This window comes from Lentzea xerophila (assembly GCF_051094245.1).
Taxonomy (GTDB): Bacteria; Actinomycetota; Actinomycetes; order Mycobacteriales; family Pseudonocardiaceae; genus Lentzea; species Lentzea xerophila.
In genome coordinates, this window is sequence record NZ_CP194934.1 from 8,570,675 (window position 1) to 8,625,068 (window position 54,394).

At 69.1% G+C, this 54,394-nt stretch carries 61 protein-coding genes and 1 riboswitch (2 of these 62 cut by a window edge); of the genes, 31 read left to right on the forward strand and 30 right to left on the reverse strand.

What is annotated here, in order from left to right; all coding sequences use genetic code 11:
* Positions 1 to 319 carry the 5' end (the start) of a cation diffusion facilitator family transporter gene (locus ACRSBM_RS41175; RefSeq protein WP_434452120.1) on the reverse strand. The gene continues 662 nt to the left of window position 1, outside the view, so only the first 319 of its 981 coding nucleotides appear in the window; the start codon lies at positions 317 to 319; its stop codon lies off the left edge, out of view.
* Between the two features lie 330 nt (positions 320 to 649).
* Between ACRSBM_RS41175 and ACRSBM_RS41180 the strand changes: the two genes are divergently transcribed.
* Positions 650 to 1,030: a phage holin family protein gene (locus ACRSBM_RS41180; protein ID WP_434452121.1), complete on the forward strand. Its 381-nt coding sequence runs from the start codon at positions 650 to 652 to the stop codon at positions 1,028 to 1,030.
* Between the two features lie 46 nt (positions 1,031 to 1,076).
* On the opposite strand, the gene ACRSBM_RS41185 is transcribed toward ACRSBM_RS41180, so the two are convergent.
* Positions 1,077 to 1,700: a Uma2 family endonuclease gene (locus ACRSBM_RS41185; protein ID WP_434452122.1), complete on the reverse strand. Its 624-nt coding sequence runs from the start codon at positions 1,698 to 1,700 to the stop codon at positions 1,077 to 1,079.
* A 42-nt stretch (positions 1,701 to 1,742) separates the two neighbouring features.
* Entirely contained in the window at positions 1,743 to 4,004 is a 2,262-nt protein-coding gene (locus tag ACRSBM_RS41190) for a (Fe-S)-binding protein (protein WP_434452123.1), read from the reverse strand.
* Between the two features lie 143 nt (positions 4,005 to 4,147).
* On the opposite strand from ACRSBM_RS41190, the gene ACRSBM_RS41195 reads away from it, so the two are divergent.
* The 8 genes from ACRSBM_RS41195 to ACRSBM_RS41230 all read left to right on the forward strand — a co-directional run bounded on the left by ACRSBM_RS41195 (position 4,148) and on the right by ACRSBM_RS41230 (position 10,854).
* Positions 4,148 to 4,471: a DMT family transporter gene (locus ACRSBM_RS41195; RefSeq protein ID WP_434453451.1), complete on the forward strand. Its 324-nt coding sequence runs from the start codon at positions 4,148 to 4,150 to the stop codon at positions 4,469 to 4,471.
* An 8-nt stretch (positions 4,472 to 4,479) separates the two neighbouring features.
* Positions 4,480 to 5,058, forward strand: coding sequence for a TetR/AcrR family transcriptional regulator (locus tag ACRSBM_RS41200; protein WP_434452124.1), 579 nt, complete (start codon positions 4,480 to 4,482; stop codon positions 5,056 to 5,058).
* A 4-nt stretch (positions 5,059 to 5,062) separates the two neighbouring features.
* Positions 5,063 to 5,617: a hypothetical protein gene (locus ACRSBM_RS41205; RefSeq protein ID WP_434452125.1), complete on the forward strand. Its 555-nt coding sequence runs from the start codon at positions 5,063 to 5,065 to the stop codon at positions 5,615 to 5,617.
* A gap of 99 nt (positions 5,618 to 5,716) precedes the next feature.
* Complete coding sequence (locus ACRSBM_RS41210; protein ID WP_434452126.1) at positions 5,717 to 6,559, forward strand: DUF4097 family beta strand repeat-containing protein; 843 nt, start codon at positions 5,717 to 5,719, stop codon at positions 6,557 to 6,559.
* 186 nt (positions 6,560 to 6,745) lie between these two features.
* Entirely contained in the window at positions 6,746 to 8,608 is a 1,863-nt protein-coding gene (dnaK, locus tag ACRSBM_RS41215; RefSeq protein WP_434452127.1) for a molecular chaperone DnaK, read from the forward strand.
* Complete coding sequence (gene grpE, locus ACRSBM_RS41220; protein WP_434452128.1) at positions 8,605 to 9,237, forward strand: nucleotide exchange factor GrpE; 633 nt, start codon at positions 8,605 to 8,607, stop codon at positions 9,235 to 9,237. Before dnaK ends, grpE begins: the two co-directional genes overlap by 4 nt.
* Positions 9,238 to 9,256: 19 nt before the next feature.
* Positions 9,257 to 10,420: a molecular chaperone DnaJ gene (gene dnaJ, locus ACRSBM_RS41225; RefSeq protein ID WP_434452129.1), complete on the forward strand. Its 1,164-nt coding sequence runs from the start codon at positions 9,257 to 9,259 to the stop codon at positions 10,418 to 10,420.
* A gap of 5 nt (positions 10,421 to 10,425) precedes the next feature.
* Positions 10,426 to 10,854, forward strand: a complete 429-nt coding sequence (locus ACRSBM_RS41230) for a heat shock protein transcriptional repressor HspR (protein ID WP_434452130.1) — start codon at positions 10,426 to 10,428, stop codon at positions 10,852 to 10,854.
* Positions 10,855 to 10,878: 24 nt separating this feature from the next.
* On the opposite strand, the gene ACRSBM_RS41235 is transcribed toward ACRSBM_RS41230, so the two are convergent.
* Positions 10,879 to 11,778 carry an SDR family oxidoreductase gene (locus ACRSBM_RS41235; protein WP_434452131.1) on the reverse strand — a complete coding sequence of 300 codons (900 nt, stop codon included), beginning with the start codon at positions 11,776 to 11,778 and terminating at the stop codon, positions 10,879 to 10,881.
* An 83-nt stretch (positions 11,779 to 11,861) separates the two neighbouring features.
* Here ACRSBM_RS41235 and ACRSBM_RS41240 point away from each other — a divergent pair, with 83 nt between their 5' ends.
* Positions 11,862 to 12,449, forward strand: a complete 588-nt coding sequence (locus ACRSBM_RS41240) for a TetR/AcrR family transcriptional regulator (protein WP_434452132.1) — start codon at positions 11,862 to 11,864, stop codon at positions 12,447 to 12,449.
* A 35-nt stretch (positions 12,450 to 12,484) separates the two neighbouring features.
* On the opposite strand, the gene ACRSBM_RS41245 is transcribed toward ACRSBM_RS41240, so the two are convergent.
* A complete protein-coding gene (locus ACRSBM_RS41245; RefSeq protein WP_434440539.1) occupies positions 12,485 to 14,104 on the reverse strand; it encodes an IS1634 family transposase in 1,620 nt (539 codons plus the stop codon).
* A 204-nt stretch (positions 14,105 to 14,308) separates the two neighbouring features.
* On the opposite strand from ACRSBM_RS41245, the gene ACRSBM_RS41250 reads away from it, so the two are divergent.
* Positions 14,309 to 15,301: an IS481 family transposase gene (locus ACRSBM_RS41250; RefSeq protein ID WP_434448954.1), complete on the forward strand. Its 993-nt coding sequence runs from the start codon at positions 14,309 to 14,311 to the stop codon at positions 15,299 to 15,301.
* Here the strand turns inward: ACRSBM_RS41250 and glyA are convergent.
* Entirely contained in the window at positions 15,298 to 16,515 is a 1,218-nt protein-coding gene (glyA, locus tag ACRSBM_RS41255; protein ID WP_434452133.1) for a serine hydroxymethyltransferase, read from the reverse strand. The two genes, ACRSBM_RS41250 and glyA, sit on opposite strands and share 4 nt — an antisense overlap.
* A gap of 13 nt (positions 16,516 to 16,528) precedes the next feature.
* A riboswitch (ZMP/ZTP riboswitch) is annotated at positions 16,529 to 16,613 on the reverse strand.
* 5 nt (positions 16,614 to 16,618) lie between these two features.
* Complete coding sequence (locus ACRSBM_RS41260; RefSeq protein ID WP_434453453.1) at positions 16,619 to 17,722, reverse strand: FAD-binding oxidoreductase; 1,104 nt, start codon at positions 17,720 to 17,722, stop codon at positions 16,619 to 16,621.
* A 330-nt stretch (positions 17,723 to 18,052) separates the two neighbouring features.
* Between ACRSBM_RS41260 and ACRSBM_RS41265 the strand changes: the two genes are divergently transcribed.
* Together ACRSBM_RS41265 and ACRSBM_RS41270 are read left to right on the forward strand one after the other, a co-directional pair.
* A complete protein-coding gene (locus ACRSBM_RS41265) occupies positions 18,053 to 18,691 on the forward strand; it encodes a pyridoxamine 5'-phosphate oxidase family protein (RefSeq protein ID WP_434453455.1) in 639 nt (212 codons plus the stop codon).
* Positions 18,692 to 18,809: 118 nt separating this feature from the next.
* Complete coding sequence (locus tag ACRSBM_RS41270; RefSeq protein WP_434452134.1) at positions 18,810 to 20,477, forward strand: MDR family MFS transporter; 1,668 nt, start codon at positions 18,810 to 18,812, stop codon at positions 20,475 to 20,477.
* On the opposite strand, the gene ACRSBM_RS41275 is transcribed toward ACRSBM_RS41270, so the two are convergent.
* Positions 20,375 to 20,629: a VOC family protein gene (locus ACRSBM_RS41275; protein WP_434452135.1), complete on the reverse strand. Its 255-nt coding sequence runs from the start codon at positions 20,627 to 20,629 to the stop codon at positions 20,375 to 20,377. The two genes, ACRSBM_RS41270 and ACRSBM_RS41275, sit on opposite strands and share 103 nt — an antisense overlap.
* A 156-nt stretch (positions 20,630 to 20,785) precedes the next feature.
* Here ACRSBM_RS41275 and clpB point away from each other — a divergent pair, with 156 nt between their 5' ends.
* The 4 genes from clpB to ACRSBM_RS41295 all read left to right on the forward strand — a co-directional run bounded on the left by clpB (position 20,786) and on the right by ACRSBM_RS41295 (position 25,370).
* Complete coding sequence (clpB, locus tag ACRSBM_RS41280; RefSeq protein ID WP_434453457.1) at positions 20,786 to 23,368, forward strand: ATP-dependent chaperone ClpB; 2,583 nt, start codon at positions 20,786 to 20,788, stop codon at positions 23,366 to 23,368.
* On the forward strand, positions 23,365 to 23,742 hold the full coding sequence (locus tag ACRSBM_RS41285; protein ID WP_434452136.1) for a hypothetical protein: 378 nt from the start codon (positions 23,365 to 23,367) through the stop codon (positions 23,740 to 23,742). Before clpB ends, ACRSBM_RS41285 begins: the two co-directional genes overlap by 4 nt.
* Before the next feature lie 78 nt (positions 23,743 to 23,820).
* Positions 23,821 to 24,555, forward strand: a complete 735-nt coding sequence (locus ACRSBM_RS41290; RefSeq protein ID WP_434452137.1) for a hypothetical protein — start codon at positions 23,821 to 23,823, stop codon at positions 24,553 to 24,555.
* A gap of 41 nt (positions 24,556 to 24,596) precedes the next feature.
* The gene (locus tag ACRSBM_RS41295; protein ID WP_434452138.1) at positions 24,597 to 25,370 is read left to right on the forward strand and encodes an SDR family NAD(P)-dependent oxidoreductase; all 774 of its coding nucleotides are present in this window, start codon (positions 24,597 to 24,599) and stop codon (positions 25,368 to 25,370) included.
* Between the two features lie 12 nt (positions 25,371 to 25,382).
* Here ACRSBM_RS41295 and ACRSBM_RS41300 read toward each other — a convergent pair whose 3' ends face one another.
* Positions 25,383 to 25,934 (reverse strand): hypothetical protein, encoded by a 552-nt coding sequence (locus ACRSBM_RS41300; protein WP_434452139.1) that lies wholly within the window; start codon positions 25,932 to 25,934, stop codon positions 25,383 to 25,385.
* Between the two features lie 65 nt (positions 25,935 to 25,999).
* Here ACRSBM_RS41300 and pyrE point away from each other — a divergent pair, with 65 nt between their 5' ends.
* From pyrE to ACRSBM_RS41320, 4 genes are read left to right on the forward strand one after another with little or no spacing between them, the layout of a single operon-like run.
* The gene (pyrE, locus tag ACRSBM_RS41305) at positions 26,000 to 26,554 is read left to right on the forward strand and encodes an orotate phosphoribosyltransferase (RefSeq protein ID WP_434453459.1); all 555 of its coding nucleotides are present in this window, start codon (positions 26,000 to 26,002) and stop codon (positions 26,552 to 26,554) included.
* A 59-nt stretch (positions 26,555 to 26,613) separates the two neighbouring features.
* Positions 26,614 to 26,982: a DUF2784 domain-containing protein gene (locus ACRSBM_RS41310; RefSeq protein ID WP_434452140.1), complete on the forward strand. Its 369-nt coding sequence runs from the start codon at positions 26,614 to 26,616 to the stop codon at positions 26,980 to 26,982.
* Positions 26,954 to 27,619, forward strand: coding sequence for a TrmH family RNA methyltransferase (locus ACRSBM_RS41315; RefSeq protein ID WP_434452141.1), 666 nt, complete (start codon positions 26,954 to 26,956; stop codon positions 27,617 to 27,619). The genes ACRSBM_RS41310 and ACRSBM_RS41315 overlap by 29 nt, the downstream gene beginning before the upstream one ends.
* Positions 27,620 to 27,644: 25 nt before the next feature.
* Complete coding sequence (locus ACRSBM_RS41320; protein WP_434452142.1) at positions 27,645 to 28,742, forward strand: glycoside hydrolase family 76 protein; 1,098 nt, start codon at positions 27,645 to 27,647, stop codon at positions 28,740 to 28,742.
* Here ACRSBM_RS41320 and ACRSBM_RS41325 read toward each other — a convergent pair.
* Together ACRSBM_RS41325 and ACRSBM_RS41330 are read right to left on the reverse strand one after the other, a co-directional pair.
* The gene (locus ACRSBM_RS41325) at positions 28,732 to 29,463 is read right to left on the reverse strand and encodes a sugar phosphate isomerase/epimerase family protein (protein WP_434452143.1); all 732 of its coding nucleotides are present in this window, start codon (positions 29,461 to 29,463) and stop codon (positions 28,732 to 28,734) included. The two genes, ACRSBM_RS41320 and ACRSBM_RS41325, sit on opposite strands and share 11 nt — an antisense overlap.
* Positions 29,457 to 30,431, reverse strand: a complete 975-nt coding sequence (locus tag ACRSBM_RS41330; protein ID WP_434452144.1) for a LacI family DNA-binding transcriptional regulator — start codon at positions 30,429 to 30,431, stop codon at positions 29,457 to 29,459. The genes ACRSBM_RS41325 and ACRSBM_RS41330 overlap by 7 nt, the downstream gene beginning before the upstream one ends.
* A gap of 34 nt (positions 30,432 to 30,465) precedes the next feature.
* Here ACRSBM_RS41330 and ACRSBM_RS41335 point away from each other — a divergent pair, with 34 nt between their 5' ends.
* Positions 30,466 to 31,311, forward strand: coding sequence for a carbohydrate kinase family protein (locus tag ACRSBM_RS41335; protein WP_434452145.1), 846 nt, complete (start codon positions 30,466 to 30,468; stop codon positions 31,309 to 31,311).
* Positions 31,275 to 31,910 carry a nucleoside/nucleotide kinase family protein gene (locus ACRSBM_RS41340; protein ID WP_093595565.1) on the forward strand — a complete coding sequence of 212 codons (636 nt, stop codon included), beginning with the start codon at positions 31,275 to 31,277 and terminating at the stop codon, positions 31,908 to 31,910. Before ACRSBM_RS41335 ends, ACRSBM_RS41340 begins: the two co-directional genes overlap by 37 nt.
* Positions 31,911 to 31,957: 47 nt before the next feature.
* Here ACRSBM_RS41340 and ACRSBM_RS41345 read toward each other — a convergent pair whose 3' ends face one another.
* Positions 31,958 to 32,626, reverse strand: coding sequence for a DedA family protein (locus tag ACRSBM_RS41345; RefSeq protein ID WP_434452146.1), 669 nt, complete (start codon positions 32,624 to 32,626; stop codon positions 31,958 to 31,960).
* Positions 32,627 to 32,923: 297 nt separating this feature from the next.
* Between ACRSBM_RS41345 and ACRSBM_RS41350 the strand changes: the two genes are divergently transcribed.
* Positions 32,924 to 34,300 (forward strand): FAD-binding oxidoreductase, encoded by a 1,377-nt coding sequence (locus ACRSBM_RS41350; RefSeq protein WP_434452147.1) that lies wholly within the window; start codon positions 32,924 to 32,926, stop codon positions 34,298 to 34,300.
* Here ACRSBM_RS41350 and ACRSBM_RS41355 read toward each other — a convergent pair.
* From ACRSBM_RS41355 to ACRSBM_RS41400, 10 genes are all read right to left on the reverse strand, one after another.
* A complete protein-coding gene (locus tag ACRSBM_RS41355) occupies positions 34,297 to 35,733 on the reverse strand; it encodes an amidohydrolase family protein (RefSeq protein ID WP_434452148.1) in 1,437 nt (478 codons plus the stop codon). The genes ACRSBM_RS41350 and ACRSBM_RS41355 overlap by 4 nt on opposite strands.
* 34 nt (positions 35,734 to 35,767) lie before the next feature.
* Positions 35,768 to 35,971 (reverse strand): hypothetical protein, encoded by a 204-nt coding sequence (locus ACRSBM_RS41360; protein ID WP_434452149.1) that lies wholly within the window; start codon positions 35,969 to 35,971, stop codon positions 35,768 to 35,770.
* A gap of 4 nt (positions 35,972 to 35,975) precedes the next feature.
* On the reverse strand, positions 35,976 to 37,124 hold the full coding sequence (locus ACRSBM_RS41365) for a glycoside hydrolase family 18 protein (protein WP_434452150.1): 1,149 nt from the start codon (positions 37,122 to 37,124) through the stop codon (positions 35,976 to 35,978).
* Between the two features lie 36 nt (positions 37,125 to 37,160).
* Positions 37,161 to 37,730 (reverse strand): TetR/AcrR family transcriptional regulator, encoded by a 570-nt coding sequence (locus ACRSBM_RS41370; RefSeq protein WP_434452152.1) that lies wholly within the window; start codon positions 37,728 to 37,730, stop codon positions 37,161 to 37,163.
* A complete protein-coding gene (locus ACRSBM_RS41375) occupies positions 37,673 to 38,959 on the reverse strand; it encodes an FAD-dependent oxidoreductase (protein WP_434452154.1) in 1,287 nt (428 codons plus the stop codon). Before ACRSBM_RS41375 ends, ACRSBM_RS41370 begins: the two co-directional genes overlap by 58 nt.
* Positions 38,960 to 39,035: 76 nt before the next feature.
* On the reverse strand, positions 39,036 to 39,752 hold the full coding sequence (locus ACRSBM_RS41380; RefSeq protein WP_434453461.1) for a DedA family protein: 717 nt from the start codon (positions 39,750 to 39,752) through the stop codon (positions 39,036 to 39,038).
* A gap of 23 nt (positions 39,753 to 39,775) precedes the next feature.
* On the reverse strand, positions 39,776 to 39,970 hold the full coding sequence (locus tag ACRSBM_RS41385) for a hypothetical protein (protein WP_434452156.1): 195 nt from the start codon (positions 39,968 to 39,970) through the stop codon (positions 39,776 to 39,778).
* Between the two features lie 4 nt (positions 39,971 to 39,974).
* Positions 39,975 to 41,126 carry an N-acetylglucosamine-6-phosphate deacetylase gene (gene nagA / locus ACRSBM_RS41390; protein ID WP_434452157.1) on the reverse strand — a complete coding sequence of 384 codons (1,152 nt, stop codon included), beginning with the start codon at positions 41,124 to 41,126 and terminating at the stop codon, positions 39,975 to 39,977.
* Entirely contained in the window at positions 41,126 to 42,034 is a 909-nt protein-coding gene (locus tag ACRSBM_RS41395) for an ROK family protein (protein ID WP_434452158.1), read from the reverse strand. Before ACRSBM_RS41395 ends, nagA begins: the two co-directional genes overlap by 1 nt.
* Positions 42,035 to 42,174: 140 nt before the next feature.
* Entirely contained in the window at positions 42,175 to 42,738 is a 564-nt protein-coding gene (locus ACRSBM_RS41400) for a SigE family RNA polymerase sigma factor (protein WP_030465839.1), read from the reverse strand.
* Positions 42,739 to 42,778: 40 nt separating this feature from the next.
* Between ACRSBM_RS41400 and ACRSBM_RS41405 the strand changes: the two genes are divergently transcribed.
* Positions 42,779 to 43,060, forward strand: coding sequence for a YciI family protein (locus ACRSBM_RS41405; RefSeq protein ID WP_434452159.1), 282 nt, complete (start codon positions 42,779 to 42,781; stop codon positions 43,058 to 43,060).
* A gap of 25 nt (positions 43,061 to 43,085) precedes the next feature.
* On the opposite strand, the gene ACRSBM_RS41410 is transcribed toward ACRSBM_RS41405, so the two are convergent.
* Complete coding sequence (locus tag ACRSBM_RS41410) at positions 43,086 to 43,937, reverse strand: SDR family oxidoreductase (RefSeq protein WP_434452160.1); 852 nt, start codon at positions 43,935 to 43,937, stop codon at positions 43,086 to 43,088.
* Positions 43,938 to 43,981: 44 nt separating this feature from the next.
* Entirely contained in the window at positions 43,982 to 44,908 is a 927-nt protein-coding gene (locus ACRSBM_RS41415) for an aldo/keto reductase (RefSeq protein WP_434452161.1), read from the reverse strand.
* A gap of 37 nt (positions 44,909 to 44,945) precedes the next feature.
* Here ACRSBM_RS41415 and ACRSBM_RS41420 point away from each other — a divergent pair, with 37 nt between their 5' ends.
* Positions 44,946 to 45,728 (forward strand): LLM class F420-dependent oxidoreductase, encoded by a 783-nt coding sequence (locus ACRSBM_RS41420; protein ID WP_434452163.1) that lies wholly within the window; start codon positions 44,946 to 44,948, stop codon positions 45,726 to 45,728.
* Here the strand turns inward: ACRSBM_RS41420 and ACRSBM_RS41425 are convergent.
* Positions 45,718 to 46,002, reverse strand: coding sequence for a DUF427 domain-containing protein (locus tag ACRSBM_RS41425; protein WP_434452165.1), 285 nt, complete (start codon positions 46,000 to 46,002; stop codon positions 45,718 to 45,720). The two genes, ACRSBM_RS41420 and ACRSBM_RS41425, sit on opposite strands and share 11 nt — an antisense overlap.
* Positions 46,003 to 46,159: 157 nt before the next feature.
* Between ACRSBM_RS41425 and fbaA the strand changes: the two genes are divergently transcribed.
* Positions 46,160 to 47,194 carry a class II fructose-bisphosphate aldolase gene (fbaA, locus tag ACRSBM_RS41430; protein WP_434452166.1) on the forward strand — a complete coding sequence of 345 codons (1,035 nt, stop codon included), beginning with the start codon at positions 46,160 to 46,162 and terminating at the stop codon, positions 47,192 to 47,194.
* A 51-nt stretch (positions 47,195 to 47,245) separates the two neighbouring features.
* Here fbaA and ACRSBM_RS41435 read toward each other — a convergent pair whose 3' ends face one another.
* Entirely contained in the window at positions 47,246 to 48,073 is an 828-nt protein-coding gene (locus ACRSBM_RS41435; protein ID WP_434452167.1) for an SDR family oxidoreductase, read from the reverse strand.
* Between the two features lie 84 nt (positions 48,074 to 48,157).
* Between ACRSBM_RS41435 and ACRSBM_RS41440 the strand changes: the two genes are divergently transcribed.
* Positions 48,158 to 48,529, forward strand: coding sequence for a winged helix-turn-helix transcriptional regulator (locus ACRSBM_RS41440; RefSeq protein ID WP_434452168.1), 372 nt, complete (start codon positions 48,158 to 48,160; stop codon positions 48,527 to 48,529).
* On the opposite strand, the gene ACRSBM_RS41445 is transcribed toward ACRSBM_RS41440, so the two are convergent.
* Entirely contained in the window at positions 48,509 to 49,624 is a 1,116-nt protein-coding gene (locus tag ACRSBM_RS41445) for a hypothetical protein (RefSeq protein WP_434452170.1), read from the reverse strand. The genes ACRSBM_RS41440 and ACRSBM_RS41445 overlap by 21 nt on opposite strands.
* A gap of 250 nt (positions 49,625 to 49,874) precedes the next feature.
* On the opposite strand from ACRSBM_RS41445, the gene ACRSBM_RS41450 reads away from it, so the two are divergent.
* Both ACRSBM_RS41450 and ACRSBM_RS41455 read left to right on the forward strand, forming a co-directional pair.
* On the forward strand, positions 49,875 to 50,285 hold the full coding sequence (locus tag ACRSBM_RS41450) for a DUF3151 domain-containing protein (protein ID WP_434452171.1): 411 nt from the start codon (positions 49,875 to 49,877) through the stop codon (positions 50,283 to 50,285).
* 442 nt (positions 50,286 to 50,727) lie between these two features.
* A complete protein-coding gene (locus ACRSBM_RS41455) occupies positions 50,728 to 51,888 on the forward strand; it encodes an FUSC family protein (protein ID WP_434452172.1) in 1,161 nt (386 codons plus the stop codon).
* Here the strand turns inward: ACRSBM_RS41455 and ACRSBM_RS41460 are convergent.
* The 3 genes from ACRSBM_RS41460 to ACRSBM_RS41470 all read right to left on the reverse strand — a co-directional run bounded on the left by ACRSBM_RS41460 (position 51,797) and on the right by ACRSBM_RS41470 (position 53,391).
* The gene (locus ACRSBM_RS41460) at positions 51,797 to 52,048 is read right to left on the reverse strand and encodes a hypothetical protein (protein WP_434453463.1); all 252 of its coding nucleotides are present in this window, start codon (positions 52,046 to 52,048) and stop codon (positions 51,797 to 51,799) included. The two genes, ACRSBM_RS41455 and ACRSBM_RS41460, sit on opposite strands and share 92 nt — an antisense overlap.
* Positions 52,048 to 52,677, reverse strand: coding sequence for an HNH endonuclease family protein (locus tag ACRSBM_RS41465; RefSeq protein ID WP_434452173.1), 630 nt, complete (start codon positions 52,675 to 52,677; stop codon positions 52,048 to 52,050). Before ACRSBM_RS41465 ends, ACRSBM_RS41460 begins: the two co-directional genes overlap by 1 nt.
* A 105-nt stretch (positions 52,678 to 52,782) precedes the next feature.
* On the reverse strand, positions 52,783 to 53,391 hold the full coding sequence (locus ACRSBM_RS41470) for a hypothetical protein (RefSeq protein WP_434452174.1): 609 nt from the start codon (positions 53,389 to 53,391) through the stop codon (positions 52,783 to 52,785).
* 110 nt (positions 53,392 to 53,501) lie between these two features.
* On the opposite strand from ACRSBM_RS41470, the gene ACRSBM_RS41475 reads away from it, so the two are divergent.
* Positions 53,502 to 54,394: the 5' portion of an adenylosuccinate synthase gene (locus tag ACRSBM_RS41475; protein WP_434452176.1), read on the forward strand. 397 nt of this gene lie beyond the right edge of the window; the window shows 893 of its 1,290 coding nt (coding positions 1-893); it begins with the start codon at positions 53,502 to 53,504; its stop codon lies beyond the right edge, outside the window.

The window sequence follows — 54,394 nt, forward strand, 5'->3', positions numbered from 1 at the left end:
TGCGGAAGCCCTCGTAGAACGCGAACATCGCGCCCGAGGCGAAGATCGAGACGGCCGCCAGCAGCGACCAGAAGTAGCGCTCCTTGCCGTACCCGAACGGGTGGCGGCGGTCGGCGGGGCGGCCCGAGCGGCGCAGGGCGGTCAGGAGGAGCGCTTCGGTGAACGTGTCGGCGACCGAGTGGGCGGCTTCGGAGAGGATTGCCGCCGAACCGGTCAACACGCCCGCGATGGCCTTCATGACCGCGATGGCCAGGTTGACCAGCAGCGCGAGGACGACGGTCAACGTGCTTTCGCCCGAGCCCTGCTGCTTCTCGCTCATGAAGATCAGCCTAGGACGGAGCGCGCGAAGCAGCTGTCCGCTACTGCATTCGAGTGACATTCAGGAACTGGCGCAACATCCGGGAAGGCTGCGGTGTCTTACGTGCGGGATCTGCTCCGGGGGGACGCTGATCACCAGGGGGTAAGACGGAACGGCCCGCGTCCGGGAGAGACGCGGGCCGTTCCGCGTTCCGGCGCAACTTCCATCGTGGGATGGGCAAGCGGGCGACACCGATGCCGAGGTCGAGTCGCACGAGGCTCGCACTCGACAGCAAGGCGCGCCGTAGCCGGTCCTGACCACTTAGGACCTGTCACGGCTAGTCTGCGCGGCATGGGCATCTTGGTGCATGTGCTGCTGACCGCCGTGGCGGTCTGGGTGTCGACCGCCCTCCCCGGCATCGACCTGGGCGAGGGCACCACCGGATCGAGAATCCTCACGCTGGTCGGCGTCGCGGTGATCTTCGGTCTGGTGAACGCGGTCGTGAAGCCGCTGGTGAAGTTCTTCGGCTGCCTGTTCTACCTGGTCACGCTCGGCCTGATCGGGCTCGTGGTGAACGCGCTGCTGTTCATGTTCACCGGGTGGATCGCCGAGCAGCTCGACCTGCCGTTCCGCGTCGAGGGATTCTGGCCCGCGTTCTGGGGCGCGATCATCGTCGCCCTGACCGGCTGGGTGCTGAACGTGATCTACGACAAGATCACCGACAAAGACTGACACACCAACGAAAAGGCTCTCGGTCCACATCGGACCGAGAGCCTTTTCATGCGTACCAGGACTCCAGAAGCTGAGCCGGATCGAAGCTCATCGGGAACGGAACGTCGGTTTCGAACTTCTGACCCGAGAAACCAGTGGCCAGAGGCTTGTACCGGTCGCCGTCGAGCTGTGACAGCTCGATCTTCACCGTGCGCTCCGTTTTGGCGAACTCGACGCTCATGAAGTACGGGATTCCCGCACGCGCGCACTCGGCGGGCTTGTCGATGCGGTCACGGCGGCGGCTGGAAGCCAACACGAACTCGACGGGCATCAGCACCAGGTCGGCGGGGATCCAGGTGAGATCCTCGATGGGCTGCTTCAGCACGGTGAGGTCGGGCTGGATCCACCGCTGAGGGCCGAACCCGACGTTGACCGTCGGATAGACCCGCCTGCCGGCGCTCATCGCCGGTCCGTCGATGAGCATCGCGAGCCTGAGCATGCCGAAGCCGTTCGGGCTCCCCTCAAACGGGTTCGTTACCAGAAAACCGTCCAAGCACTCGTACTTCACCCGAGGGGTGCCCGGGATGGGGAGGTAGCGCGAGGCCAGCTCAGTCGTCCAGATGCCGCGCAGGTCAACCAGCGGGTCGAACGGCAATGGCATTGCTTCTGAGCTCTTCTGCTCTACCTCCACCCCCGGAGAGTACCGGGCCGGCGAAGATCGTTTGGATCCGGCTCAGGCCTTCGCTTTGTCCTCGTCCGGCAACGGCGTGCCGGTCGGCACCTCGTCGGTCGGCGTGTCCTGCTTCTCCTTGCCGCGCCGCACGGACTCCAGCAGCATCTGCGCCACGTCCACGACCTCGACGTGCGCGCCGGCCTGGCCGTCGGACTGGCGGGCGGTCACGCCGTCGGTCAGCATCACGCGGCAGAACGGGCAGCCGGTCGCGATCTTCGACGGCGCGGTCGCCAGTGCCTCGTCCACGCGGTCGAGGTTGATGCGCTTGCCGATTCGCTCCTCCATCCACATGCGGGCGCCACCGGCGCCGCAGCACATGGAGCGCTCCTCGTGGCGTGGCATCTCGCGCAGCTTCGCGCCGGACGCACCGATCAGCTCACGCGGTGCCTCGTAGATCTTGTTGTGGCGGCCCAGGTAGCACGGGTCGTGGTAGGTGACGTCCTCGGTGACCGGTGCGACCGGCACCAGGCGGCGTTCGCGCACCAGCTTGTTCAGCAGCTGGGTGTGGTGCACGACCTCGTAGGTGCCGCCGACCTGCGGGTACTCGTTCGCGAGGGTGTTGAAGCAGTGCGCACACGTCACGACGATCTTCCGGGAACCCACTGGCCGGTCCTCGAAGACCGAGTTGAGGACCTCGACGTTCTGCTGCGCGAGCATCTGGAACAGGAACTCGTTGCCGGCGCGGCGGGCCGGGTCGCCGGTACACGTCTCCTCCGGGCCGAGCACGGTGTAGGAAACGCCCGCGGTGTGCAGCAGTTCGGCGACGGCGCGTGTGGTCTTCTTCGCGCGGTCCTCGAACGCGCCGGCGCAGCCGACCCAGAACAGGTACTCCGCGTCGCCCAGCTCGCCGTCGAACACCGGCACCTCGAAGTCGAGGCCCTCGGTCCACGCCAGGCGGTCCTTGGCGTTCTGGCCCCACGGGTTGCCCTTGTTCTCCAGGTTCTTGAACATGCCGCCGAGCTCGGTCGGGAAGTTCGACTCGATCAGCACCTGGTAGCGGCGCATGTCGACGATGTGGTCGACGTGCTCGATGTCGACCGGGCACTGCTCGACGCACGCACCGCAGGTCGTGCAGGACCACAGCACCTCGGGGTCGATGACGCCGAGCTCGTCCGGGCCGCCGACCAGCGGGCGCTCGGACTCGGCCATCGCCAGCACGTCGATCGACTCGAGGCGCTTCTTGTAGTCCTCGTACTTGTCCTCGGTCAGGCCGACCTCGTCGCCTGCCATGTCGCGCGAGCCGCCGGCCAGCAGGTACGGGGCCTTGGCGAACGCGTGGTCGCGCAGCTGCGTGATGACCATCTTCGGCGACAACGGCTTGCCGGTGTTCCAGGCGGGGCACTGCGACTGGCAGCGGCCGCACTCGGTGCAGGTGGAGAAGTCGAGCCAGCCCTTCCAGCTGAAGTCCTCGACCTTGCCGACGCCGAACACGTCCTTGTCCGGGTCGGCCTCCTCGAGGTCCAGGACCTTGCCGCCGGACATCATCGGCTTCAGCGCGCCCAGGGCGACGCCACCGTCGTCCTCGCGCTTGAAGTAGATGTTGAAGAACGCCGAGAACCGGTGCCAGGCGACGCCCATCGTCAGGTTCCGGCCGACGACGACCAGCCAGATCATGCCGCTCAGCAGCTTGACCAGCGCCATCACCGACACCCAGATCGGTGCGGCGGGCAGGATCTGCGCGAGCGGCTGCGTCACGAACGACGTCCACAGCGGGGCGGTCTCCAGGCCGCTCGACTGCTTGAACGCCTTGACCATGAGGATGCCGACGCCCTCGATGATCACGACCGCCTCGACGAAGTAGGCGGACTTGAAGTCGGAACCGGCGAACCGGGAGACCCGGTCGGCGCGTCGCGGGTGGTTGCGCTGGCGGATGACCGCCAGGGCCACACCACCGACGACAGTGCCGAGGCCCAGCAGTTCGATCAGCAGCAGCCAGATCGACCACGTGCCGATGATCGGCCAGTGGAAGTGCGGGTCGAACACCTCGCCGTAGGCCTCGAACAGCACCGCGGAGCCGATGAGGAAGCCCCACATCACCATCCAGTGCCACGGCGCGACCGAGCGGAACTTCGCCATCCTGGTGTGCGCCACGAACTCGACGATCAACGTCTTCAGCCGCGGCCAGAACGGGCCCATGCGGGTGCCGTCCGGCTGGCCGAGCCGGATGATCTTGATCATCTTCCAGATGCCGGCGACGAACACGCCCCAGGCGACGACGCTCACCGCTACGGCGACGAGTCCGAGAACCAGCTGGAGGGTCATGGCGGGATTCTAGGCCACGTTACTCGCGGGTAACCACTTGGACGTGGCCGGTGTCTCCTCACGTACCGGTCAAGTAGCCGGAAATTGATCAAAAACTTGTGGAACAATCGTTCAGGTAGTTGTCCGAACCTCTGGAGGTCGCCGTGTTGTACCTGTATCTGGCTGCGGCGATCGGCGCGGAGATCGCCGCCACCGTCTCGTTGAAGTTGTCCGAGGGTTTCACCCGACTGTGGCCGTCGGTCGTGGTCGTCGTCGGGTACGCCATCGCCTTTGCGGCACTTTCGCGCGCGTTGAAGTTCGGTATGCCCGTGGGCGTCGCCTACGCCGTATGGTCTGCCATCGGCGTTGCAGCCGTTGCGATTATCGGCTGGAAGTTCCTCGGCGAGACCCTCAACCCCACGATGGTCATCGGCCTCGCTTTGATCATCGGAGGCGTGGTGACGCTCGAGCTCGGGAGGACGCACTGACCGCGGTAGTGGAGAGCCAGAAGGTCGACGGCCGCAAGGCGCGCGGGGAGAAGAAGCGGCGTGCCATCGTCGAGGCCACCCTGCGCGTGATCGAACGCGAGGGCATCGCCGGCGTGACGCATCGCAGCGTCGCCCGCGAAGCAGGCGTGCCGACGACGGCACCCACCTACTACTTCGCGACGCTCGACGACCTGTTGATCGCCACGCTGCTGTGGTCGGCCGAAGAGCTGTGCGTCGACATGCTGCAGATCGTCGCGAGCGGCGGCGCCGCGCGGGAGATCGCCCGAAGCCTCGCCAGGGCGGTGGACGAGAACCGCGGCCGCACGCTCGCCGAGTACGAGCTCTACCTGCTGGCCGGGCGTCGTCCCGAGCTGAGACCTGCCGCGCGCCGGTGGCTGGACCTGGCCGTGGAGGCGGTGCGGCCGGCGGACCCCGTCGCGTTCCGGGCGTTCCTCGCGGCCATCGACGGGCTGCTGATCCAGGGCCTGATCGCCGACGTTGCTCCGAACGAGGACGAGCTGGAGCCAATCGTGTCCTTCTTGATCCGCGGCTGCGACGAACTCACGGCCGTCGCGCGGGAACAATGAGGTCATGAAGTTCGCGCGAGAGGTGTCCGGCATCAGCCACGGGGTGAGCCTGGGGCTCCTCGCCGCGCTGTACGTGCGCGACTCGCTTGCCCTGTCGGTCGACGTCGAGCCGCACGTGCCAGGACTGGACCCGTCGCTGCCGGTGCGGGTGCCCGCGGGCGTCGACCGCGCCGCGGTGACCGCCGAGTGGCCGGGCTGGTGGGCCGACGCGCTGGACGCGTGCACGCGGGGTGCCGAACCCATGACGCCGGAGGACGCCGAGGCGTTGCTGACCAGGCTGGCCAGCCGGGCCGCGGTGCTCGCGCTGAAGCCGGGCATCGAGCAGCTGCACCGCGTGCAGAGCCCGGCGGCGTTGCCGATCGGCGACGTGCTGCGCGGCATCGAGTCGCGCATCGGCCGGTGGGCGCAGAGCGTGGAGCTGCACATCGCCGAGGTGCCGGTCGACGGCCTGCTGTGGGAACGGTTCGCGCCCGCGCACGTGCTGGCGTCGACGCGGTTCCTGAACGACCCGGCGCGCACGGCACCGGCGTTGCGCGCGGTGCTCGAAGACCTCGTCTAGGGCCATTACCGGCCCTAGCTCCTGGTAGGGACAGCCCCACCCCGCCTTCGGGGGCTGACTGCCGTGTAGCTGAGCGCCACCACCTCTAGTTTTGTGCTCATGATGAGGACGGCGCTGGTGGCGTTGCTTGCGGGGACGGTGCTTACGGTGCTGACGGGCTGTGGCATCCGCATCATGAAGTACGAGTTCGCCGACGACCACGTCGTCGCGGAGAAGTACACGTCCGTGCGGGTGCGCAGCGACAACGACTCGGGGGACGTGACGATCCGGTACCAGCAGGGGCTGACCGAGACGAAGATCCACCGCAAGGTCGAGCACACGAAGGACAACAAGCCGTCGGGCATCGCGCACCACGTCGAGGGCACCACGCTGGTGCTGAACGGTTGCGGCAACGACTGCGAGATCAACTACGAGGTCGTGGTCCCGTCCGCGGACATCACGGTGGTCGGTGACATCGGGTCGGGGGACACGATCGTCGAGGGGGTCGCCGCCGTCGAGTTCAAGACCGGGTCCGGCAGGATCACCACCCGGGACATCGCGGGGGACGTCAAGGTGAAGACCGGGTCCGGCGACTTCACGGCCACCAGGATCGGCGGCACCGTGACGGCCGACCTGGGGTCCGGTCAGATCGACCTGGACTCGGTGAAGGGCAAGGTGCTCGCCGTCAGCAGTTCCGGTGACATCGACGGCACGGCCCTGGACAACGAGGTGATCGTGGACGCCGGTTCCGGACGGGTCGACCTGACCCTGACGACCGCGAGGTCGGTACGGGTCAACAGCAGCTCCGGCGATGTCACCGTCCGGGTGCCGGGAGGTCCGTACAAGGTCACCGGTTCCACGAGCAGCGGGGACCGCAGGATTCACGTCGCCACCGATCCGAGCGCGTCGCTGGAACTCAACCTCACCACCGGCTCCGGGGAAGTCGACGTGCTCGGGGTCTGAGTTCCACCAGGGGGAATGTGTCGAGGGCCACTCCACAAGGAGTGGCCCTCGACGCGTTCTGAGGGAACAACCAGACCTTCCCGGCCGTTGGGTCAGTCAGAAAGCTTGAGTCGGGTAGGCTCAAGGCTGAGCGGATGGCAAACTTGAGCCAGCAACGCTCAACAAGTACTAGCGGAAGGAACTCCAATGGCGCGTGCAGTCGGCATCGACTTGGGGACGACCAACTCTGTCGTCGCTGTTCTCGAGGGCGGTGAGCCGACGGTCATCGCCAACTCGGAGGGCTCGAGGACGACCCCGTCCATCGTCGCGTTCGCGAAGAACGGCGAGGTTCTCGTGGGTCAGCCCGCGAAGAACCAGGCCGTCACCAACGTCGACCGCACCATCCGGTCGGTCAAGCGTCACGTCGGCACCAACTGGCAGACCGACGAGATCGACGGCAAGAAGTACACCTCGCAGGAGATCAGCGCGCGCGTGCTGATGAAGCTCAAGCGCGACGCCGAGGCCTACCTGGGCGAGGAGATCACCGACGCGGTCATCACCGTCCCCGCCTACTTCGAGGACGCGCAGCGCCAGGCCACCAAGGAGGCCGGCCAGATCGCGGGCCTCAACGTGCTCCGCATCGTCAACGAGCCGACCTCGGCCGCTCTGGCCTATGGCCTCGACAAGGGCGAGAAGGAGCAGACCATCCTGGTCTTCGACCTCGGTGGCGGCACGTTCGACGTCTCGCTGCTCGAGCTCGGCGACGGCGTGGTCGAGGTCCGGGCGACCTCCGGTGACAACCACCTCGGCGGTGACGACTGGGACCAGCGCGTCGTCGACTGGCTGGTCGAGCGCTTCAAGCAGGCCAACGGCATCGACCTGACCAAGGACAAGATGGCCCTGCAGCGCATCCGCGAGGCCGCGGAGAAGGCGAAGATCGAGCTGTCCAGCTCGTCGCAGGCGTCCATCAACCTGCCGTACATCACGGTCGACGCGGACAAGAACCCGCTGTTCCTCGACGAGACGCTGTCGCGCGCCGAGTTCCAGCGCATCACGAACGACCTGCTCGAGCGCACCCGCGCGCCGTTCAACAACGTGATCAAGGACGCCGGCGTCTCCGTCGGCGACATCGACCACGTCGTGCTCGTCGGTGGCTCGACCCGCATGCCCGCCGTCGCGGAGCTCGTCAAGGAGCTGACCGGCGGCCGCGAGCCCAACAAGGGCGTGAACCCGGACGAGGTCGTCGCCGTCGGCGCCGCCCTGCAGGCCGGTGTCCTCAAGGGTGAGGTCAAGGACGTCCTGCTGCTCGACGTCACCCCGCTGTCCCTCGGCATCGAGACCAAGGGCGGCATCATGACCAAGCTGATCGAGCGCAACACCACGATCCCGACGAAGCGTTCCGAGACCTTCACGACGGCCGACGACAACCAGCCGTCCGTGCAGATCCAGGTCTTCCAGGGTGAGCGCGAGATCGCGGCGCACAACAAGAAGCTCGGCATGTTCGAGCTGACCGGCCTGCCGCCCGCCCCGCGTGGCGTGCCGCAGATCGAGGTCACCTTCGACATCGACGCGAACGGCATCGTCCACGTGTCGGCGAAGGACCTCGGCACCGGCAAGGAGCAGTCGATGACGATCACCGGTGGCTCCGCGCTGCCGAAGGACGACATCGACCGCATGGTCAAGGACGCCGAGGCCCACGCGGAGGAGGACAAGCGCCGCCGCGAGGAGGCCGAGGTCCGCAACCAGGCCGAGACGCTCGTCTACCAGACGGAGAAGGTCGTCAAGGAGAACGACGACAAGCTCCCGGCCGAGATCAAGGACAAGGTCAACGCCGCGATCGCCGAGGCGAACGAGGCGCTCAAGGGCACCGACATCGCCGCCATCAAGACGGCCGTCGAGAAGCTCGCGACCGAGTCCCAGGCCATCGGCCAGGCGATCTACGCCAACGCGCCGGGTGCCGCGGGCGCCGAGGCCCCTGGTGCCGACGCGCCGGGTGCCGCGGGTGCGGACGCCAAGAAGGACGACGACGTCGTCGACGCCGAGATCGTGGACGAGGACGAGAAGAAGTGACCGAGCCGAGGCACGCCGCCCCTGACGAGGAGCAGCCTCAGGTCGTCGTGAACGACCGGCGCCGGATCGACCCCGAGACGGGCGAGGTCCGGTCGCCGGCCCACGCCGCCGCCGACGAGGAAGACGCTGCTCCGGATTCCGAACCACTGGTCGCCGAGGTCGTGGACTCCGTCGCCGCCGAGCTGAAGACCCAGCTCGACGAGCGCACCGCCGACCTGCAGCGGCTCACCGCCGAGTACGCGAACTACCGCAAGCGGGTGGAACGCGACCGCGAAGCGGTGATCACCAACGCGAAGGCGTCCGTCGCCTCCGAGCTGCTCTCGGTGCTGGACGACATCGAGCGGGCCGCCGCACACGGCGACCTGACCGGTGCGTTCAAGGCGGTGGCGGACAAGCTCGTGTCCACGTTGTCGAAGACCGGCCTGGAGCCGTTCGCGCACGAGGGCGAGGCGTTCGACCCGTCGGTGCACGAGGCCGTGCAGCACAGCACGTCCCCGGACGTCGAGGGGCCGACGGTCACCGCCGTCCTGCGCCGCGGCTACACGTTCGGCGACAAGCTCGTCCGGCCCGCGCTCGTCGCGGTGACCGACCACGAGCCTGCTGCCGCACCGCAGGCCGAAGAGAACTGACGAGAGGAGGAGACGTCCGGTGAGTGCTAGGGACTGGATCGAAAAGGACTTCTACCGCGAGCTGGGCGTCTCCTCCGAGGCGTCGGCGGACGAGATCAAGAAGTCGTACCGCAAGCTCGCCCGCGAGCTGCACCCCGACGCGAACCCCGGTGACGCCAAGGCCGAGGCCCGCTTCAAGTCGGTCTCCGAGGCCTACGGCGTGCTGTCGGACCCGGCCAAGCGCAAGCAGTACGACGAGGCACGCCGCCTGTTCGCCGGCGGTGGTGGCTTCCCCGGCTCCGGTGGCTTCGGCTCCGGCGGCTTCGACGTCAACGACCTGTTCGGCCGTGCCGCGCAGGGCACCGGTGGCGGCGGCCTGGGCGACCTGCTCGGCGGCCTGTTCAACCGGCGTGGCGGCGCGGCGGGCGGTTCGCCCACGCGGCCGCGTCGTGGCGAGGACGTCGAGACCGACGTCCGCATCGACTTCACCGAGGCGGTTCGCGGGGCGACGGTGCCGTTGCGCCTGTCCTCTCCCGCCGCCTGCACGACGTGTGGTGGTTCGGGTGCCAGGCCGGGCACCACGCCGCACACCTGCGCGACCTGTTCCGGCTCCGGCCTGGTCACCCGCTCGCAGGGCGCGTTCGCGTTCAGCGAGCCGTGCCGTGACTGCCGCGGCACCGGCCGGATCATCGACGACCCGTGCCCCGAGTGCGCCGGCGACGGCGTCAGCACCCGCACCCGCACGCTGACCGTGCGGATCCCGTCGGGTGTCGACGACGGCCAGCGGATCCGGCTCGCGGGACAGGGCGAACCGGGCCGCAACGGTGGCCCGAACGGCGACCTGTTCGTGCGCGTGCACGTCAACCCGCACAGCGTGTTCGGCCGCCAGGGCAACGACCTGACGCTGACGGCGCCGATGACGTTCTCCGAGCTGGCGCTCGGCACGACGTTGACCGTGCCGACACTGGACGGCAAGGTGACCTTGAAGGTGCCCGCGGGCACCGGCTCCGGGCGGGTGCTGCGGGCGCGGGGCAAGGGGATCACGAAGCGGGACGGGTCCGCGGGCGATCTCCTGATCACCCTGGAGGTCGCGGTGCCGAACAACCTCTCGTCCGAGGCCCGCAAGGCCCTCGAGGCCTACGCCGACGTGACCACTGACCATGATCCGCGCGGTGAGTTGAACGCGCTGCTTGAAGGGCGGTGAGTTCGGTGGGTTTTCCGTTCCCTCCCGGGACCGATGAGGACACGCCGTTCTTCGTGATCTCGGTGGCGGCCCAGTTGTCGGGGCTGCACGCCCAGACCCTGCGCTCCTACGACCGGATGGGCCTGGTCTCCCCCGGCCGCACGTCCGGTGGCGGGCGCCGGTACTCGATGCGCGACATCGTGCTGCTGCGCGAGGTCCAGCGGTTGTCGCAGGACGAGGGCGTGAACCTCGCCGGCATCAAGCGGATCATCGATCTGGAGAACCAGGTCGACGCCCTGCGAGCACGGGTCAGCGAGTTGACCCAGGAACTGGCGCAGGCGCACGCGGCGGCCGACGCCGCGGCCGCCGCGGTGCACGCGTCCTACCGGCGCGACCTGGTGCCGATCCGGCAGGAGACCGCGCTCGTGGTGTGGAAACCCAAGCCCAGGAAATAGGCCGAGCGCTTCTGACGCGCTGGGTCAGCGCTCTTCGAAGTAGAACCCGGTCTCCAGGTCCTCCAGGAGGCCGGGTTCCCGCGGTTCCCAGCCCAGCAACGCCTTCGTGCGCTCACTCGACGTGGGTGCGTCGCGCGCGACCATGTCGGTGAGCGGGCCGAAGTGCTCCGCCGCCCGTTCCGCCGTAATGCTCTCGACGGGAAGGTTCAGCTTCCGTCCGATGACCTCGGCGATCGCCCGCAGCGGCACGGCCCCCTCGGCGACCGCGTGCAGCACCGCGTTGGCGGGAGCCCGTTCGACGGCCAGCCGGTACAGCCGCGCCGCGTCCAGCGTGTGCACGGCGGACCAGCGGTTCGCGCCGTCGCCGGGGTAGCCGGACACGCCGGTGGCACGGGCGGTCCTGACCAGGATCGGGATGAAACCGGCCGTGTCCAGTGCACTGTGGACGGTCGGTGGCAGCACGACGACCGAGCCCCGCACGGTGGTGGCGTCGATGATCAGGTTGCGTGCGGTGCCGCGGGAGTGGTCGTCGGGGACGCGCTCGTCCTCGGTGGCCGTGTGGCCCAGGCCGGAGTAGGACAGCGTGCCGGCGGTGCCGACCAGCGTCTTGCCGGTGCCGGACAGCTCGTCGAGGAACGCCCGGACGACCGCGATGTCGGCGTCGGAGGCGCCCCGGTAGTCGCCGGAGAACATCTCCTCGTGCTTGAACGCCAGGTGGACCACGGCGTCTGCCTCGGCCGCCCCCTTGCGCAGCCCGTCCAGGTCGTCGAGATCGCCTCGCCGGACGGCGACGCCCTGGGCTTCGAGCCTGGCGGCGGACGCGTCCGAGCGGGCCAGCCCGACGACCTCGTGCCCTGCCCGCAGCAGTTCCGGGACCAGCGCCGACCCGACGTGGCCGCTGGCGCCTGTGACGAAGACCTTCATGACACTCCTCGAAGTGATGCGACTTGGTCTCATCAACAGTAGCAGAGTGATGAGACTGAGTCGCATCACTTAGACTGTGCGGCATGGGTCGATGGGAGCCGGACGCGCGGGAGCGGTTGGTGCGCGCCGCACTCGACCTGTTCAGCGAGCAGGGGTACGACAACACCGCGGTCGCGCAGATCGCCGAACGCGCGGGCCTCACGAAGAGCACGTTCTTCCGGCACTTCCGGGACAAGCGCGAGGTGCTGTTCAGCGGGCAGGAGGCGCTGTCCGGCCTGCTGGCCGGCGGAATCGCCGGTGCGTCCGAGTCGGCGGAGCCGCTGGCCGCGGTCGAGGCGGCGCTGGCGGCGATCTCCGCCGGGTTCACCGAGGAGCGCCGGGAGCACGGACCGCAGCGGCTGGCGGTGGTCGCGAGCAACGTCGAGCTGCGCGAACGCGAGGCGTTGAAGATGGTCGGGTTCTCCACCGCGATGGCGGACGCGCTGAGGCAGCGCGGCGTGCCGGAACTGGAGGCGAGCGTGGCGGCCGAGCTCGGCCTGCTGGCGTTCCGGCGCGCCTACAGCGGCTGGCTGGAGACCGGCGGGGACTTCGCCGAAGTCGCCCGCCGGTCGCTCGCCGACGTCCGTGCGGCGGTCACAGCTCTAGACCCGCGTTCCGCACATGGGGGTTGATCAACTTTGGTGATCATTTCCGAGGTGGGATTTGATCATCTTGGCCTGGTTGGATCAACCTCTAGCAGGGCCAGGAGTGTGGCCTGTAGTGGTGGTGGTTGCGGGATGCCGGGAGGTTCGTTCGCGGTGGCAGGGATGAGCCGGAGCCGGGCCAGCGCCTCGAAGATCAGCCGGCCGGTGGGTTTGGCGGGGCGTCCGACGTAGAGTCCGTCGAGTGTGGTGTGCGGGGCGATCGCGAGTCGTGTCTGGCGTTCGATCAGGCAGAAGATCAGCAGTGCCAGGCAGATCACGGTGATCAGCGCGGCGATGCGCCGGTTGTTCTTGAGGAACAGCGGCGCCACCGCGAGTGGTCCCTTGAACGCGCCGTAGCGGCGTTCGACGGTTTCCTGGCCCTTGTAGCGGCGCAGCACTTCGGCCGTGTCGGCGTCGGCGGGATGAAGGTTGGTCAGCAGCGCGTGCCAGCCGTCGAGGGCGGCCTCGGCGGCCAGGGCCTGGTCGTCGAACTCCCAGGCCAGGGCGGGTTTGCTGGTGGCGGGGTCGGTGCTCACCGTGGCGCGCAGCAAGGCGCTGACCCGGCGGGCCTTGCTGATCGTGGCGATCCGGGCGGTGACTGACGCGGCGTCGGGATAGTGCCGGCTGCCCAGCCCGCGTGCCAGCCGCCCCAGGTCGGCGCGGGCCTGGGCGAGTTTGCGTTCTCGTGCGGTGACGGCGGCCTGGGCGCGGGCGGTGGAGTGCACGAACACCCGGCGCAGCGTGAGCACGGGGTCCTTCTTGCGGGGCCCGGTCAGCGTCATAGTGTCCTCGAGCACCCGCCACCGGCCCTGCTCGGCGGTAGGCTTTCCCAGGTCTCGTTCGGCCACGTGGTCGACCTCGACTGCGGCGTGGATGTCCAGCGTGGCAAGGACAGCGGCCGGGACGTAGGTCTTGGACGCGGGCGCCAGGAACGCGACACCGGCATCAGCCATCGCCACAAGGTTGCTGTAGGACACCAGTTTGGAATCCCCGACCAGCAAGAAGTCCCGCGGCGCGGCCATTTTCGTCAGCGCGGTCATCGCCGCGACGACCTGAGTCACCTCGCCGGCGTTGCCGTCGTAGGCGCGGTGGAACACCGGGACCGCGCCGTCGGAGGTGACCGCCAGCCCGGCCTGGATCTGTTTGAGGTCGTGGCGGCGGTCTTTGGGGTGGCCGTACTTCGGGGCCGGGTAGTCCTCGTCGTTGCCGGCGAAGTCCCCGTGCAGGGAGATCGAGGTCATGTCCCAGTGCAGCCGGGACACCTCCAGCCCGAACGCCGAGATCGCCTGGGCCCCAACGGATCCGATGATCCCGTCCAGCTCGGGCGCGATCGCGTCCAGCGCCCGGCCGATCCGGTCGTCGTTGAGCAGCTCGGCGGCGATGCCGAAAACCTCCTCGACCGCCCACTGGCCGGCCCATTCCGATACCCGGACCAGCGGCGCGGGCGAGGTGAGCCGGTTCGCGATCAGCGCCTCGATCACCTGGCCGTGGCTCAGATGCGCGAGATCACGCACCGGACACGCCCGGTCGATGATCCCGGCCAGGTCCAGGCGGCGGCAGTAGTCGGCCACGACCGGCAACGCGCCCAGCGACTTCTCCAGCCTCGCCGTCACATACCGGGCCCGCTGTCCACGTTGATCCACGACCGGACACCCTGGCAGAACTCCCTGATCAGGCAGCCACTGGGCCGCCTGATCAAGTCACTCACTTCTATGTGCGGAAGACGGGTCTAGATGTGATGTCCAGGGACGTTGTTCCGGACGTGATGGCCTGTCGTGAAGACAGGTGAAGGCCTCTGGATGTGAAGTGGAGCTGTCTAGGAACCGCTTCACACACCGGAGGCCTTCGTGTCCCACCCTAACGCCACGCTGACCCCACGGACTCGACTGCGCTTGGCTCGCCTGATCGTGGAACAGGACTGGCGGCCCGCCGAAGCGGCGAAGATGTTCATGGTCGCGGAGCGAACCGCACGCAAGTGGGCCGCCCGCTATCGCGACGAGGGCGGGGCCGGGATGCTCGACCGCAGCTCGCGTCCGCGTCACAGCCCGAACCGCACACCCGAACCGCTCGTGCGGCAGATCGTGCTCCTGCGCTGGCGGCACCGGCTGGGCCCGGTCCAGATCGCGGGCCGGCTGGGCCTGGCCGCCTCCACCGTGCACGCCGTGCTGGTGCGCTGCCGGATCAACCGGCTCTCCCGCATCGACCGCGTCACCGGCGAACCCCTGCGCCGCTACGAACACCCCCACCCCGGTTCGCTGATCCACGTCGACGTCACCAAGTTCGGCAACATTCCCGACGGCGGCGGACACCGCTTCGTCGGACGCCAGCAAGGCGACCGCAACAAGCGAGCCATGCCAGGCCTGCCCAAAGGCAAAGACTACAAACCCTTGACCGGCAAAGCCTTCCTGCACACGGTCGTCGATGACCATTCCCGCATCGCCTACGCCGAAATCCACACCGACGAACGAGGCGACACCGCTACCGCCGTCCTGCGCCGCGCGACCGCCTGGTTCCGCGAGCACGGAGTCGTTGTCGAACGAGTCCTGTCCGACAACGGCTCCGCCTACCGCTCCTTCGCCTGGCGCGACGCCTGCGCAGAACTTGGCATCCGGCACAAACGCACCAGGCCCTACCGGCCTCAGACCAACGGCAAGGTCGAACGCTTCCACCGCACCCTGGCTGACGGCTGGGCCTACGCCCGCCACTACCAGTCAGAAACCGAGCGCCGAACCGCCCTGCCCGGCTGGATCCATTTCTACAATCACCACCGAGCCCACTCCGCCCTCGGAGGCCAGCCACCCATCACCCGGCTGACCAACCTCCCTGGACATCACATCTAGAGGGCGCTGAGTAGCTCCCCGACCTCGGCGGCGATGCGGTCCAGCGCCTGGTCGTTGTCGTGGGCGGCGATCGCGCGGTCGATCCAGTTCGCGATCAACGGCATCTGCCCTGGCTTGAGGCCGCGGGTGGTGATCCCCGCCGTGCCCAGCCGGATGCCGGACGGGTCGAACGGCTTGCGGGTGTCGAACGGGACCGCGTTGTAGTTCAGCTCGATGCCCGCGCGGTCCAGTGCGCGGGCGGCCGGCTTGCCGCCGATCAGCTTCGACGTCAGGTCGATCAGGATCAGGTGGTTGTCCGTGCCGCCGGACACCAGGTCGAAGCCGCGCTCCAGCAGTGCGTCGGCGAGTGCCTTGGCGTTCGCGACGATCGTGTGCGCGTACTCGCGGAACGCTGGCTGCGACGCCTCGTGCAGTGCCACGGCGATCGCGGCCGTCGTGTGGTCGTGCGGGCCGCCCTGCAGACCGGGGAAGACCGCGCGGTCGATCGCCTTCGCGTGCTCGGCGTCGCAGAGGATCATGGCGCCCCGCGGGCCGCGCAACGTCTTGTGCGTCGTCGTGGTGATCACCGGCGCGTGTCCGGCCGGGGACGGGTGGGCGCCGCCCGCGACGAGTCCGGCGATGTGCGCGATGTCGGCGACCAGGATCGCGCCGACCTCGTCCGCGATCCGCGCGAAGGCAGGGAAGTCGATCGTGCGCGGGATGGCGGTGCCGCCGCAGAAGATCACCTTCGGGCGTTCGGCCAGCGCCAGTGCCCTGACCTCGTCCAGGTCGACGACGCCGGTGTCCTTGCGGACCTCGTACTGGACCGCGCGGAACCACTTACCCGTCGCGGACACGCTCCAGCCGTGGGTGAGGTGGCCGCCCATCGGCAGCGACATACCCATCACGGTGTCGCCGGGCTGCAGGAACGCCAGGTAGACGGCCAGGTTCGCCGGAGCGCCCGAGAGCGGCTGGACGTTCGCGTGGTCCACGCCGAACAGCGACTTCGCCCGGTCGATCGCGAGCTGTTCGACCTGGTCGATGACCTGCTGGCCCTCGTAGTACCGCTTGCCGGGGTAACCCTCGGAGTACTTGTTGGTCAGCACCGAGCCCGTTGCCTCGAGCACGGCGGCCGACACGTCGTTCTCGGACGCGATCATGCGCAGCTTGCTGGCCTGACGACGTTCTTCGGCCTGGATCAGGGTGGCGATCTCGGGATCGACTTCGCGCAGCACGGCATCACTCCGTGCCGGGCACCCAGGCGTTCGGTGCGCTCGGCCGTCGCTTCCCGGTGGTCAGTTCCACCCTCGGCACGCCAGTCGCTTCGACGTGCCGAGTTTAGTCCAGCGTGAACGGGTCGTACTTGATCCGGTCGAGCGGGGTTCCGGCGACCAGCATGCGGGAGACCGTCGACCTGATCATGGCCGGGCTGCCGCAGACCAGGACGTCGCGGTCCTCCCACGCGCCGTAGCGGGTGACCACGTCGGCGAGGCTGCCCTGCTCGACACCGCGCACGCCGGGGTCCGACTCCAGCACCGGCACGACCGTGAGCCACGGGTTCGTGGTCGCGATGCGCTGCAGGTTGTCCAGGTCGTAGAGGTCCTCGCGGGTGCGGCCGCCGTAGAACAGGTGCACGCGCGGGTTCTCGCCGTACTGCGCCATCTCGTCGATGATCGCGTGCATCGGCGCGACGCCCGTGCCACCGGCCACCATCAGGATGTCCGACCCGGCCGTGCGGTCGACCGAGAGACGTCCCATCGGCGGACCGATCCGCCAGGTGTCGCCCGCCTGCGTGTGGCCGACTACGGAGCGTGACACCCAGCCGCCGTCGACGGACCGGATGTGGAACTCGATGACGCCGTCTTCGCGTGGTGCGTTCGCCGGCGTGTAGTACCGCCACAGGCGCTTGCGCTGCGGCGTCTCCACGCTGACGTACTGACCGGCCTTGTAGTTGACCGGGTGGTCGGGCTGCAGCCGCACGACCGCGAGGTCCCACGACACGCGCTGGTGCTCCAGCACCGTCGCGTGCCAGTACGCGGGCCCGTTGTCGGCGTCGGCCGCCTCCTGCATGGCCCTGGCCATCAGCGTGTAGGCCTCGGCCCACGCCATCTCGACCTTCGGCGTCCAGGCCGGTCCGGAGAACTTCTTCACCGCGGACAGCAGTGCCGTCCCGACCGCCTCGTAGTGGACGTTGATGACACCGAACTTGCGGTGGTCACGGCCCAGTTGACGCAGGAACGGGATCAGGTCGTCCGGGCGGTCGACCATCTGCACCACGTGCACGAGGGCGCGCAGCAGACGGCTGCGTTGCACCTCCATGTTCGCGGGGAACATCTCGCGTGTGGCAGGCGAGAGCGAGAAGAGCATCCCGTAGAAGAACTTCGCCACTTCTTCGGAATGCGGCTCCACCACCGCGAAGCTCTCCCGGATCATCCGCACCATCGCGGTGACGCCGGGCGGGGGTTCTCGGTGTGGCGGGGAAGGGATGGGGCTCAGCACAGCGTTCGCAGTCATGGTCCGCGCGCAGTCTCCACGTTCTCATTGGCGTTCGGTGGCGCCGGCAAGGCACTGTCCAGGCGCTTTCGTCCTCGTCAAGCATCCGTCCCCCGACAGGGTGGACACTAACCCCTGATCGGGCCTGTTGGCTCCTTGATGCCACCTTCGAGCGAAGTATGACTACCGTGTGCAACTAGTTGTTCCCGCAACAGTGTGAAAGTCGGAGCCCGTCTGTACCGGCTTACGCGCTTGCGTGCTTGGGTGGGGCGCGTGTCCCTGCCTGAGTTGACTGAAACCACCTCACCCGACCGTGTTGAGCTACCGGACGCACTGCCTGGCTCACGCGGTGAGCACTTCCTCCAATGTGCCCTGGAGACGTCCGATCGCGCTACACGCTTCTACTCGGACCAGGTCCTGGACCACCTGAACCCCGCGATGGCCGAGTTCGTCGGCCGGATGGAGATGGCGTTCATCTCGACCGCCGACGCCGACGGCGAGTGCGACTCGACGCTGCGGGCCGGGCCTGCCGGGTTCCTGCGCGTGGTGGACTCGCGGACGGTCGTGTACCCCGAGTACCGGGGGAACGGGGTGATGGCGTCGCTGGGCAACATCATGGAGAACCCGCACGTCGGGATGCTGATGGTGGACTTCGCCGATGACCTGATCGGGCTGCACGTGAACGGCCGCGCCCGGATCGCCCCGCTCGACGAGTTCGCGGAGTTCGCCGGGGACGACCGCAAGATCGAGCGGTGGGTCGTGGTGTCCGTGCGGGAGGCCTACGTCCACTGTCGCAAGCACATCCCGCGGATGGTGCCGGTGGAGCGGGTCCGGCACTGGGGAACGGACGACGCCCGGAAGAAGGGCGGCGACTTCTTCGGGGTCAAGGCCGACAAGGCGGCGACCGAGAGGAACTGAGAGCCGCCGCTGCACGTGGGTCCGGCTTTGGTGTGACGCATCAGCCACCGAATTACTTGGCCTAGCTAACTATCTCCAGATATAGTTGTATCGCATCAACTAACTACTGGAGGTGTGCTTGAACCGGCCCACGTCGCATCGGGAGATCCTCGAAGCGCTGTCCGGCATCTGGGTGGCGTTGCTGGTCGCGATTCTCAGCTCCACCATCGTCTCCAACGCTCTCCCGACGATCCTGGCCGACCTCAAGGGCACGCAGACCCAGTACACGTGGGTCATCACCTCGTTGTTGCTCGCCTCCACGGCCAGCACGCCGCTGTGGGGCAAGCTCGCGGACCTGTTCGACAAGAAGACGTTGTTGCAGACGAGCATCGTGTTGTTCGTCGTCGGCTCGGTGCTGGCCGGGCTGAGCCAGAACATGGAGCAGCTCATCGGGTTCCGCGTGCTCCAGGGACTCGGGATGGGGGGTGTCCAGGCGCTCGGGCAGGTCGTCGTGGGGGCACTGCTCAGTCCGCGGCAGCGCGGCCGGTACAGCGGGTACACCGGCATGGTGATCTCCGCGGGGACCGTGGGCGGGCCGCTGGTCGGCGGGTTCCTCGTCGACGGGCCGGGGTGGCGGTGGTGCTTCTTCGTCTGCGTGCCGCTGGCGCTGGTGGCGCTGGCCGTGTTGCACAAGACGCTGCACCTGCCGGTCAAGAAGCAGCACGTGAAGATCGACTACCTCGGGGCCACGCTCATCACGGGTGGCGTGAGCCTGGTGCTGATGTGGGTGTCGTTCGCGGGCAAGGACTTCCCCTGGTTCTCCAGGGAGAGCGCGCTGTACGTCGGCGGGGCCCTGCTGGCGATCGTCGGGTCCTACTTCGTCGAGCGCCGGGCGTCGGCGCCGGTCATCCCGTTGCACCTGTTCAAGAACCGGACCGTGGTGCTGGCGATGCTCGGTGGCATCGCGGTGGGCACGGCCATGTTCGGTGCCTCGGTGTTCATGGGGCAGTACTTCCAGATCGCTCGCGGGTTCTCGCCCACGAAGGCCGGGCTGCTGACGGTGCCGCTGGTGCTGGGGCTGAGCATCTCGTCGACGGTCAGCGGGCAGTTGATCGCCAGGAGCGGGAAGTGGAAGAGCTACCTGGTCTGGGGCTCGTTCTCGCTGGTCGCGGGCTTGGCGTTGCTCGGGACGATCGACCACCGCACCAACCTGGTGCTGATGGGGGCCTACCTGGCGCTGGTCGGCGTCGGGCTGGGGCTGACCATGCAGAACCTGGTGCTGGCGGTGCAGAACGGGGTGGGGATGGCCGACCTGGGGTCGGCCAGTTCCACGGCCACGTTCCTGCGGTCGCTGGGCGGGACGGCCGGCGTCTCGGTGCTCGGAGCCGTGCTGGCGGCGCACGTGAGCACGCAGACGCTCGACCCCGGCTCCCTCTCCCCGGCGGTGCGGGACTCCTACGGCGACGCGATGGGTGAGTTGTTCCTCATCGCCGCTGGTCTCGCCGTGTTCACGGTGATCGCGGTGTTGCTGATCAAGGAGCAGCCGCTGCGGGACTCGGTGGACGACGAGATTGTCACTCCAACGGGTTCTGGTGCACAGACGGTCGCCACTGAACTTGATTCACCTGTGGATACTGAACAGCCGATTGTGGATAAGTCAGCTTCCGCTGTGGACAGGCTGTTGGTGCTTTCGAGTGACGGCGATCAGGAGGCTGCGGCGCGTTCGGCTGCGCTGCGTTCCACGCAGAACTCGTTGCCCTCGGGGTCGCGCATCGTGACCCAGCCGGTGCCGTCGGGCCTGCGCTGATCGTCGAAGACCGTCGCGCCGATGGCGACGAGGCGTTCGACCTCCTCGTCGCGGGTGAGGTCGGTCGGCTGCAGGTCGACATGCAGCCGGTACGAGGCGATCTCGTAGGAGTCGCGGGCGTCGACCGTGATGTTGTGGATGATTGAGGTCATGGCGCTGATCTTCGCCTGACCCGTGCGACCCGTGCCCGGATTTTCCGGCGGGCGTGTGATCTGGACCGGCTTCAGGGTTGAGCGGAACACGCTCAACTTTTCTGACGTTGTGCGGGATGATGGTCCATGCTGGAGGCTGACCACGAGGTGGAGGAGATGGACGCTTTCAACCCGACGACCAAGACGCAGCAGGCCGTGTCCGCGGCGGTGCAGGCCGCGACGCTCAACGGGAACCCGGACGTGGGGTCCGTGCACCTGCTCGGCGCACTGCTGGCGCAGACGGACGGGTTGACCGCGCCGTTGCTCTCCGCGGTGGGCGCCGACCCCGCGCAGGTGCGCAAGGAGCTCGAACAGCTCTCCCGCTCGTTGCCCAGCGCTTCCGGTTCGACCGTGTCGGCTCCGCAGCTGTCGCGTGACGCCGTGCGGGTGCTCGGCAAGGCGCAGGAGCTCGCCACCGAGATGGGCGACGAGTACGTGTCCACCGAGCACCTGCTCGTCGGGCTCGCGCAGCACGGTGGCCAGGTGGCCGACCTGCTGCGGCGGCACGGCGCGGCGCCGGACGCGTTGACCGAGGCCTTCGCGAAGGTGCGCGGATCGGCGCGGGTGACGTCGCCGGATCCCGAGGGCACCTACAAGGCGCTGGAGAAGTACGGCGTCGACCTGACCGAACGCGCGCGCAAGGGCGAGCTCGACCCGGTGATCGGCCGCGACGCCGAGATCCGCCGCGTCGTGCAGGTGCTGTCGCGGCGCACCAAGAACAACCCCGTGCTGATCGGCGAGCCCGGCGTCGGCAAGACCGCGATCGTCGAGGGCCTGGCGCAGCGCGTCGTCGCCGGTGACGTGCCGGAGTCGTTGCGCGGCAAGAAGGTCGTGGCCCTGGACCTGGGCTCGATGGTCGCGGGCGCGAAGTACCGCGGTGAGTTCGAGGAGCGGCTCAAGGCCGTGCTGAAGGAGATCACCGACTCGGCCGGGCAGGTCATCACGTTCATCGACGAGCTGCACACGATCGTCGGCGCCGGCGCGACCGGCGAGTCGGCCATGGACGCCGGCAACATGATCAAGCCGATGCTGGCGCGCGGCGAGCTGCGCATGGTCGGCGCGACGACGCTGGACGAGTACCGCCAGCACATCGAGAAGGACGCCGCCCTGGAACGCCGCTTCCAGCAGGTGCTGGTCGGCGAGCCGTCGGTGGAGGACTCGGTCGGCATCCTGCGCGGCCTCAAGGAGCGCTACGAGGTGCACCACGGCGTGCGCATCACCGACGCCGCCCTGGTCGCCGCCGCGACGCTGTCCGACCGCTACATCACCGCTCGCTTCCTGCCGGACAAGGCGATCGACCTCGTCGACGAGGCCGCGTCCCGGTTGCGCATGGAGATCGACTCCCGGCCCGTCGAGATCGACACCGTCGAACGTGCCGTCCGCCGCCTCGAGATCGAGGAGATGGCGCTGGCCAAGGAGTCCGACCCCGCGTCCGTCGAACGGCTCTCCGCGCTGCGCGCCGAGCTGGCCGAGAAGCGCGAGGAGCTGTCCGCGCTGACCGCCCGCTGGCAGAACGAGAAGGGCTCCATCGACCGCGTGCGCGGCCTGAAGGAGCAGCTGGAGTCGTTGCGCGGCGAGTCGGAACGGGCCGAGCGCGACGGCGACCTCGGCCGTGCCGCGGAGCTGCGTTACGGCCGGATCCCTCAGCTGGAGAAGGAACTCTCCGTCGCCGCGGAGTCAACCCAGGAAACCGCGATGCTCAAGGAGGAGGTCGGCCCCGACGACGTCGCGGACGTGGTGTCGGCGTGGACCGGCATCCCGGCGGGACGCCTGCTGGAGGGCGAGACCGCCAAGCTGCTGCGCATGGAGGACGAGCTCGGCCGCCGCGTCGTCGGCCAGGCCGAGGCCGTGCGGGTCGTGTCGGACGCGGTGCGCAGGACCCGCGCCGGCGTCGCCGACCCGGACCGCCCGACGGGGTCGTTCCTGTTCCTCGGCCCCACCGGCGTCGGCAAGACGGAGCTGGCCAAGGCGCTGGCGTCGTTCCTGTTCGACGACGAGCGGGCGATGATCCGCATCGACATGAGCGAGTACTCCGAGAAGCACTCGGTGGCCCGCCTGGTCGGAGCGCCTCCCGGCTACGTCGGCTACGACCAGGGCGGCCAGCTGACCGAGTCGGTCCGCCGCCGCCCGTACTCGGTCGTGCTGCTCGACGAGGTCGAGAAGGCGCACCCGGACGTGTTCGACGTGCTGCTGCAGGTACTGGACGACGGCCGCCTGACCGACGGCCAGGGCCGCACGGTCGACTTCCGCAACACGATCCTGGTCCTCACCTCGAACCTGGGCTCGCAGACCATCGTGAACCCGTCGCTGACCGAACTGGAGCGCCGCGACGCGGTCATGGCGGTGGTGCAGCGGCACTTCAAGCCGGAGTTCCTGAACCGGCTCGACGACGTCGTGGTGTTCCACGCGCTCGCCACCGAGGAGCTGACGTCCATTGTGGACATCCAGATCGCCCGGCTGGCGGACCGGCTCGCGGCCCGGCGGCTGACGCTGGACGTCACCGCGTCGGCCCGCGACTGGCTGGCCCTGAACGGGTTCGACCCGATCTACGGGGCCCGGCCGCTGCGGCGGTTGGTGCAGTCGGCGATCGGTGACCAGCTCGCCAAGGAGCTGCTGGCCGGTGAGGTGCGGGACGGCGACACGGTGCGGGTCGACGTGTTGGACGACAACTCGGGGTTGATCGTGGGTCGCGCGGCGTGACCTACGTGAGGTTCCAAGCGGCCCTGCCGGATCGGCAGGGCCGCTTTCTCGGCGTCTTCGCCCTGGTCAACATGCTGTCGCGGCGGGATCAGCTGACCCCGGCGCAGCATTTGTTCCGGCGGCTGAACAACGACTGGTACGACGCCAACTACACCAACCCGTCGACCGTGGACCCGACCGTGTACGCGCGGCCGGAGGCGGTGGCGTGGTTTCGGTTGTCCTCGCGGGACCTGATCTCGCGGGTCGCGGGCTACCTGGACGTTCTCGACGCCCACGGGGTGCCGTGGGCGCGGCTGGACAGCGACGACCCCGGCCGGATCGTCTACGAGGACGCGGATCAGGTCGTCGTCGTGCCGCCTTCGTGCGGCGCCTGACGAGGGGAAAGGCACACCCCGGCCACGACGCGCGGAAGTGATCTTCGTTCCTCGCCCTCGACCCACTACGCTTCAGCTGTGGGCATACCGGCGTGGGTCTGGTTCACCGTCGCCGCGGTGGCGGCCGTGGCGGGGTTCGCCCTGCTCGCGACCGACCGGGCGCAACGAACCGCGCGTAATCGTGAACGGCGCCGTTGGGCTGCCCTGCGTGGCTGGCAGTTCGAGGAGACGGACCACGTGCTGCCGACCCGGTGGGAGGCGGGGGCCATCGCGTACTACGGCACCGGGCTCGCCCGGGACGTCGTCGCCGGCTCGACCTTCACCGCGGACGGGCGGCGGCAGGTCTACGTGCTCGACCACGAGACCGGCGGCAAGGTCAACTCGGTGCTGGTCGGCGTGCGCTGCCGCAGGGCGTTGTCGGTGGTGATCGAGCTGTGGCTGTCGACGGTGCCGTTCCAGCGCGACAACGACAAGATGCCGATGCCGGACCTGCTCGGGCCGGTGGGGTCGCGGTACGCGTTCGTCACGGACGTGCCGGCCGCTCGCAAGATCATCACGCCGGACCTGATCGACGCCGCCGAGGAGATCGGGGGCGACGTCACGGTCGTCTGGCTGGAGAACGACTGGGTGCTGGCCGCCGCGCCGCCGAACTCGTCGCCCGCGCGCCTCGAACGGCTGCTGCGCGACATCGGTGAGCTCGCGGACGTCATCGACCCGTTCGACCCGGACCCCTCCGAGCGCGAGGAGCCGGTCGCGGAGGACGACGAGGGTGGCGAGGTCTACCGGCCCTCGTTCGGTCGCAAGCAGCCCTGACCGGCCCTTCGGCCCCAGGAGCTTTCCGGTTACCGTGCGGTATGCCAACCGCACTGGTGACCGGATCGACCGTCGGGATCGGAGCCGCCTTCGCCCGCAGGCTCGCGGCCGAGGGATATGACCTCGTGCTGGTCGCACGTACCGCGTCCGCACTCGAGGAGCTCGCGAAGCAGCTGCACGACCGCCACGGCGTCCACGTGAACGTCCTGCCGGCCGACCTCAGCGACCCGGCGGACCGCGCCAAGGTCGAGGCCCGGCTGGCCGAGTCGGCCGTCGACCTGCTGGTCAACAACGCGGGCTTCGCCAGCAGCGGCGAGTTCTTCACCGCGGACATCGAAAAGTTGCAGGCGCAGCTCGACGTCAACGTCGCCACGGTGCTGCGGCTGAGCCGAGCCGCGATTCCGGCCATGATCGCGCGTGGCAAGGGCGACGTGATCAACGTGTCCAGCGTGGCCAGCTTCCTGCCCGGCCGCGGCACCAGCTACAGCGCCGACAAGGCGTGGGTGACGACGTTCTCCGAGGGCATGAACCTCGCCGCCGAGGGGACGGGCGTGCGGATCATGGCGCTGTGCCCCGGTTTCGTGCGCACCGAGTTCCACAAACGCGCGAACATCGACATGTCCAAGACGCCGAACTGGCTCTACGTCGACGCCGACCGGCTGGTGCACGAGGGGCTGCGGGACCTGCGCCGCGGCAAGCTGTTGTCGATCCCCGGCCTGCAGTACAAGGCGATCGTGATCGGCGCGAGGCTGTTGCCGCGGCCTTTGCTGCGCAGGCTGGCGTCGCGGGTCGCGGGTGGCCGGGGCCGCACCTGAGCGGCGCCGTCGTCAGGCGGGCCAGTCCACGCCGCCGCTGCTCGTGTGGCTGGTCCCGGTACCGCGAACGACGTCGAAGGCGACCGCGCAGGCGGTCGCCAGCGTCCGCAGCGGCTCGGTGACCTGCGGGTTGATCCGGACGACGTCCCGGCGGACCCGCCTGCCGTCGCGCTTGGCCCGCCTCCCGGTCTCGATCCGCGCGATGTCGGCGAAGTGGCAGAGTCGCCGGCCGGTCGCGTCGTGCAGTGACTGCTGCCACGCGCCGTGCGTCTTGATCGTCCCGATCAGCTGTCCCTGCGGGGTGGTGACCCGTACGTGCGGCCGTCGCCCGAACTGCTTGCCGATGCGCATGATCGGTTGTCCGTGCGGCGCGACGACGTCGAGGTCGAACGTCGTCCAGCCGGAGAACCCGGTGTGCCGCAGGGGTCGTTGCAGGCCGGGGCCGGATCGCTCCCTGACCACCGCGACCGGCACGTCGTGCTCGTCGAACACCTCCACCCGGTAGTGCGGCCGGAACAGCAGGCTCATCGCGGTCCACGGCTGCTCGACGGAGAGGGTGCTCACGGTGATGGAGCGTACGAGGCGTTGGACGCGCGGGTGTGCGAAGCTGACGACCCGTGCGAACTGAAGTGGTCTTGGACGCGAACTCGAAGTCGGAACTCGCTCGTCTGGTGAGCGAGTTGGCCGTGGTGCACGGCAAGGTGACCCTGTCCAGCGGCAAGGAAGCCGACTACTACGTCGACCTGCGGCGGGCGACGCTGCACCACGCGGCGGCACCGTTGATCGGCAAGCTGCTGCGGCAGCTCACGTCCGACTGGGACTTCGTCGCCGTCGGCGGGTTGACGCTCGGCGCGGACCCCGTGGCCTACGCGATGATGCACTCCGCCGCGGTCGACGGTGACGTGCTCGACGCGTTCGTCGTGCGCAAGGCCAACAAGGCGCACGGCATGCAGCGGCAGATCGAGGGCATCGACGTGCGCGGGCAGCGGGTCCTCGCGGTCGAAGACACCTCCACCACGGGCGGTTCGGTGCTCACGGCCGTCACGGCGTTGCGTGAGCACGGGGCCGACGTCATCGGTGTCGCCACCGTGGTCGACCGCGGCACGGGCGCCAAGGAGGCCATCGAGGCAGAGGGCCTGCAGTACCGGTACCTGCTCGACCTGAACGACCTCGGGCTGGCCTGAGGTTTTATCGAGAGCGCTTCGAGCCACCCCGTCCTAGTCTGGAGGACGGGGTGGTGCGAATGGCCGGACTCTTCGCCGAAGCGATCGTGGCGCTGCACTTCACGGTGCTGGCGTTCCTGCTCACGGGCGGTTTCCTCGCCTGGCGGTGGCGCTGGGTGATCTACCCGCACCTCGCGTTGGGCGCGTGGGCGATCCTCAGCATCATCACCCCGACTGTGTGCCCGCTCACGGTGTGGGAGAACGACTTCCGGGCGATGGCGGGGAGGCCGCTGCTCGAGACAGGGTTCATCGACCACTACATCGACGGCGTCTGGTACCCGGAGAGCGCGGCGACGCTGGTCCAGCTGGTGCTGGGGTCGATCGTGATGGTCTCGTGGATCGGCTTCTATGCTGGCGGCCGTGCTGCTCGAAGGCTTTCACGCTGTTAAGCACGCGCTGCGCTTCGGCGCCGATGTGCACCCCTTGATCACGACGGACCTCGCCGCCGCGGTCAGCCTCGCCGAGACGCACGCCCCCGACCTGCGCGAGCGGTTCGCGGCCGCCACCGAGGTCGACCAGAACCACTTCAAGCTCCGGGTCGGCCGCACGCACCCGACCGGCGTGGCCGGGTTCGCGGAGCAGCCGGACCTGCCGTTCGACCGCGCCGCGCCGATCGTCCTGCTCGACAACCCGCGCAACCTCGGCAACTTCGGTGCCGCGATCCGGGTCGCGGCCGGCCTCGACGCCGGTGGCGTGCTCTCCACGGGCGACGTCGACCCCTGGCACCCGAACGTGCTGCGCGGATCCGCCGGCCTGCACTTCGCGTTGCCGGTCGCCAGGGCGGAGAACCTCGACTTCCCCGGCGAGCTCATCGCGTTCGACGCGGACGGTGACCTGCTGAAAGGCCCGATCCCGGACGACGCCGTGCTGGCCTTCGGGTCGGAACGCCACGGGCTCTCCCCGGAGGTGCGCGCGCAGGCCGCCAGGATCGTCCGGCTGCCCATGCGCGAGAAGGTCAGCAGTTACAACCTGACAACTTCTGTGGCCATGGGGCTGTACCACTGGGCGATTCACCGAGCTTCTTGATCGGTCAAGCACGCACCATGGCCAGGTGGTGATCGCGAAACTGCTGGCTGCGCGCGCGGGCGTCGCGGAGCGTGCGGTGTACTCCAGGCACCTTCGACGGGTCTGGGGCGTGCCGGGCACGCTGCTCGGCACGCGGGCGTGGCCCCCGCTGTTCCGGGACAAGATCCACACAAGCTTCAACTACTGGTGGCAGGCGCATCTGCTCGACTGCATGATCGACGGTTACCTGCGCGCGCCCAACGAGCTGCGCAGGACGGCGATCACCAAGGTCGTGCGGGGCATCCGGGTGCGCAACATCCTCGGCTGGACCAACGACTTCTACGACGACATCGCGTGGCTCGGCCTCGCCCTGCAACGCGCCCGGACCGAGGTCGGCATCGCGAAGCCCAAGGCACTGCGGGCGATCGGCGACCAGCTGCGGGAGGGCTGGACCGACCACGCCGGCGGCGGCATCTGGTGGCGGCGCGACGACGACTTCAAGAACGTCCCCGCCAACGGACCCGCCGCGATCTTCCTGGCCCGCCAGGACGAACGCACCGACCTCGCCCGCGCCCGGTCCATCGTGGACTGGGTGGAGGACAACCTGGTCGATCCCGGCAGCGGCCTCGCCTGGGACGGCCTGCACATCCACCCCAACGGCGAGATCCGCGAGTACGAGAAGAACATCTACACGTACTGCCAAGGAGTTCTGATCGGTGCGTGCGTCGAGCTGGCCAGGCACGGCCAGCCGGACAAGTGGCTCGGCAAGGCCGCCCGCACGATCACCGCGGTGCACGACGACCTCGCCACCAACGGCGTGATCAAGGGGCAGGGCGGCGGCGACGGCGGCCTGTTCGCGGGCATCCTCACCCGCTACCTCGCCCAGGCCGCGCTGACGATCCCCGATCTCGACCCCGACCTGCACGAGACCGCGGACCTCGCCAGGGAGCTCGTGGTCCAGTCCGCGGACGCGGTGTGGATGGGCCGTGTGATGGCGGTGAGCGGCCCGTTGTTCGGTCCGGAGTGGACGGCCCCGGCGAACGAGGAGGAAGGGCGCGACCTGTCCGTCCAGCTCGGCGGCTGGATGTGCCTGGAGGCCGCGGCGCTGCTCGAACGCAACGGCCTGGACGTCGCTACGGCGTGATGTAGCTCAACAGCGTCTTGGCGTCCTCACGGAACTGCTCCGGCGAGTCGTCCAGGACGAACTCCAGCAGCGCGTTGCGCTCGACGCCGTCCCGCGCCAGCTCGGCCAGCACCGGCTTCCACAGGTCGCGGCGCCCGGCGAGCGGCAGCCGGTCGGTGAAGCCACCCGGACCCCACGAGAACACGTGCGCCGTCACCGGTTCCAGCGTCCGGACCTCGTGCACGGCCGAGAACACGTCCTGGCCCCCGACCGGCTGCCAGTACGACACCACGCCGTCGACCTCGTCCAGCAGCTGCACCGTCGAGTCGAGCGTGTCCGTCAGTGTGTTGGGGTGGTACTCCAGCGCGATCCGCGTGCCCATCGCCTCGGCGTGCTCCACGGCGTGCTGCAGCGCCTCGACCACCGGTCCGCGATCAGGGCACTCGGCCGACCCGGACCTTCCCGCCCAGACCCGCACGAACGGCGCGTCCAGCTCGGCCGCGGTCTCCAGGATCGCCGCCAGGTCACCGCGATCGGACACACCCGCGCGGTAGTACGACCCGTACGCGGCCACCTTCAGCCCGGTGTCCAGCGCCCGTCGTGCCGCTTCGAAGTCGCCGGGCGGCACGTGCACGTCACCGCCCCACTCCACGGCCTGCAGCCCGCACTCCAGCGCGAGCTCACCGATCTCGGGGACGGTGAGCTGCCGGAACGTCACCGAGACGAGTCCGGGGATCAGCATCCGCAGGACTGCCTGTGCAGGAGCGACGGCGCCAGCCGGATGGTCTCCGGCGGCCGGTCCGGGTCAGCGATCCGGGAGAGCAGCAGCTTCACTGCGGTCCGTCCGATCTCCTCGACGGGCTGGGCCAGGGTGGTGAGCGGCGGTTCGATCAACGTGGCCCACTCGACCTCGTCGTAGGCGACGACGGCCAGGTCGGTGCCGAGCTTCAGGCCGCGGGCGCGTGCCTCGTGCAGCATGCCGATCGTGACGAGGTGGTCCGCCGCGACGACGGCCGTCGCCGGGTCGTCCTGGTCGAGCAGCGGCGCGAGCCAGCCGCTCTGCGAGACCAGTGCCTCGTCCCACTTGAGGCCCGCGCGGCCGAGCCCGAGCCGGTAGCCGAGGATGCGCTCCTCGGTCGTCGCCACGCCCGCCTTGCCGCAGACGATGCCGATCCGGCGGTGCCCCAGTTCCGCGAGGTGCCTCACCAGGCCCGACGTGGCCTGCACGTTCTCCGGCCCGACCTGGTCGATGTCCTTGGCCACGGTCAGCCTGTCCACCAGCACGGTGGGGATGTTCAGCCGCTTGAGCTCCGGCAGCACGAGGCTCCCGCCGCCGGCCGAGGGGGTCAGCAGCAGCCCGTCGACCCGTCTGGACCGCAGCATCCTGACCGCGGTCTGCTCGGATTCGGGGGTGTCCCGCGTGTCGATCAGCACGAGCGAGTAGCCGTTGCGAGTCGCCTCGGACTCGATGGCGGCGATCAGTTCGGCGAAGTACGGGTGGGAGACCAGCGACACGGCCAGGCCCAGCGACTTCGTGCCGCCCATGACCAGCGACCGCGCGATGGCGTCGCCCGTGTACCCGGTCTCGTCGATCGCCTTCTGGACGCGCTCGCGCGTGTCTCCGGCGACCGGCCTCGTCTCGTTGATCACGTGTGACACCGTGGTGATGGAGACCCCCGCGAGAGCCGCGACATCCCGCATGGTGACCATGGCTCGGGACCTTACCCGTTTGGAGGAAGCCCTGATGGCAGCCGTGCTGTGTGTCGGGCTCACAACTCTCGACGTGACCCAACGGGTGGACGCCTTCCCCGATCCCGGGCAGAAGATCCGCTCGCTCGACGCCGTGCTGTCGCCGGGCGGTCCGGCGGCGAACGCGGCCCGTGCCGTCGCGGCGCTGGGCGGAAAGGCGGCTCTGCTCACCGCGTTGGGTGCCGACGCACTGGGTGAATTCGTGCGGGCCTCCTTGGACCCGGTCCAAGTCACCGCCGTGGCCGGTACGACGCCCGTGAGCATGGTCGTCGTCAGAGACGCTGATGGGGAGCGCACGGTCGTCTCCCGCAACGCCTCGGTGCCGGTCGAAGCGCCCGATTTGTCCGAACTGCTCGCCGCCGCGGACGTCGTGCTCTTGGATGGACACCATGAAGGGCTGGTGATCCCCGCCGCCCGGCAGGCGAAAGAGCTGGGATTGCCTGTGGTGCTCGACGCCGGGAGCTGGAAACCTGTCCTCGATCACCTGTTGCCGCTGGTGGACGTCGCTGCCTGCGCTTCGGGGTTCGAGCTGTCCGAGGCCGAGGTGCACTCCTACGGGGTGCCGCTGGTCATCCGCACGCACGGTGCGGAGCCGGTGACCTGGTCGCGGAACGGCTCGGCCGGAGAGGTGCCGGTGCCCGCGGTGCAGGTGATGGACACGAACGGTGCCGGCGACGTCTGGCACGGCGCGTACGCCCATGCGCTCGCGGCAGGGGCGGACCCGGTGCGGGCCATCGGCTACGCGTCGGAGGCGGCAGCCGTTCGCGTCGGTGCGGTCGGGGACTGGGTTGAGGAGCTGGCGCGGTGGCAGGACAGCAGGTCAGGTTCGACGAGCTGCTAGAACGGGCTCGGGTGCTCACCGATCAGGGTGAGCGCAAGATTCTCGGCATCGGCGGAGCACCCGGTTCCGGCAAGTCGACACTCGCGCGCCGGCTCGTCGAGGCACTCGACGGCCAGGCGGTGCTGGTCGAGATGGACGGCTTCCACCTCGCGCAGAGCGAGCTCGAACGGCTGCGGCTGGTCGAGCGCAAGGGTGCGCCGGACACGTTCGACATCCCCGGCTACGTGGACCTCCTCGGCCGGATCAAGGCGTGCGGGCCGGACATGATCTACGCGCCGGAGTTCCGCCGCGAGATCGAGGAGCCGGTCGCCTGCGCGGTGCCGGTGCACCCGGACGTCCCGCTCGTCGTCACCGAGGGCAACTACCTGCTGCTCAACTACGACAAGTGGAAGCGCGTCCGGATCATCCTGGACGAGGCGTGGTTCCTGTTCATCGACGAGGACGTGCGCGTGCAACGCCTGATCGACCGCCACCTGCGGTACGGGCGCACCCTGTCGGAGGCGGAGGAACGGGTGCTGCACGGCACGGACCACGTCAACGCGTTGATGGTGAACTCGTCGAAGGGATCAGCGGACCTGCTGATCACCGAGGTCCTCTAAGGGGCGACGGCGCGTGACCTGCCGCGGATGAACCGGGTTGCCGTGCCTCAGCCCGCGTGCGGGTGGCTGACGTGCTCGAGGTCCTCGCTGGTCTCGTCGATCGGCTTGCGCATCTCCTGGCGGTAGCGCCAGGTGCCCCAGCCGGTGCCGCCGATGAAGAACGCGACGCTGATGACGATCGCCGCCGTCTCGAGCCACGGGAGCTGCTGCAGGATGCCGGCGCCGTAGTAGCCGGCGAGTACGAGCGTCGGCACCCACGCGATGGCGCCGATGGTCGTGGCCAGGGTGAACCGGCGGATGTCCATGCGGGCGGCACCGGCGATCATCGGTGCCAGCGTGCGGATCCACGGGATCCAGCGGGCGAGCACGACGGCCCAGAAGCCACGCCGGTCGAGGAACTCGCCGGCGCGTTGCAGATTCTCCCGGTTCAGCACCTTGCCGCCCTTGCGCGCGAGCACGCGCGTGCCGGTGGCCCGTCCGATGTAGTACCCGACCTGGTTGCCGACGACGGCCACGATCAGGGCCACGAGGGACAGCGCCCACGCCGACAGCTCACTGCTGTGGGTCGCCAGCACGACGCCGGCTGCGAACAGCAGCGAGTCACCGGGCAGGAACAGCCCGAAGATGAAAGCGCACTCGACGAAGATGAAGCTCAGCACGATGACCCACACGGCCACCGGACCAGCGGTCTCCAGCGAGGCGAAAGCATGCGCCACGGTGAGCCAGCCTACGTCGTGCCGCGTCGCCGACGTGGCGACATCGGGCTAACGGGATGGCGAAATCTGGATTGAGCACGCTGAGTCACTACATGAACTCCTTCCGGTGGTGATCATCATCGAGTGAACCAGTCGAATCGGACCAGTGGGGCAGATTGGAACATGCCGTGTGAACTCGCCGTCAGATGGACGTGTCGTGCCGTACTCCTGTCGGACGTACGGGGCGGTACCACGAGGCGTCCCGCTGAGTGCGAATTCACGGCCGACGATCCGGGCCGTTCCCACTAGCGTGACGGTATGGAGACCTTGCTCGCCGAACTCCGCACCGCAGTGGGTGACTCCGGCGTCCTGACCGACGCCGACGTCACCGCGAGCTACCAGCGCGACATGATGCCGTTGGCGCCGCACGGCAGCCCGCTGGCGGTGGTGTTCCCGCTGAACACCGAGCAGGTCCAGGCGGTGGTGCGGGCCTGCGCGAGCCACCGCGTCCCCATCGTCCCGCGCGGTGCGGGCAGCGGCCTCTCCGGCGCCGCGAACGCCATCGAGGGCTGCGTCGTCCTGGTCACGACCAAGATGAACGCGATCGTCGAGATCGACGCGGACAACCGCCTCGCCGTCGTCGAGCCCGGCGTGGTCAACCTCGACCTGCGCGGCGCCGTCGAGAAGGACGGCCTGTTCTACCCGCCGGACCCGAGCAGCTACGACTGGTGCACGATCGGCGGCAACCTCTCCACCAACGCGGGCGGCCTGTGCTGCGTGAAGTACGGCGTGACCACCGACTCGGTGCTGGGCCTGGAGGTCGTCCTGGCGGACGGCGAGGTGCTCAGGACCGGCCGCCGCACGGTCAAGGGCGTCGCCGGCTACGACCTGACCAAGCTCTTCATCGGCTCGGAGGGCACGCTCGGCGTGATCACCAAGGCCACGCTCGCGCTGAGGCCCCTTCCGCAGGCCCCGGCCACGCTGGTCGCCGCGTTCGGCAGCACCGCCACGGCGGGCGCCGCGGTCAGCCGGATCGTCCGCGAGGGCTTGGTGCCGTCGCTGATGGAGATCATGGACCGCACCTCGATCGAGGCCGTCGAGCAGTACCTGAAGACCGAGCTCGGCGCCGGCCCCGGCTGCGTGGCGCTGCTGATCTGCCAGTCCGACGCGGGCGGCGAGCAGGCCCGGCAGGAGCTGCGGAAGATCGAGGAGATCTGCCTGGAGGCGGACCTCGTCTACTCGACTTACGACGTCAACGAGGGCCGCGACCTCCTCACCGCCCGCCGCGCCGTGCTGACCGCGCTGGAGGTCTACGGCTCGTGGCTGACCGACGACGTGTGCGTGCCGCGCACCCGCATCGCCGAGCTCATCCAGGGCTGCGAGGACATCGCGAAGGAGGTCGGCCTCAAGATCGCCGTCGTCGGCCACGCGGGCGACGGAAACATGCACCCGACGATCGTCTACGACCCCACCGACGCCGACCAGTTCGCGCGCGCCCAGAAGGCGTTCGACGACATCCTCGCCGTCGGGTTGTCCCTGGGCGGCACGGTCACCGGCGAGCACGGCATCGGCAAGATCAAGCGGGAGTGGCTGGAGAAGGAGATCGGGCCGGTGGGCCTCCGGGTGCACCGTGACGTCAAGCGCGCGCTGGACCCGGAGAACCTGTTCAACCCCGGCTCGATGTTCAGTCTCTAGCAACAGGTGGCGACGGCCGGCGGGAACGGCTCCTGCGCGGCCTTTTCCACATCGGCGAGCATCTTCTGCCGTTCGGCCGCCCCGAGCACTCGGCCGCGGGTCAGCACGGCGTGGATCCGTTGCGTGTTGCGGATGTCCTTGAGCGGGTTCCCGTCCAGCACCACGAGGTTCGCCTCCGCCCCGGCCTGCACCACGCCGGCGCGCGTACCGGCCTTCAACGCCGCCTCGGGCGACAGGCCCGCCTCGACCAGCAGCTCCAGTTCGTCGTGCACGGAGAACCCCGAGAACGAGTAGGGATTTCCGGCGTCCGTGCCGACCAGCACCTCGACGCCGTGGGCGTGCATCTCGGCGACCTGGTCCAGGCGGCGCCGGAAGAACTCCGCCTGCTGCCGGATCTCCTGTGGTGTCACGGGAGCCCACTGCTGGAGCCCGTCGCGCCAGAAGTCCCGGTAGAACGCCGGCATGTACCTCATCCGCGGGTCGTCGGCGAACCGGTCCGCCGGGCTCGAGTACACCCGCATCGCGACCATCGTCGGGCAGAGCGCGGAGTTGTTGCGCCGCAACCGTTTCGCGACCGCGATGGCCTTCGTGCGGCGGTGGGACAGCGCGGCCTGGCGTTCGAGCTCCAGCACCTGCTTGAACCACGCGAACGAGTTGGCCGGGTCGAGCGGGAGGTCCGCGATCGCCTGGCGCAGCTGGGTTTCCCGTGCGCTCGTCGCGAGGGAGAGGCCGTACATGTGCTCGAAGGTCCGCTGTCCCAGGTCACTCGCGTCGCCCAGGGCCACGTGGTTTGAGCAGTGTCCGGCGAACGTGATGGCCTGCCGGGAACATTCGTCCGCGATGGCCGCGAGCGTCGGCCGGTCCAGGTACGAGTAGACCTTCACGAAGTCGGCGCCCTGGGTCTTCGCGTCCCGCACGGCCTGGCGTCCCTCGTCCGGCGTGCTGACGATCAGGGCGCCGGGCAACGTGGAGTGCGGGCCGTCGATGATCGAGCTGCCGACGACCAGCCGGGGCCCGAACACCTCGCCGCGCTCGATCCGTTCGCGCAGCTCGTAGATCGGCGGGAAGCCCCACATCTCGCGGATGCCCGTCACGCCGTTGACCAGGCACAACGGCAACGTGATCCGGTCCAGGTACGCGCCGTGCACGTGCATGTCCCACAGGCCGGGGATGACGAACTTGCCGGCCACGTCCAGCACCGTGGAGCCGCGCGGCAACGGCAGGTCGCACGAGCCGACGGCGAGAACCTTGTTGTCCGCCAGCACGATCGTGGTGCCGGAGCGAACTCCGGACGAGTCGACGAGCGTGGCGCCGCGCAGTGCGGTGACGCTCACGGAGGCACCGGCGGTGCCCGGTGCGAGCAGGCCCAGGCCCGCCGCCGCACCGAGTCCGCCCAGCCATCCCAGCACTTCGCGTCGAGTGGTGTCGGTCATGCCGTCCAACCAACACCTTGACGTTACGTCAGACTCAAATCCTTTCCAGCACCTGCCGCGCGCTGACCGCCCAGAGCGGGCTGGTGCTGAGCTCGGCGAGCTCGGGCACCAGCGCCGCGCGGTGCTCGTGGTCCAGCGTCTCGGCGACGTAGTGCAGCGCCGCCGCCACCCGCCACGTCTCCCGGCTGGTCAGCTCCTGGCGCAGCAGCGCGATCCGGTCCTCCACCTGCTGGTGCATCGGCTCAGCGCGTCATCGCCTTCAGCAGCGAGTGCTGCGCGTCGTCGTGCCCGAGCTCCCACATGAACGTGCCGAGCAGGCCGCGGGAGCGGGCGAAGTCCGCGCGGATCCCGATCGAGCGCGGGTTCTCGTACGAGACGAACTTCTTCTCGGCCGCGTTGTACAGCCAGGGCGACTGCGCGACCGGGTGCCAGTACTCCTGCCAGCCGGGAGTCGCCTTCAGCTTCAGCACCTCCTGGTAGCCGTCGACCCAGAACGCGCTGTCGTAGGGCTGGTAGAGGCCGTGCTGCGGTCCCTCGGTCCGCACGTTGAAACCGCGGCCGTAGAACGGGGTGCCGAGCACCATCTTGCGCGGCGAGACGCCGTGCCGCTGGTAGTAGTCGATGGCACCGGCGACGTTGTTCCACCTGCGGTCGGCGGCGGGCATCGGGTCGTTCCAGACCTCGCGGAGACCGGCGTTGAACGTGGCCACGGGCGAGAAACCGGTGCCGAGGTCGTAGGTCATGACGTTGATGAAGTCCATGATCCGCGACAGCTCGCGGAGCTCGAACGACTTCGCCGGGTCGTACGGGCCGTCGGTCTGCAGCCGTCCGGCGGGCAGCGCGGCGGTGACGAGCTTGCGCGACCCCAGCGCCTTGCGGAAGTCGCGGGTCAGCAGCGTCATGTTGCGCCTGTCCTCGGGGCGGTCCGTGATGTCGGCCGGGCCGCCGTAGACCGGGAACTCCCAGTCGATGTCGATGCCGTCGAACGTGCCGTCGGTGAAGAACAGGTCCACACAGGACTGAACGAGCGTCCTGCGCGAGGCGGCGGTCAGCGCGGCGTCGGAGAAACCGCCCGCACCCCAGCCGCCCAGCGAGATCAGCGCCTTCAACGACGGCTTGCGCTGCTTGAGGTCCCGGATGTCCGCGAAGTCCTTGGCGGCGGTGGTCGCCGGCATCACGCACCTGCCGTTCTCGATGAGCGCGAACGCGTAGAACAGGTGCGTGATCGGGGTGTTCGCCGGAATCGACGAGATCGGCTTCGAGCCGCTGTACCAGTTGCCGTAGTAGGCGCCGACGATCTTCCTGGACGGCGCGGCCTCGGCGGCGCCAATGCCAACTGAGACGGAAAGTGCGGCCAGTGCGACCGCCAGTCCCTTGCGGAGCAACGACATCGGTGGCCTCCACCTAGTGGTTTAGACCAAAACAACCTAGGGTCGGTATCCGACCTGGTGCAACACCTGGAGCAGGTAGGTTTCCAGTGCCTCGGCCGTGTTGTGCTCCGGACGGGTCAGCGCGCGGTAGAAAAGCGCACCTCCCACCACGTCCACGACGACCTCCAGGTCGGTACCGGGCGGAAAACCGGGACACAGCAGGTCCTTCAGCACCGCTCGCCGCGGGGCGATGAAGAGCGTCCAGTACCGCCGCATCAGCTCGAAGTTGTCCGCGGACGCGCCCACGATCCGGCGCAGCAGCTGGACCGACTGCTCGGTCGACAGCAACGCCGCCCAGCCCCTGAGCGTCTCCTCCGGCGGTGCGACGGCCATCCGTTCCGGATCGAGCGCCGCGACGGTGCGCGGCAGCTCGATCACGCTGAACAGCAGGTCCTCCTTGGTGGCGAACCGGCGGTAGACCGTCGCGCGGGTCACGCCCGCGCGCCTCGCGACCTGTTCGATCGAGGTGCCGTCGAGGCCGCGTTCCAGGAACAGCTCGAACGCCGCCGTCAGGATCGCGTTGTCAGCCTCGGGGTCGCGGGGACGCCCAGCACTTCGTTCAGCCACGCGGAGAGCCTTTCCGGGGAGGTCGGGCCGCGCCACGCCAGATGCCCGTCGGGACGCACCAGCAGCGTGTCGCCGGCGCGTTCATGGTGCACGACGTCCCCGAGCCGGTCCCGCGCCACCTCCAGGCACGCCGCGGGCCCCGCCAGCACCCACCTGCCGACCCGTGCGAACGCCGGCACCCGCTCGCCGCCACGCCGTCCGGCCGCCAGCGGTCCCGAGTACCTCACGTCGAGCTGCGAGGTGAACCGGACCAGCCGCCGCTGCACGGGACCCGCGTTCAGCAGCGGCCACATCACCCGGTCCCGGATCGTCCGCGTCACGAGGCCCGGTCCCAGCACCAGCCGCGTCGCCGGAGTGGTCGAGGCGAGCACCCGTGCGCCGATCGGCCGGCGTTCGGCCTCGTAGGTGTCGAGCAGCCGTTCGGTCGCCCTGCCCCGCACCACCAGCGCGAGCTTCCACGCCAGGTTCTCCGCGTCGCCGAGACCGGTGTTCATGCCCTGTCCGCCCACGGGGCTGTGGATGTGCGCCGCGTCGCCCGCCAGGAACACGGTGCCGCGCCGGTAGGTCGCGGCCTGCCGCCGGTGGATCCGGAACGTCGACTCCCACTCCACCGAGTCGATCGGCCCCGGCGTCCACCGCCCGCCGTCCGGTGACATCACGCGCCAGACGCCGCCGGGCAGCGGGAAGATCGTCGTCATCGACGGTCCGTCGGCGAAGATGTGGATCGACTCGCGGTCGAGGTCCCACGCCGCGTGGACGTCACGCAGCAGGAAGTTCTCCATCACCTGCGAGCCCTCGAACGCGATGCCGGCCATCTTGCGCACCGCCGAGTGCGCGCCGTCGCAGCCGACGAGCCAGTCCCACTCCGTGACGGAGGAGGCCGGCGTGTTCCACTCGACCTCCACTCCCAGCGCGGACAGCCGGTCGCGCAGCCGTTCCTCCACGCGGGCCTGCGAGACGACCAGCTGACCGGCTTCGCGCAGCGCGCTCATGTCCAGCGCCACCTCGCCGTTGAGGCGCATCGACCGCAACCGGACCGCCTTCTCGGCGAGGTCGCTCAGTGCGCCCAGCCGCGCCAGCACCTCCACGCCGCGCGGCTGCAAGCCCATCGCCCTCGACGTCGTGGCCGGGCCACCGGCCGCGTCCACCACCCGCACGTCCACCCCGAACCGCCTGAGTCCGCACGCCAGCGCCAAGCCGGTCGGACCCGCCCCCACCACAGTGATCATATTAATACAGTACAGCTCTGTATTCGAATCTGGCCAGCAAAAAACCCGCCTGCCGGAGCGGACGGGCTCTCTGCGGTCAGCGCTCGACGCGGGGGATGACCTGCGTCGAGTCGTCGTGGAGCTGTGCGTCCATGATCTGCGTGATGTCGTCCGCCTCTTCCTGCAGGAGCGACTTCTTCTCCCTGCGCGCCTTGATCACCTCGACGATGATCGGCACGATCGACAGGAACACGATGGCGAGCAGCGTGATCTCGAGGTTGTCCTTGATGAACGAGACCTGGCCGAGGAAGTAGCCGAGGACCGTCAGACCAGCGGCCCACGCGACGCCGCCGATCGCGGAGTAGGTGAAGTACTTCTTCGGGTCCATCCTGCCGACACCGGCCATCGCCGTGATGAACGTGCGGACGATCGGCACGAACCGGGCGAGGACGATGGCGCGCGCGCCGTACTTGTCGAAGAACTCCTGCGTCTTGTCGACGTACTCCTTCTTGAAGATCTTCGACTCCGGCTTGCTGAACAACGCCGGACCGGCCTTGCGGCCGATGTAGTAGCCGACGACGTTGCCCACGAACGCGCAGATCGTCAGCAGCACGCAGACGAGCCACAGCGGGGTGTCGATGGTGCCCGCCGCGACGAAGAGACCCGCTGTGAACAGCAGCGAGTCGCCGGGCAGGAAGAAGCCGACGAGCAGCCCGCACTCAGCGAAGATGATGAGGCACAGCCCGATGAGCATGTACGGGCCGAGCCCGTTCAGCAGCACGGTGGGGTCCAGCCAGTCAGGGCCCAATGCAATCGTCACGGCGACAACGGTACAGGTCAGCTGAGCGTGATCACTGCGGCCACCGTGCCCGCTGCCAGGCCCAACAGCAGGGCGAGGCCCAGCACCCACCACGCGGACATGGGTGCGGGACGCTCGTCGGCAATTGCGGCAGGTGCGACAAATCCGGCATTCGTGCTGGTCGCCTGCGCTCGCAGCGCGTCGGTCACCAGTCGCTCCGGATCGTCCGCCATCCACCTATTCCTTGACCCACTCGCCCCTGACCATCACGTCCCTCGGCTTCAATTCTGCATCCAGCACGACGAGGTCCGCCGCACAACCCGGCTGGAGCTTGCCGGTGTCGAGACCGAGGAGCTCGGCGCCACGGGTCGAGGTGGCGTAGGCGGCCTCAACGAGCGACAGCCCGCACGAGTTGACGGCGTTGCGGAACGCCATGTCCATCGTGAGCGTGCTGCCGGCCAGCGCCGCGCCGCCTGCCAGCGTTGGCACTCCGTCGACGACGCGCACCTCGAGCCCGCCGACGTCGTACACGCCGTCACCGACACCGGCCGCCGCGATGGCGTCGGTGATCAGGATCGTGCGCTCCAGGCCCGCGTGACGCGCGGCCAGGCGGACAGCGGTCGGGTGCAGGTGCACGAGGTCGCAGATGAGCTCGACGGTCACGCGTTCGTCGTCCAGCAGCGCGCCGATCGGGCCGGGTTCGCGGTGGTGCAGCGGACGCATGCCGTTGAACAGGTGCGTGGCCACGGACGCGCCGGCGTCGACGGCCGGCCGGACCTGCGCCTCCGTCGCGTCGGTGTGACCGATGGCGGCGATGACGCCCGAGTCGACGAGCTGGTGCACGGCCTGGACCGCGCCCTCCAGCTCGGGTGCGATGGTGATCATGCGGACGGTGCCCTTGCCCGCGTCGAGCAGCTTGGTCACCGAGGTCTGCTCCGGCGGGCACAGGATCGCCGGGTCGTGCGCGCCGCAACGGGCAGCGGACAGGAACGGGCCCTCCAGGTGGATGCCCGCGACCACGCCCTCCTGAGCCAGCTCGGCCAGCGCGGACACCTGGTCGGCCAGCTCCGGCACCGGGCGCGAGACCAGCGAGGCCAGCAACGTCGTGGTGCCGTGCCTGCGGTGCGCCGCCGCGGCCTTGCGGATCTTCACCGGGTCGCTGCTGGTGAACGCGTCACCGCCACCGCCGTGGCAGTGGATGTCGACGAACCCGGGCACGATCGTGCAGCCGCTGACGTCGGTCGCCGGCCCGTCGGGTGCCATCCCCTCGCCGACCGCGGCGATCCTGCCGTCGCGGACGCTCACCCACCCGTTCTCGAGCACCCCGCCCGGCGTGACGACCCGACCACCGGTCAGGGTCACGTCGACTGGTCCACCCCACGTGCTCATCACGCCTCCAGCGTGTCGATGGCCAGCAGCGCCGCGCCGAGGAAACCTGCCTCGTCGCCGAGCGCCGCGAGCCGCAGCTCCGGTCGGCGCTGGAAGGCGATCAGCCCGTCCAGCCTTTCCCGCAACGGCTCCACCAGCAGGTCTCCTGCGAGTGCGAGCCCACCGCCGAGCACGACGGCCTCCGGGCCGAGCAGCGTCGCCAGTACCAGGATGCCCCTGGCGAGCGCGTCCACGGCCTCGTGCCACACGGCGACAGCGTCCTGCTCCCCGTTCTTCACCCTGAGTGCGACCTCAGCGGCGCCGTTGACGGGGGTGCCGGTACGTGCGGTGTACCGGCGGGCGATCGCCGCGGAGGACGCCACTGTCTCCACGCAGCCGATCTGGCCACACGCGCAAGGCACGCCGTGGCCGACGTTCACATGTCCGATCTCACCCGCGTAGCCCTCGCCGCTGTAGATCTTCCCGTCCAGCAGCAGCGCGCCGGCGATCCCGGTGCCGATGGGCATGATCACCGCGTTGCGCAAATCCTTCGCGGCCCCCATGCGGCATTCGGCCAGGCCAGCAGCACGCACGTCGTGACCGAACGCGACCGGGACACCCAGCCGTTCGGTGAGGACGGTGCTGAACGGGAACTGGCTCCACGGCAGGTTCGTCGTGTACACGCCGACACCGTTGGCCTCGTCCACGATGCCCGGCGCCACGATCCCCACGGCGTCGATCTTGTGCTCGGAAGCCTGGCTGAGCTCGTCGACGAGCTCGGCTATGACGGCGAGCAGCGGTTCGAGCTCGCCCGGCGTCGCCCGGCGTGCGTGCTTCTCCGCCGCCACCGCGTCCGAGGTCCCGGAGACCAGCGCCGCCTTGGTTTCGGTGCCACCGATGTCAACGGCGACCACGTGTCTGCGTGCCACGGGGACTGATCCTGCGGCATGGGAGGCCTATTGGTCTATACCAAGTACCGATTTGGGCGTGTGGTCTTACGAGCTGAAACCGTCGCATCGGGCAAAACGGCGTCAGCTGGGGAAACGGTGAAGTTTGTTGCCTGCTCGGCTCAGCCCGCCATGATCTTCTGCAGGGCATCGAGCGCGCGGGACGCCGTCGACTTCACGGTGCCCTTCGAGATGCCGGTGGCCTCGGCGATCTCGGCCTCCGACAGGTCGCCGTAGTAGCGCAGCACGAGCACCTCGCGCTGGCGCGGCGGCAGTTGCTGCAACGCCTTGACCACGGCCTGGTGTTCGGCGGTCAGCATCGCGAGCGACTCGGCCGAGCGCGCGTTCGCCACGTGCGGTGGCGTGTAGTCGCGGGCCGTCTTGCGCCGGCGCAGCACGCTGCGCGAGCCGTTGACCACGGCCGTGCGCAGGTAGCCGACGGCCGCCTGCGCGTCACGCAGGCCCTTCCAGTTGCGGTGCAGGCCGGTGAAGGCCTCCTGGACCACGTCCTCTGCCGTCGCGGGCTCGTCGACGAGCAGCAGCGCGAGCCTGATCAGGCGCATGCGGTGCTGCTTGTACAGGTCTTCGAGCGTGAGCGGCCCTGTGGGAGGTCCTGCGACGCCGTCCTTGATTCGCAGGTTGGTCAGGGTGTCCTGCACGGTGCGCGGGGTTTCTTCGCCAACCACAAGGTAGGACGGTACCGGTCAGCTTCACTACGGTGGGCGCATGGCCCGCTTTGCAGTCGAATTGGTGTTCGGTCCCGATCGCGACAAGCTCCTCGCGACCCGCCCCGCGCACCGCGAGTACGTCGCCTCTCTCGTCGAGAAGGGCGTGGTCCTCGCCGGTGGCCCGTTCGCGGACGACGCCGGCGCGATGATCGTCTACAGCGCCGACGACGAGGCGGCGGTGAAGGAGATCATCGCCGCCGACCCGTACACGGCCGCGGACGTCGTCGCCGAGTGGAACGTCCGCGAGTGGAACGTCGTGCTGGGAGCCTGGCTCCTGTGACATGGCCGCGCCCCGGCGCGGCGAATCACCGACCAGCGGCCTGGCCGCCCGGCCCGACCAGGCCCGACGTGTCGCTCGCGGCCATCTGCCGGTCGGCGTCGGCCACCTCGTCGACCAACTGGCGGTCCACGACCACCGGCGTGAACGCGCGGAAGTACTTCAAGGCGCCGACCCAGCCGGGGACGTGGACCGCCCTCGCCCGCTTCTCTATGCCCCGGACGACGGCCTTCCCGACGTTGCGGACGGGGTACTTCTTGCCGGCGAGGCCCGGCATGCCCTTGCGCAGCTTGCCGAAGACCGGGTGCTCGTCGGCGCTGTTGACCATGTCCGTGGAGATCCACGAGAAGTACGCGGTGCCGACGTCCACGCCCAGGTGCCTGACCTCGGCGCGCAGGCTGTCCGCGAACGCCTCGCAGCCCGCCTTCGCCGCCGAGTAGGCCGCGTTGCCGGGGATGTGGACGATCGCGGCCAGCGACGACACGACCAGGCAGTAGCCGCGGCTGCGGATCAGGTGTGGCAGCGCCGTGCGGACCGTGCGCCACACACCGAGCAGGTTGACCTCGATGACCCGTTCGAACGCCTTGGGGTCCATGGAGCGCACGAACCCGGTGGCCGCGATGCCCGCGTTCGCCACCACGACGTCGATGCCGCCGAAGTGCTCGGCGACCTCGTTGGTGACGCGTTCGAGCACGTCCCAGTCGGTGACGTCGGCTTCCCACGCCTTGCCGCCGGTCTCCCGCGCTACCTCTTCGAGCAGGGCCTTCTCGAGCCCGACGAGCGCGAGCCGAGCCCCGCGCGCGGCCAGTTGCCTTGCCACCTCGGCGCCGATGCCCCTGGCCGCGCCGGTGATCAGTACCACCTTGCCCGTGACGTCCATGCCGTCACGGTAACGCAACCTACTCCCGGTAAGCTACTGGCAAGTTAAATTGCGCTCAGGCGGTCTGCCTCGGCCTGCGTGAGTTCGAGCGTGAGCACCGGCAGCAGGTCGTTGAGCTGCTCCAACGTGCGGGCGGACGCGATCGGCGCGGCCACCGTCGGCTGGTGGGCGAGCCACGCCAGGGCGACCGAGGCGACCGTGGTGCCGTGCGTCTCGGCCAGTTCGTCAAGCACCTCGATGACCTGCAGGCCGTGCTCGTCGAGGTACTGCGAGGCGGCGGTGGCCCGCGCACTCTCGACCACGACGCCCGGCCGGTACTTGCCGGTCAGGAACCCCCTCGCGAGCCCCCAGAACGGCACGGTGGCGAGGCCGTGCCGCGCGACGGTGTCCTGGAGCGCGCCCTCGAACTTGGCGCGGCTGACCAGGTTGTACTCGGGTTGCAGGGCCACGAACTTCGCGAAGCCCTCGCGTTCCTGGATCTCCAGCGCCTTCGCCAGCCGTTCGGCGGAGAAGTTGGAGGCCGCGACGTAGCGGACCTTGCCGTCGCGGACGAGCTGGTCGTAGGCGGCCAGCGTCTCCTCGAGCGGCGTGGCCGGGTCGTCGAGGTGGTTGTAGTAGAGGTCGATGTGGTCGACGCCGAGCCGCTTCAGCGAGCGCTCGGCGCCGCCCAGGATGGTGTCGCGCTTCTGGTTGTTGAACCCGGCGAGCATGCCGACCTTCGTCGCCACCACGACGTCGTCGCGGCGCCCGCGCCTGGCCAGCCACCTGCCGATGATCGTCTCCGACTCGCCGCCGGAGTTGCCCTCCGCCCACGCCGAGTACGAGTCGGCGGTGTCGACGAAGTTCCCGCCCGCCTCCACGTAGGCGTCGAGCACTGCGAACGACTGGTGCTCGGCCGCGGTCCAGCCGAACACGTTGCCGCCCAGGCAGAGGCGCGACACGTCCAGGTCTGTGGTGCTCAAGATCGACATACTGCGCAAGGTAGTCCGCCACGACGATTGGGATCGCATGCTGGGAACGTTCGGTGTCTGGGGCTCGCACTACGAGTGGTCGAGCAAGATCGACCGAATCGCGGAACTGGAGGAGCTCGGCTACGGCACCTTCTGGATCGGTGGCTCGCCGGACGTCGCCCTGGCCGGGCAGGTGCTGGACGCCACGAAATCGATCACCGTGGCCACCGGCATCGTCAACGTCTGGCAGAGCGAGCCGGAGGAGGTGTCCGCCGAGTTCCACCGCCTCGCGAGCGACCGGTTCCTGCTCGGCGTCGGCGTGGGCCACCGGCAGCTCGACCAGGCCTACGAGAAGCCCTACGACAAGCTCGTGGGCTATCTCGACCGGCTCGACGTGCCGGCCGAGCGGCTGGTGCTCGCCGCGCTCGGCCCGAAGGTGCTGAAGCTCGCCGCCGACCGCACCGCGGGCGCCCACCCGTACCTGGTGCCGGTCGAGCACACCGCGCAGGCCCGCGAGGCGCTCGGTGACAAGCTCCTCGCGCCCGAGCTCACCGTGGTCGTCGAGGAGGACCCGGACGCCGCACGGGCCATCGCGCGCGAGAAGCTGGCGGTGTACTTCACGCTCACCAACTACGTGAACAACTGGCGGCGGTACGGGTTCTCCGAGGAGGACGTGAAGGGGTCGGACCGGTTGGTCGACGCGCTGGTCGCACACGGCAGCCCCGACCAGGTGGCCGAGAAGCTGCGTGCCCACGTCGACGCCGGCGCCGACCACGTGGCCGTCCAGTCGCTGAACGGCCACTACGCGGAACTGGCCGCCGCGCTGGGGCTCAGTCGCTGATCTCGACGCCGTTCCAGAACGCCACGCGGCCCTTGATCTCCGCGGCTGCCTCCTTCGGCTCGGCGTAGTACCAGGCCGCGTTGGTGTTCTCGGCGCCGTCGACCTGCAACGAGTAGTAGTTCGCGTCGCCCTTCCAGGGGCAGTGCGAGGTGTGGTCGGTCGGCTTCAGGACGTCCGGATCGACGGAGTCCAGCGGGAAGTAGTGGTTGCCCTCGACGACGACCGTGTCGTCGCTCGAGGCGATGATCTTGCCGTTCCACTGAGCGGTTGCCATGTCATCCACTATCCCCCTACCGGCGGGTAGCGCAGACCGGCTGGTCAGCTGGTACTTGATCGATCCCTCTGTGAGGGCGGCCACTGGCGCGGCCCCCTGACACAGCCTCGTAGGATGCGGGTCGACACCCGTTCAGGGCGCCTGAGGAGGACCACCGATGCCCATCGCAACTCCCGAGGTCTACGCGGAGATGCTGGACCGGGCCAAGGCGAACGAGTTCGCCTACCCCGCCATCAACGTCACGTCGTCGGAGACGCTCAACGCGGCTCTGCGCGGCTTCGCCGAGGCCGAGAGCGACGGCATCATCCAGGTCTCGACCGGCGGTGCCGAGTTCGCCTCGGGCACCAAGGTCAAGGACATGGTGACCGGCGCTGTGGCGCTCGCGGAGTTCGCACACGTGGTCGCGGCGAAGTACCCCGTGAACATCGCGCTGCACACCGACCACTGCCCGAAGGACAAGCTCGACGGGTACGTGCGTCCGCTGATCGCGATCAGCCAGGAGCGGGTGGACAAGGGCGGCAACCCGCTCTTCCAGTCGCACATGTGGGACGGCTCCGCCGTGGCTCTGGACGAGAACCTCCAGATCGCGAGCGAGCTGCTCGACCTCTCCGCCAAGGCGAAGCTCGTCCTCGAGATCGAGGTCGGCGTCGTGGGCGGCGAGGAGGACGGCGTCGACAACGAGATCAACGACAAGCTCTACACGACGCCAGAGGACTACCTGAAGACCGTCGAGGTGCTCGGCGCCGGCGAGAAGGGTCGCTACCTGCTCGCCGCGACCTTCGGCAACGTCCACGGCGTCTACAAGCCGGGCAACGTGAAGCTGCGTCCGGAGATCCTCAAGCAGGGCCAGGACGTCGTGGCGAGCAAGCTCGGCCTCGCGGCCGGCTCGAAGCCGTTCGACCTGGTCTTCCACGGCGGCTCCGGCTCGCTGCTGGAGGAGATCCACGAGGCCGTGTCGTACGGCGTCATCAAGATGAACATCGACACGGACACGCAGTACGCGTTCACCCGTCCGATCGCGGCGCACATGTTCGCGAACTACGACGGTGTGCTGAAGATCGACGGCGAGGTCGGCAACAAGAAGACCTACGACCCGCGCAGCTACCTCAAGGCCGCCGAGCAGGCCATGGCCGCCCGCATCGCGCAGGCGTGCGAGCACCTCAAGTCGTCGGGCCGCATGATCGCGGGCTGACGTCGGCTGTGAGGAGGGCCCCGGCTTCGTGCGCCGGGGCCCTCACTGCTTTCAGCGGAAGGCTTCCACGTGACGTTCGGCCCAGTCGGCGAACGTGCGCGGTGCGCGGCCGAGGACGGTCCGCACGTCCGGGCTGACCTGGGTTTCGGCTTCGGTGGGCGAGCTGAGGATGTCCAGCGTGTCGTCGGCGAGCTCGCCCGGCATCAGCTGCTCCATACCGGCCTTGGCCTCGGCTCGGGTGAGCTCGTGGAACCGCACCGGTTCGCCCAGGGCCTTCGCGATGGCGGCCGTCTGCTCCTTCGGCGTGATCACCTCCGGGCCGGTCAGCTCCAGGACGCCGTTCGCGTCGCCCAGCAGGCAGGCGGCCGCGACCTCGGCGATGTCCGCCGGGTCGACGACCGGCACACCGACGTCCCCGAACGGCGCGGCGACGGTCCGGTGCGCGCGGACGGACTCCGCCCACCACAGTGCGTTCGACGCGAACCCGCCCGGCCGCAGGACCGTCCAGTCCACCCCGGACTCCCGCAGCACGTCCTCCAGCCCGCGCATCGCGATCCGCGTCGTGCCGAACGGCCTGGTCCGCACACCCAGCGAGGACAGCAGCACCACGCGACCCACCCCGTGTGCCGCGGCTCGTCCGACCAGCTCGGCCGGGTTCGCCCCGACCGCGTGCAGGTCACCGGACAGCAGGAGGAACAACGCCTTCGCGCCCGTGAGGTCCAGGCTCGCCGGATCGGCGAGGTCGGCCACCTGGTGCCGCACGCCGTCCGGCACCTCCGCCGCGTGCCGCGACACGGCCGTCACCTGCTCGCCCGCCCGGACCAGCGCGCGGGTGAGTGGCCTGCCGATGTTTCCGGTCGCCCCGGTCACCACGATCATGAACAGCTCCTTCGTCGTTGTGGGCACGACGCTAGGAACCGGGCTTACATTTTGTAAGGACGTACCTGGAGGTAAGCTCCCGACATGCCGGGAGGGTTGCAGTTCACGCGTAACGAGATGACAGAGCGGTATGAGGTGTTTCACACCGACTGCCCCGCTCGCGAGATGGTCGACCACGTCACCAGCAGGTGGGGCATCTGGGTGCTGATCTCCCTGCAGACCAACGACCTCAGGTTCTTCGAGCTGCGCGAGAGCATCCGCGGCATCAGCGAGAAGATGCTCTCCCAGACCCTGCGCGGCCTCGTCGAGGACGGCCTGATCTGGCGGAAGGTGGAGCCGACGACGCCGCCCCAGGTCACCTACGGGTTGACCGAGTTCGGGCGGGACGTCGGCGAGCCCCTCGCCGACCTGTTCGGCCGGATCACCAGCAGGCTGTCAGCCCAGCTTCAGTCTTGACGCGATCATCTGCGTCTCCGGCCGGCGGACCACCATGTCCCCGGCCGTCCACAGCACAGCGAGCAGCACGGCCGTGACCGCCGCCGACGAGAACGAGATCGGCGGCCCCCACAGGTACTGCTGCTGGAACCAGATGCCGACGTACCCGACGGTCGTGACGGCCGCCGACCCGAGCACGGCCGCGGCCGGCGTCGGCATCTTGACCGCGTGCGCCGCGTCGATCGCAAGCGCCACGAGGATCAGGAACAGCGGAACGGCGGACTTCGGGAAGTCCATGCCCGCGAGCAACGGCCAGATCAGGCACCGGTACGCGACATAACCACCCGCGACGACCGTGGCGGTCCACGGCCGGTCGAGCGTGCGCCGCGCGATCACCAGCACGATCGCCGCCGCGACCAGGCCCCACACCGGGTACACCCAGTCCGCGATCGGCAGCGCGAAGTTCACGAGGGCCTCGCGCCCGACCGGGACACCGAGCTGGTCCGCGGCGAACTGCAGCAGGATCGGCTCGGCCTCGGGCTTGCCGCTGTCCCAGGCCAGCAACGCGCGCACGCCGTACTCCTGGTGCTGGTTGGGGAACCAGACGTTCTCCAGGAAGAAGAACCACAGCGCGACGAGCCCGAACGTCCTGGCGTTGCCGTTCGGGAAGAACTTGATCCACCCGCGGATCGCGCCGGCGAGCATCACCGCGGTGCCCAGGTAGAGCAGCGCGTGCGACCCGCTCCAGCTCGTGATGTCGAGCCCGTTGATCCGGTGGTTGATGATGTCGATCGGCAGGGCGACGAGGAAGATCCCGCACCCGACCTGCATCAGCCGCAGCGTCAGCTTGTCGACCCCGTACCCGGTGAACGTGTGGAACAACGTCAGCCCGACCACGATCACCGTGCCGACCGTGTTGATCAGATGCGGCGGCGCCAGGTCGTCGCGCAACCACTTGAAGTGCCACGAGACGTCCCACGACGACCCGATCAGCTTGAGCAGCAGACCGACGAGCCACAGCTGGTAGAGCTGCTTCGTGAGCACCGCCGGTGTCTCCCTGCCCGGCGCGCCCCGCTCCCAGTAGCGCTCCCGGAACTGTCGTACCCCCTGAACCATCCGGACATCATGAGCGGTGGTCACGTCTCCAGGTAGGCGGGATGCCCCTGGTTTTACCCTGATGTTGCCGATTCGTAGGCACGACCGGGTGAACGCCGTTGATCTGCCCGGCCGTGCCGGGAAGCATGCACGGCCATGGCCACGAAGATCGTCGCAGGAGTGCTCGTCACCGCTTTGCTGCTGGCCGTTGTGGCCGCCGTCATGAGGGTGTTCGTGTAGCTGGACCGGTGAGTGGGGCACGATGGGCCGCATGCGTGACAACCTCCTCGGGCCGGAGCCGACCCGTCTACCCGAGCGCCCTGAGGCGCAGGCCGCCGCTGACGGCGGCACCGATCCCGGCAAGATCGTCCGGGCCTACCCGGACTTCTCCGAGGCGTGGGCCCTGCTGGCCGAACGTGCACTGCACGCCGGCGATCCCGTCGCCGCCTACGCGTACGCCCGGACCGGCTACCACCGCGGGCTCGACCAGTTGCGGCGGTCCGGGTGGAAGGGCTTCGGGCCCGTGCCCTGGGAGCACCGGCCCAACCAGGGGTTCCTGCGGGCCCTGGCCGCGCTGGCCCGCGCTGCTCGGGACATCGGGGAGGACGAGGAGTGGGAGCGGTGCTCCAAGTTCCTCGCCGACTCGGACCCGGAGGCCCCTGCCGCGCTGGGACTGGTCTGACGATCTTGTCGGCCCCGTGAGTACGTTGTGATGTAGGGGTTCCCAGACCGGGGGACGCCTGCGTCAGCGTGGGTCGCCCAAGCAGAGATCCGTGTCGCCGCGGGTGCTGCTGGTTGCGTCGCTGGTGATCGTTCTGGCGTTCTTGCTGGTCACGGTCGGGAGCGGATCGGCGCGGAGTTCGCGCCGGTTCCCAGACCGGGAGGACGCCTCAGCAGGGCTCCGCGCCGCCGCAGCTGTTGGTTGTGTCGGCGGTGATCATCCTGGCGTCCTGGTCACGATCAGAAGCAGACCGGCGCGAAGGAATCCACACCGGTTCCCCAGGCCGGGGGGCGCGTCAGCGCGGCCGCTCAACCAACGAACCGCGTCACCGCAGCTTGTGACCGGTGGCCGCGGGCTTGAGACTGACGGCGGCACAAGCGAGCGAACCAGGTCGGAGTGAGCGGTGGGCGCGGTCAGGGACGCGGTGGGACGTGGGCTCACGCGGTGGCGCGGGGCCGCGTTGCCGATCGTCCAATGTGCCCTGTCCGCGGGCCTCGCGTGGCTGGTGGCGACGCTGGTCATCGGGCACCAGCACCCGTTCTTCGCGCCGATCGCCGCGGTCGTGTGCCTCGGGGTGTCGCTGGGGCAACGGCTGCGGCGGGTCGGTGAGCTCGTCGTCGGCGTCTCCGTCGGTGTCGGGGTGGGGGACGCCCTGATCGGCTGGATCGGCAGCGGGCCGTGGCAGATCGCGCTGGTCGTCGCGCTCGCGATGTCGGCGGCGGTGTTGCTGGACGGTGGCTCGGTCATCGCGTTGCAGGCCGGGAGCAGCGCGGTGCTGGTGGCGACCCTGTTGCCGCCCAGCGCCGGCGGCGGGCTCGACCGGATGATCGACGCGCTGACCGGTGGGCTGGTGGGGCTCGCGGTGGCGGCGCTCATCCCGGCGAACCCGGTCACGGTGGCGCAACGGCAGCTCAAGGCGCTGACGAACACCCTCAGCGGTGCGTTGCGGAACCTCGCCGAGGCCCTCGGCGAGAAGGACGCGGTCAAGGCCGCCGGGGTGCTGGCCGAGTTGCGGACCAGCCAGACGACGATCGACGACTACAAGTCCGCGTTGCAGACCGGCAGTGAGATCGCGAAGATCGCGCCCATCCGGTGGCGGGCGAAGTACGAGCTCAGCAGGTACCAGACGGCGGCCGGGCCGGTGGACTACGCGATCCGCAACACGCGGGTGCTGGCGCGCAGGGTCATGGCGGCGCTCAAGGCCGAGGAGCCGATTCCGGACGGGGTGCCGGAGGTGCTCGGCCACTACGCGGACGCCGTGGACTGCCTCAAGGCCGAGCTCGAGAAGGGCAAGGAGCCCAGGCAGACGAGGGAGGCCGTGCGGGACGCCGCGCGGGATCTCACCGCGCGGCGCCTCGGCGGGGAAGGGTTCTCGTCCAAGGTCGTGCTGGCGCAGATCCGGAGTGTCGCCGTGGACCTGCTGCAGGCCACCGGGCTCAGCCGGACCGAGGCGATGGAGGCGTTGCCGCCGCTCAGCCCTCCGGCCGGTGCAAAAGCCCGTGCAGAAGAGAGTGCACCTGCTCGTGATCGCGAGGATCGGCCAGAACGCACGCCGCGCCCGTGATGGCGTACCACTCCTCCGCGCCCTCGTAGCGGACCAGTGCGCGCAGCTTCCCGTCGTCGGAAAGGTCCGTGCACAGTTCGAGGTCTCCGGTGACGACGCCGACCTCGTCGGTCATCACGCCACCGGGGCCCGCCACGAAGAGCGTGGAGAGGGACGCCATCAGCACCTTCCGAGCATGCCCGTCAGTTCGGTCTTCTCCGCCGAGTTCACGCTGAGGCTCCAGCGGTACTTGGTGTGTACCCACATCTTGGCGTAGGTGCACCAGTAGGACGTCAGCGGCGGCTTCCAGGTGGCCGGGGTCTGGTCGCCCTTGGCCTGGTTGACGTTGTCGGTCACCGCGATCAGCTGCGGGCCGGACATGTCGTTGGCGAACGACTGGCGCCGCGCGGTGGTCCACGACGACGCTCCCGACCTCCAGGCGGCCGCCAGCGGAACGATGTGGTCGATGTCCACGTCGGACGCCGCGGACCACGTCGCGCCGTCGTACGGCGAGAACCAGCGGCCCGAGGTGGCGGCGCAGCTGGAGTCGGTCACGACGTTGGTGCCGTCGCGCTTCAGCACGGCCTCACGGGTGTTGCAGGTGCCCGACTGGGTGATCCAGTGCGGGAACTTGTCGCGTGAATAGCCCGTCATCGAACCGTCCGCGCGAACGGTGAGTGCCGCCAATTCCGACTTGGCCGTGGCGGCGCTGGGGATATTAGGCGGTGTCGCGAGTGCAGGGGAAACAAAACCAAAGGTGAGAGCCGCTGCGGCAACCAAAACACCAATGGTTCGGTTAACTTTTGACATCGTCCCGACCTTCCGTGTTGGAAAGTGATCGGGACCTACCCTTGGTCACGCTATGAAATTAGGCAATGCCTTCGAGTGACACCCAAGTGAATGACAAGCGGACGGCTAGACGCCTCGGACGAGCCGCAGGTCCTCGGTGTGCCGGTACCAGGTCCACTTGTCGACCGGGCGCGGGTGCTTGTGGCCGTCCAGCACGGCGGTCGTGGGGAGGCAGCCGAGCTGGAACGCGCGCGGGCGGCTCTCCTTGACCCTGGACCCGAACAGTCGCTTGTTGACGATCCGGATCCGCAGACCCAGACCGCCCTCGGTGTCCGGCGTGCACTCGATCCGCGACGCCTGGCCGCGCAGCACGTTGTCCGCGTCGCTGTAACCAACGCCACGAACCGGTGACAACACGCCGAGTCCCATCAGCACGCCGCCGACGTCGTCGCGGACGAGCGGGACGGGATCTACGTCACCGTTCAGAGCGACGTCCAGCGCCCTCGCCGGATCGGTCGACAGCCCCCAGAGCGCGGCGACGGACGAGTCGGCGACCGGCACGAAACCGAGTGCCACCGAACCGAGTTTCTCCTTGCGCAGCAACCGCAACGCCACCGCCGCGAGGTCCGCGTCCGTGCCCGCGACGACGAGCCGGTCGGTGTCCAGGTGAGGGTCGACGTGGTCCTTGCCGGGGCGGGCAGGGACGACCTGCACACCGTCACGTTGAGTGATCATTGGCAACTGCGTGTTTCCGCAGGCCAACACGATTCCGCGCACGGTCATCTCCTGGTCTACCCTCGCTTACCGGCATTCCCTTGAACCAGTCCAAGTGCTTGGAGTTTCACATGCCGGCCGTCGTGCTGATCGGTGCCCAGTGGGGCGATGAGGGCAAGGGCAAGGCCACCGACATCCTCGGTGAGCGTGTCCAGTGGATCGTTCGCTACCAGGGCGGCAACAACGCGGGTCACACCGTCGTCCTCCCGGACGGTCAGAAGTTCGCCCTCCACCTGATCCCCTCCGGCATCCTCACGCCCGGTGTGAAGAACGTCATCGGCAACGGTGTCGTCGTCGACCCCGGCGTGCTGCTCACCGAGCTCGCGGGCCTGGAGGAGAAGGGCGTCGACACCAGCGGTCTGCTGATCTCGTCGGACGCGCACTTGATCATGCCGTACCACGTGGCCATCGACAAGGTGACCGAGCGCTACCTGGGCAAGGCGAAGATCGGCACGACCGGTCGCGGCATCGGGCCCGCCTACCAGGACAAGCTCGCCCGCGTCGGCGTGCGCGTGCAGGACCTGCTGGACGAGAAGATCCTCCGGCAGAAGGTCGAGGCGGCCCTGGACTTCAAGAACCAGGTGCTGGTCAAGGTCTACAACCGCAAGGCGCTCGACCCCGACCAGGTCGTCGACCAGGTGCTGGAGCACGGTCAGCACTTCGTGCACCGCATCGCCGACACCCGCCTGCTGCTCAACCAGGCGCTCGACCGCGACGAGATCGTGGTGCTGGAGGGCTCGCAGGGCACCCTGCTCGACGTCGACCACGGCACCTACCCGTTCGTCACGTCGTCGAACCCGACCTCGGGTGGCGCGACGGTCGGCTCCGGTGTCGGCCCGACCCGCATCAGCACCGTGATCGGCATCCTGAAGGCGTACACGACCCGCGTCGGCTCCGGTCCGTTCCCGACCGAGCTCAACGACGACCAGGGCGAGTACCTGCGCAAGCAGGGCGGCGAGTTCGG

Bases quoted from the DNA above. Each gene is read 5' to 3' on its own strand.
- ACRSBM_RS41180 (WP_434452121.1), top strand. From the start codon at position 650: ATGGGCATCTTGGTGCATGTGCTGCTGACCGCCGTGGCGGTCTGGGTG.
- ACRSBM_RS41190 (WP_434452123.1), bottom strand. From the start codon at position 4,004: ATGACCCTCCAGCTGGTTCTCGGACTCGTCGCCGTAGCGGTGAGCGTC.
- ACRSBM_RS41205 (WP_434452125.1), top strand. From the start codon at position 5,063: ATGAAGTTCGCGCGAGAGGTGTCCGGCATCAGCCACGGGGTGAGCCTG.
- ACRSBM_RS41210 (WP_434452126.1), top strand. From the start codon at position 5,717: ATGATGAGGACGGCGCTGGTGGCGTTGCTTGCGGGGACGGTGCTTACG.
- dnaK (WP_434452127.1), top strand. From the start codon at position 6,746: ATGGCGCGTGCAGTCGGCATCGACTTGGGGACGACCAACTCTGTCGTC.
- ACRSBM_RS41235 (WP_434452131.1), bottom strand. From the start codon at position 11,778: ATGAAGGTCTTCGTCACAGGCGCCAGCGGCCACGTCGGGTCGGCGCTG.
- ACRSBM_RS41240 (WP_434452132.1), top strand. From the start codon at position 11,862: ATGGGTCGATGGGAGCCGGACGCGCGGGAGCGGTTGGTGCGCGCCGCA.
- ACRSBM_RS41260 (WP_434453453.1), bottom strand. From the start codon at position 17,722: ATGGTGCGGATGATCCGGGAGAGCTTCGCGGTGGTGGAGCCGCATTCC.
- ACRSBM_RS41275 (WP_434452135.1), bottom strand. From the start codon at position 20,629: ATGACCTCAATCATCCACAACATCACGGTCGACGCCCGCGACTCCTAC.
- clpB (WP_434453457.1), top strand. From the start codon at position 20,786: ATGGACGCTTTCAACCCGACGACCAAGACGCAGCAGGCCGTGTCCGCG.
- ACRSBM_RS41295 (WP_434452138.1), top strand. From the start codon at position 24,597: ATGCCAACCGCACTGGTGACCGGATCGACCGTCGGGATCGGAGCCGCC.
- ACRSBM_RS41310 (WP_434452140.1), top strand. From the start codon at position 26,614: ATGGCCGGACTCTTCGCCGAAGCGATCGTGGCGCTGCACTTCACGGTG.
- ACRSBM_RS41325 (WP_434452143.1), bottom strand. From the start codon at position 29,463: ATGCTGATCCCCGGACTCGTCTCGGTGACGTTCCGGCAGCTCACCGTC.
- ACRSBM_RS41330 (WP_434452144.1), bottom strand. From the start codon at position 30,431: ATGGTCACCATGCGGGATGTCGCGGCTCTCGCGGGGGTCTCCATCACC.
- ACRSBM_RS41335 (WP_434452145.1), top strand. From the start codon at position 30,466: ATGGCAGCCGTGCTGTGTGTCGGGCTCACAACTCTCGACGTGACCCAA.
- ACRSBM_RS41350 (WP_434452147.1), top strand. From the start codon at position 32,924: ATGGAGACCTTGCTCGCCGAACTCCGCACCGCAGTGGGTGACTCCGGC.
- ACRSBM_RS41355 (WP_434452148.1), bottom strand. From the start codon at position 35,733: ATGACCGACACCACTCGACGCGAAGTGCTGGGATGGCTGGGCGGACTC.
- ACRSBM_RS41360 (WP_434452149.1), bottom strand. From the start codon at position 35,971: ATGCACCAGCAGGTGGAGGACCGGATCGCGCTGCTGCGCCAGGAGCTG.
- ACRSBM_RS41365 (WP_434452150.1), bottom strand. From the start codon at position 37,124: ATGTCGTTGCTCCGCAAGGGACTGGCGGTCGCACTGGCCGCACTTTCC.
- ACRSBM_RS41375 (WP_434452154.1), bottom strand. From the start codon at position 38,959: ATGATCACTGTGGTGGGGGCGGGTCCGACCGGCTTGGCGCTGGCGTGC.
- ACRSBM_RS41385 (WP_434452156.1), bottom strand. From the start codon at position 39,970: ATGGCGGACGATCCGGAGCGACTGGTGACCGACGCGCTGCGAGCGCAG.
- nagA (WP_434452157.1), bottom strand. From the start codon at position 41,126: ATGAGCACGTGGGGTGGACCAGTCGACGTGACCCTGACCGGTGGTCGG.
- ACRSBM_RS41405 (WP_434452159.1), top strand. From the start codon at position 42,779: ATGGCCCGCTTTGCAGTCGAATTGGTGTTCGGTCCCGATCGCGACAAG.
- ACRSBM_RS41410 (WP_434452160.1), bottom strand. From the start codon at position 43,937: ATGGACGTCACGGGCAAGGTGGTACTGATCACCGGCGCGGCCAGGGGC.
- ACRSBM_RS41415 (WP_434452161.1), bottom strand. From the start codon at position 44,908: ATGTCGATCTTGAGCACCACAGACCTGGACGTGTCGCGCCTCTGCCTG.
- ACRSBM_RS41420 (WP_434452163.1), top strand. From the start codon at position 44,946: ATGCTGGGAACGTTCGGTGTCTGGGGCTCGCACTACGAGTGGTCGAGC.
- ACRSBM_RS41425 (WP_434452165.1), bottom strand. From the start codon at position 46,002: ATGGCAACCGCTCAGTGGAACGGCAAGATCATCGCCTCGAGCGACGAC.
- fbaA (WP_434452166.1), top strand. From the start codon at position 46,160: ATGCCCATCGCAACTCCCGAGGTCTACGCGGAGATGCTGGACCGGGCC.
- ACRSBM_RS41435 (WP_434452167.1), bottom strand. From the start codon at position 48,073: ATGATCGTGGTGACCGGGGCGACCGGAAACATCGGCAGGCCACTCACC.
- ACRSBM_RS41440 (WP_434452168.1), top strand. From the start codon at position 48,158: ATGCCGGGAGGGTTGCAGTTCACGCGTAACGAGATGACAGAGCGGTAT.
- ACRSBM_RS41445 (WP_434452170.1), bottom strand. From the start codon at position 49,624: ATGGTTCAGGGGGTACGACAGTTCCGGGAGCGCTACTGGGAGCGGGGC.
- ACRSBM_RS41450 (WP_434452171.1), top strand. From the start codon at position 49,875: ATGCGTGACAACCTCCTCGGGCCGGAGCCGACCCGTCTACCCGAGCGC.
- ACRSBM_RS41460 (WP_434453463.1), bottom strand. From the start codon at position 52,048: ATGGCGTCCCTCTCCACGCTCTTCGTGGCGGGCCCCGGTGGCGTGATG.
- ACRSBM_RS41465 (WP_434452173.1), bottom strand. From the start codon at position 52,677: ATGTCAAAAGTTAACCGAACCATTGGTGTTTTGGTTGCCGCAGCGGCT.
- ACRSBM_RS41470 (WP_434452174.1), bottom strand. From the start codon at position 53,391: ATGATCACTCAACGTGACGGTGTGCAGGTCGTCCCTGCCCGCCCCGGC.